The sequence below is a fragment of the Bacillus sp. Root920 genome (assembly GCF_001429445.1).
Classification (GTDB): Bacteria; Bacillota; Bacilli; order Bacillales; family Bacillaceae; genus Bacillus; species Bacillus safensis.
This window is the reverse complement of sequence record NZ_LMJV01000012.1, coordinates 1-55,299: the sequence shown is the minus strand read 5'-3', so window position 1 is coordinate 55,299 and position 55,299 is coordinate 1. Positions and strand designations below refer to the sequence as shown.

Below are 55,299 nucleotides of genomic sequence, written 5' to 3'. Positions count from 1 at the left end.
ATACCGAACACGGAAGTTAAGCTCTTCAGCGCCGATGGTAGTTGGGGGTTTCCCCCTGTGAGAGTAGGACGCCGCCAAGCTTCTATAAGGATCAGTTCCAGTCGGAACTGGTCTTTTTTGTTTTTTAAGAAAAGGAACAAACACTCGATCTGACATGGATACATATACTAAACTACCATCTAAAACATTCTTAATTTTGTATACAATTGAAAGCGCTAGGGCATACTGAAGCTATAAGTGGAGGTGTCACAATGAGCAAAAAAGAGCGAGAAGCGATTTGTTTGATTTGTGAAGAGAAAAAAACAAAGGGAATTTATTTATATCATCAGTTTTTGTGCCGAGAATGTGAGAGAAAGTTAATTTCTACATCGACCTCGGATCCTAGCTATGCCGATTATGTTAGAAAGCTAAAAAATCTTCATACGCCGCCTTTGTATTCATAGACCATTAGATGGTCTTTTTTTATGAGCTATGGAGGATTGGGCCTGTTTTTTGGAACTTAGTTTGGACATCATCCGTAATTAATAATAAGATAAACAGAGAGCCTGATTATTCATAGGAGTCGATGAACATGAAATCAATCTTTTATACATTTATATGGGCCATCCTCTCTACTTTTTTTTCGCTTGTGATTTTAACCGTCAGTATTGGGGTTTTCCATCATCATGTTGGATTATCGATACTGTATGCGATGATGGGGTGGGGAGTGATGTTTGCAGGGAGCAGATGGATTGCTTTCCAGTTGTTTTTAAAGAAACACGGACTGTCTCGTAGTGATTATGTATATATCAAACAGCATTTAAAAGAAGCAGGACAAAAGCTCGTACGTTTAAAGAAGGCTTTATTTGCTGTGAAGAACGTACAGACGATCAAACATAATTATGAAATTCTCCGACTTGCACGGCGAATCTATACGATTACAAAAAAAGAGCCGACCCGGTTTTATGATGCACAGCGTTTTTATTTTGAAAGCTTGGATTCTGTCGTTGAACTAACTGAAAAATATGCACTATTGTATAATCAGCCTGATCGCAGTCATGAGCTGGAAATGACACTAAGCCAGACTCGAGTGACGCTGACAGAACTGCAAAAGCAATTGACGAATGATTTGCAGCAAGTATTAGGAAGAGACATAGAGGCCCTTCATATTGAGCTTGAAGTGGCAGATAAAATGATAAAGAAATAATGAAAGGAGTCAAACATAATGAAACCAGAAGATCACATCCCAACAGCATCTGCTTCCACTACAGATCTTCAGTTTCAGGTGTTTGATACCTTATCTGATGAGGAGAAACAAGAAGCCATACAGCGTGCTGAGCAGATCCCTGACAATCCGCAAAAGCTGCTTTTCTATGGTACACGTGTTCAGGAACGATTATTGGAACAATCACAACAAATGATGAAATATGTTGAGAAAAAAGATATCGATCAAATAGGAGACGTGCTTGAGGCCTTTTTGCACCAGCTGCATGTAGTAGAACCGGAGGACTTACTGCCAAAGAAGCAGGGCTTTTTTTCGAAGTTATTTCGGCGGGAGAAGCGTTCTACTCAGGAAATCATATCGCGTTTCCAACATGCAAAATCACAGATCGAGAGATTATCAGCAAGGCTTCGTTACGCAAAAGGCGGATTAATTTCGGATCATATGTTATTAGAGCGTTTATTTGAAGAAAATCAAACTTTTTTTCAAGAGATGACGCTGCAGGTTGCAGCAGTTGAAGCGAAAATGACCACTTTAGAGAAGCAGATCATATTAGAAGCGGAGCAGATTGGTAATCGGACTATAGAGGAGCAATTGATGAGTCAGGAAGTCAATGCAGAAGAATATATGGAGAGGTTGAAAGAACGGAAATATGATTTGCTGCTAAGCCGGCAAATTGCGCTGCAATGTAATGCCCAAATTCGAATGATCCAGCATACGAATCATACATTGGCCAATCACATTCAATCAACAGTTTCTGCATCTATTCCTCTATGGATTAACCAAATGTCGATTGCATTAACGCATATTCAACAGCGTGCCAATTCAGCTCTTGAGAATCGAATCCAAAAAACATATGAAAAGGTATCAAAGCAGCAGGGGGAGCTTCTTGAAGAGGCAGCTTTTGCACCTATAGATACGTTGAAAAAGGTTCAACGCCAATTAGCTGAAACCTTACAGGAAACGTTACAGGTGAAAGAGCATGGAAGCCAAGAGCGAGCCCAATTGAAAAACAGTATGTATGAGGCAGAACAGCAGCTGGCAAATCACCAGCCAATAAAGGAATGAGAATCCATCTTTCGGTTCCCTTGTATGAACGTTATAATAGACATAAGATATCGTTAAAGTGAAAAGGGTCGATTTGTTTGAAAACACCTTTATATACAGCATTAGCACAACATGTGGAAAAGAAACCTTATTCTTTCCACGTTCCAGGACATCACAATGGAGATGTCTTTTTTGATGAGGCACGGACTTATTATGACTCAATTCTTCAGCTGGATGTAACAGAACTTGAAGGGTTAGATGATCTCCATCATCCAACTGGTGTGATTCAAGAGGCTGAACATTTATTGGCAAAGCTATATGGTTCAGATCATAGCTTTTTTCTTGTGAATGGGACAACTGTCGGAAATTTAGCGATGGTGATGGCAGCCTGTCGTGCGGGAGATGAGATTTTCGTCCAGCGAAATTGTCATAAGTCTGTTTACCATGCGATTGAGCTTGCAGGAGCAACGCCTATTATGGTAGAAGCTGAGGTAGATCCACACCTGCATGTTCCAACACATGTGACGGATGAAACAGTCAAAAAAGCCATTGCCAAACATCCTAATTGCAGGGCGATCGTTTTGACTTATCCAAACTACTACGGACATGCAGCTGATTTATCAAAACTGATACACATGTGCCACGAAGCAGGCATGATCGTTTTAGTTGATGAGGCACATGGTGCACATTTTGTATTAGGCGGCGCTTTTCCTCCATCTGCTCTTTCCTATGGAGCTGACGTGGTGGTACAATCAGCACATAAAACCCTTCCGGCCATGACGATGGGATCCTACCTTCATCTACAGGGAGGGCGAATGGATGCTAAACGTTTGAAAACATTCCTCACGATGCTTCAAAGCAGTTCTCCATCCTATCCAATTATGGCCTCATTAGATGTGGCAAGAGCTTATGTCGAGGAGATCAAGAAAAAAGAGATCTTGGATGGAATGATGAAAGAGCTGGCAGAGCTGAAAAATGAGTTCAATCGTATACCTCAGCTTGAAGTGGTCGAGTCTGAATTGCTTTCTAACGATCCATTAAAATGTGTGATTCGATCAACAAAAGGGCTGACTGGTTATGAACTAAAACGAGTACTTGAATCAGTGGAGGTTCACCCAGAGCTTGCGGACGAACATCAGGTTTTACTTGTCTTTGGTTTAGAACAGAAGAAGGATATCCCTTTTAAACGGATAGAGCAGGCCCTTAATCAAAGCAATTCATTGCTCAAAGGAAAAGATCATTTGCAAAGAGAGGCGCTGGCTGATGACAACGAGGAGCATAGACAGGATATAGAAGCCGTCCCATTTGAACATGCAGCAGGACGGGTTAGTGCAGAATCGGTTATTCCATATCCACCGGGTATTCCTTTGATCGTTAAGGGAGAGCGTATTGAAATCGATCAGATTGCGGCTTTAAGCCGTTTGCTTGGACATCAGGTTCATGTTCAAGCCAGTCAGGTGATTCATCAGAGAAAATTATATGTTTATATAGAAGAGGAGACACTATGAGCGGTATGTTTATTACGTTTGAAGGGCCAGAGGGTGCTGGAAAAACGACAGTGATTCGAAAAGTGTATGAAGAAATGGAACGCCAAGGATATGCAGTGATGGCGACACGTGAGCCTGGCGGCATTGACATTGCAGAGCAGATTCGTGAAGTCATTTTAAATGAAAAAAACACAAAAATGGATGCGAAAACAGAAGCTTTGCTGTATGCAGCCGCAAGAAGGCAGCATTTGGCTGAGAAGGTAGAACCGGCATTACAGCGCGGGCAGACGGTTTTATGTGATCGTTTTGTCGATAGCTCCCTTGCTTATCAAGGTTATGCGAGAGGGCTTGGGATTGAAGAAGTAAAGTCAATTAACGACTTTGCTATCAATGGCACGATGCCGCAAATGACCATTTATTTTTCAATTACACCTGAGGAAGGGCTAAAGCGAATTAATGCCAACCAGGGAAGAGAAAAGAATCGATTAGACATGGAGACGCTGAATTTCCACCAGCTTGTCAGAGAAGGCTATGAACTGCTTATTGCACAATCGCCAGAACGATTCCGTGTAGTGGATGCGTCTCAGCCGATGCAGGCTGTCTATGAAGAAGTCCTTCAATTGATTCAGGACACATTAAAGCAAAATCAAATATGACCTAATTCCCAATCGTTGTTATAATATAGAGGAAGACATCGGCATGTCATCTGTGCCTAAAATAAAGGAGGCCAATCAAATGAAATTAATTGTTGCCGTTGTACAGGACCAAGATAGCAGCAAGTTGTTGAAAATATTGACTGAACATCATTTCGGCGTGACAAAATTAGCTTCAACTGGTGGGTTTTTAAAGTCTGGGAATACGACTTTTATTATTGGTTGTGATGATGTCCGGGTGGATAAAGCATTACAGCTTATAAAAGAAAATTGCCGTAAACGTGATCAAATGATCGCGCCTGTCTCCCCAATGGGCGGAAATGCAGATTCATACGTACCATACCCTGTTGAGGTTGAAGTTGGCGGAGCTACTGTTTTTATTCTGCCAGTTGAACAATTTCATCAATTTTAAGGATGGGTTGCTGTGAAAATTAATCAAGATATGCGGCTGCGTTTAGAAAAGCGTGAACTTCAAGCGATGAAAGGAAGCCAAACATCTGCTTCCTTTAAAGCTTCGATGGAAACGCAAAGCGGCAAACTGCGCTTAGAACAGCTGACGGTCATGCTGAGTGATATCGAAGTGTTCGGAAAAAAGCTCGCAAAGTCACGAAACCTAAAGGATTTGGCTAGGTTTAAAGGACTGGTGAAGCGCTTTGTGAAAGAGACAGTCGATAATGGACTAAATATAGAAACATCAAGGAGCTTTGACATTTATGGCAACACACGTACACTTGCTTTGGTCAAAGCCTTAGATGAAAAGCTGATTGAATTAACCGAGGAAATGATGGATCAAGAGAAACCATCTATTGATTTGCTTGAACGTATTGGAGAAATAAAAGGTTTATTGATTAACCTTTACACATAGAGAGTGATAACATGGCAATTAGCTGGGATGACATGAATGATTTGCAGCCGCGCGTCATGCGGCTGATTTTTAATAGTATTGAAAAAGACCGACTTGCGCACGCCTACTTATTTGAAGGAAAAAAAGGAACCGGAAAACTGGATGCAGCGATGCTTTTGGCTAAGAGCTTTTTTTGTTTGGAATCAGGAGTGAAACCATGTGAATCCTGTCAAAACTGCAAAAGGATTGCATCAGGAAACCATCCCGATTTACATCTTGTGCAGCCCGATGGCCAATCAATTAAAAAGGCGCAAGTGCAGGCATTGCAAGAGGAATTTACAAAAGCAGGTGTAGAATCTCACCGGAAAATGTATATTATTCTTCATGCGGACAAAATGACGGTCAATGCCGCGAACAGTTTATTGAAGTTCCTAGAGGAGCCTAATCGGGAAACGATGGCGGTTTTAATCACTGAGCAATCGCATAAAATGCTGGATACGATTATTTCAAGATGTCAGATGCTCAGCTTTCAGCCGCTGCAGCCACAATCCTTAGAGCAGCAGCTTTTACAAGAAGGCGTATCTCAGCATCTCGCAAGGCTTTTGTCGAATTTAACCAATAATTTAGCAGAAGCACTCGAATTAAGTCGAAATGATCAGTTTGCAGAGTCTAGAGCGAAAGTGATAAAATTGTATGAAGTCTTACACCAGCGAAAAGAACATGCATTTTTTTATATACAGGATCAATGGATGCCTTTTTTCAAAGAGAAAGACCTTCAAGAAACAGGTCTGGATATGCTTTTATTTATATATCGTGATGTATTGTCGATTCAAATAGGAAATGAAGATAAAGTCATTTATCAAGACTTATTCCAGACAATGAAGCAGCATGCGCTGCATTCCACACAGCAGATGGTGACCAGCCAGATCCTTGCTGTATTAGAAGCGAAAAAGAGACTTCAATCCAACGTGAATGCCCAAGGGCTGATGGAGCAATTGGTGTTGATGTTGCAGGAGGGATAAGCTTGTACAACGTAATTGGTGTTCGCTTTAAAAAAGCGGGCAAAATCTATTATTTCGATCCTAATGGATTTCATATAGAAAATGATAGTTGTGTCATTGTAGAAACGGTTAGAGGGGTTGAGTACGGACAAGTGGTCATCGCCAACAAAAAAGTAGATGAACACGATGTGGTTCTCCCTCTGCGTAAAGTCATTCGTGTAGCAGACGAACGTGACCGGCTCATCGTTGAGGAAAACAAAGAAGCAGCGATGACAGCCTTTGATACATGTCTTCAGAAAGTAAGTGAACATGGGCTGGAAATGAAATTGGTTGATGTTGAATTTACATTTGACCGAAACAAGGTCATCTTCTACTTCACAGCAGATGGGAGAGTTGATTTCCGTGAGCTAGTGAAGGATCTTGCATCAATCTTCAAAACGAGAATTGAACTTCGCCAGATTGGCGTAAGAGACGAGGCAAAAATGCTTGGCGGCATTGGTCCTTGCGGGCGAATGCTTTGCTGTTCGACATTTTTAGGAGACTTTGAACCAGTGTCTATTAAGATGGCAAAGGATCAAAACTTGTCGTTAAATCCGACAAAAATTTCAGGCCTATGCGGACGTTTGATGTGCTGCTTGAAATATGAGAATGATGAGTATGAAACAGCGAAAGAACAATTACCGGATATCGGCGAAACGATTCAGACGTCTAATGGCTCTGCAAAGGTAGTAGGGCTCAATATTTTAGAACGAATTTTGCAAGTTGAATTAACCGGGCAAGAAAAAGTGATAGAATATACATGGGAAGAATTATTACAAGAAGGCGTTGTATCTGCACAAACAACTGAGTAACGAGGTGTGCCACCTTGGATAAAAAGGAACTATTTGATACGGTGATTAATTTAGAAGAACAAATCGGTTCTCTTTATCGCCAGTTAGGTGATTTGAAAAATCATATCGGTGAAGTGATTGAAGAAAATCATCAGCTGCAAATGGAGAATCAGCACTTGCGTGAACGTCTGGATCAGTCCGATCGAGACAAATCATCTGAGGCAGAGAATGATTCTGCCCAGAAGCCAAGTCATTCTGATATAGGAGAAGGTCATGATAACCTGGCCCGGTTATATCAGGAGGGCTTCCATATTTGTAATGTACATTATGGGAGCATTCGTAAAGAGGGAGACTGTTTGTTCTGTCTGTCATTTTTAAATAAAAAATGAGAAAAGGCTTCCGCTGAATCGGGAGCCTTTTTCACAGGAAAAGAAAGGATACATCATGGTTTCGTTAAGAGAAGATGAACGTTTAGATTACCTGCTCGCCGAAGATATGAAGATTATTCAAAGTAAAACTGTGTTTGCCTTTTCATTGGACGCGGTGTTATTAGCTAAATTTGCGTATGTGCCAATCCAAAAAGGAGAGATCATTGATCTTTGTACCGGAAATGGCATCGTGCCATTGCTGCTTTCAACTCGTTCTAAGGCCTCGATTACGGGTGTTGAAATTCAAGAACGGCTGTTTGATATGGCAAAAAGAAGTGTGGAGTATAATCAACTTGCGCACCAGATCGAATTGATTCATGGTGATTTGAATGATATGCCGGAACGCTACGGCAACCATAAAGTTGATGTGATTACATGTAACCCGCCATATTTTAAAACACCCTCTAAGGATGAAATCAATGAAAATGAATATTTGGCGATTGCACGGCATGAAATTCATTGTACATTAGAGGATGTTATTCGTGTTTCTTCCACGCTGCTAAAGCAAGGGGGGAAACTGGCGATGGTTCATCGACCAGGAAGGCTGCTTGAGATTGTTGAATTAATGAAAAAATACCGAATTGAGCCGAAACGAATTCAATTTGTTTATCCCAAACAAGGGAAAGAAGCCAATACCATCTTGGTAGAGGGCATAAAAGATGGAAAACCAGATCTGAAAATTCTTCCGCCTCTTTTTGTTTATGGGGAAGATCAGGAGTATACAGATGAAATCAGGACGATACTGTATGGAGAAGCATAATCATTATTTCTATGTATTAAAATGTGCAGATGGCAGCCTGTATGCGGGTTATACAAATGATTTACAAAAAAGACTGATAACCCATAATAGTGGAAAGGGAGCAAAGTATACAAGAGCGAGACGGCCGGTTGAGCTTTTTTATCATGAATGTTTTGCAACCAAAAGAGAAGCCATGCAGCAAGAATATCGTTTCAAAACGTGGACGCGGAAAAAGAAAGATATTTATATAGAAGAAATGCGAATGGAAAAGGAGGCGGCACATGAAAAAGACACAGAAAAGCTTTGATGGTCAATCTGGCATGGGTATTCTTTATCTTGTCCCAACCCCGATCGGAAATCTAGAAGATATGACATTCCGAGCGATACAAACATTAAAAGATGTAGACTATATTGCCGCAGAAGATACAAGGCAAACGAAAAAGCTTTGTCATGTATACGAAATTGATACACCCTTAACCAGTTATCATGAACATAATAAAGACAGCAGCGGCCACAAGTTAATCGAATGGCTAAAAGAAGGGAAAAGTATCGCACTTGTGAGTGATGCTGGTTTACCAACGATTTCAGATCCAGGGGCTGAAGTGGTTCGAGATTTTACTAGCATCGGAGGCTATGTCATTCCGTTACCTGGCGCAAATGCTGCACTAACAGCACTCATTGCATCAGGAATCGCGCCTCAGCCATTTTTCTTTTATGGTTTTCTCGACCGTCAGAAAAAAGAAAAGAAAAAGCAGCTTGAAGCCTTGAAGAAACGTCAAGAAACGATCATTTTCTATGAAGCGCCCCATCGGTTAAAAGAAACGCTGACTTTAATGAAGGAAGTGTGGGGGAATCGGAACATCGCAATTACGAGAGAACTGACGAAAAAATTCGAAGAGTTTATTCGTGGGGATTTAGAATCTGTGTTGACATGGGCTGCGGAGAATCAAATTCGAGGTGAGTTCTGTCTTGTGGTACAAGGAAATGATCAAGCTGAAGAAGAGCTGAATGAAGAAGCTTGGTGGACGTCCTTATCTGAAAAAGAACATGTGATCCATTACATAGAGGAAGGATTAACGTCGAAGGAAGCCATTAAACGTACAGCTGTCGAACGTGGTGTACCAAAGCGCACGATATACGATGCCTATCATATTGAACAATAAAGAAAGGTTCTTGCAAACGGTGCAAGAACCTTTTTATATGAACCTTATTTTTGTGATTGAAGTTGGTTTTGGATTTCGTTAATGATTTGCTCTGCACCTTCACGGCTAAGAACTAATTTACCATTAGCAAGCTTAAGGTTATCGTCTGATACTTCACCTGTTACTTGGCAAGTCATGTTTGGTTTATATTTTTTTAAGATAATTTTTTCATCATCAACATAAATTTCCAAAGCGTCTTTTTCAGCGATTCCTAGCGTACGGCGAAGTTCGATTGGAATCACCACGCGTCCTAATTCGTCAACTTTACGTACAATACCTGTAGATTTCATCTTCATTCTCCTCCCAAAAAGTTCTTATTCTTAAAATAATATTATCTTCGTCATTATTCGACAAATTCCTTACATTCCTAGCATAACAAGGTTTCCATAAATCGTCAATCATTTTGTTTACTATTGTTTGTAAAATATGACTCTTAAAGTCAAAAGACCTTGAAACTACTGGTGTATAAGGATTTTGTAGGCTTTTCCTATGAAAATATAAGAAATGCCGAGATCAGATTAACAAGACTTTTGCCCTAATTTAGCCAATTGTAAATCTGGAAATAGATTTCATACGACAATATTCGACAAAATGTCGACGGGTTTGTCGTTTTTTTCGAAAAACTCATCTTTTTCGATCATTTCATCTTGTTCTATGTATATATGCTTGATCTTAAAGGCTAAGATGGTATCATAGAGAAAGCACAAGTGCAAAATTGAATGAATTGATCTGACACATTTTCATGTAATGATGATAACCGCTCTCGTCCATTGGGCGGGAGTTTTTGACATTTACACACACGCAGGAGGTTCCGACATGCCGGAAAAGAAAAAAACGTTTTATCTGACAACACCTATTTACTATCCGAGCGGAAAATTACATATTGGACATGCTTATACGACAGTAGCAGGAGATGCTATGGCTCGTTATAAACGTCTACAAGGCTATGATGTGATGTATTTAACAGGTACAGATGAGCACGGACAAAAAATACAGCAAAAAGCTGAAGAACAAAATATCACACCGATCGAGTATTTAGATCCAGTCGTTGAAGACATTAAATCATTATGGAAGAAACTCGACATTTCGAATGATGACTTCATCCGTACAACAGAAAAAAGACATACGAAAATCATTGAGCAGGTCTTCCAAAAGTTGCTTGATCAAGGCGATATTTATTTAGATCAATATGAGGGCTGGTACAGTATTCCTGATGAGACATTCTATACGGAAACACAGCTAGTTGATGTTGAGCGTAATGAGAAAGGGGAAGTCATTGGCGGGAAAAGCCCTGACAGCGGCCACCCTGTTGAATTAATTAAAGAGGAATCATATTTCTTCCGTATGAGTAAGTATGCGGACCGTTTGCTCGATTATTACGAAAAAAATCCATCGTTTATTCAGCCTGAATCAAGAAAGAATGAAATGATTAATAACTTCATTAAACCAGGTTTAGAGGATTTAGCAGTATCAAGAACAACCTTTGATTGGGGAATTAAAGTTCCTAACAATCCAAAGCACGTCATTTATGTATGGATTGATGCGTTATTCAACTATTTAACTGCGATTGGCTATGGAACAGATCAAGATGAAAAATATAAAAAATATTGGCCTGCCAACGTACATCTCGTAGGAAAAGAAATTGTACGCTTCCATACGATTTATTGGCCGATTATGTTAATGGCATTAGATCTGCCTCTGCCGAAACAAATTTTCGCACACGGCTGGCTGCTCATGAAAGATGGCAAAATGTCTAAATCAAAAGGGAATGTGGTAGATCCGGTCACATTAATTGATCGCTATGGCCTCGATGCCCTTCGTTATTACCTGCTTCGCGAAGTACCATTTGGTGCAGATGGTGTGTTTACACCAGAAGGATTCGTGGAACGTGTAAACTATGACCTTGCCAATGATTTAGGTAACTTGCTTAATCGTACAGTTGCGATGGTTCAAAAATATTTTGACGGCACATTAAGCAGCTATAAGGGTCCTGTTAATGAGTTTGATGAAGAGCTGAAAGCAGTCGCTGAGCAGACAGTCAAAGCCTATGAAGAAGCGATGGAAAACCTTGAATTCTCTGTGGCTCTTTCAAATATTTGGACATTAATCAGCAGAACCAATAAATATATTGATCAAACAGCTCCATGGGTGCTGGCAAAGGATGAAACAAAACGAAAAGAACTGCATTCTGTTATGTATCATTTAGCAGAATCACTTCGAATCACAGCAGTACTCTTAACGCCATTCCTAACGAAAACACCTGAGAAAATCTTCTTCCAGCTTGGAATTGAAGAAGAGAAGCTCAAAAGTTGGGATAGTATCCTATCATTTGGTGCGATTCAACAAGCGACGGTACAAAAAGGAGAGCCTTTGTTCCCGCGTTTAGAGGTTGAAGAAGAAGTAGCCTACATTAAAGAAAAAATGCAGGGAAGTGCACCTAAGGTAGAAGAAGAGAAAGTGGAAATCGAAGAAACGGAATTACCTGAGCTGGGAGCAGAAATTGCATTTGATGATTTCTCAAAAGTTGATCTTCGAGTTGCACAGGTATTGGAAGCAGCCCCAGTGAAAAAAGCGGATCGTCTTTTAAAGCTTCAGCTTGATTTTGGATTTGAAAAAAGACAAATCGTCTCTGGGATTGCCAAGCACTATCAACCAGAAGAATTAGTAGGGAAAAAGCTCGTTTGCGTAGCGAATCTTACCCCAGTTAAACTCAGAGGGGAAATTTCCCAGGGAATGATTTTAACTGGAGAAACAGGCGGGAAATTGCAGGTTCTTGAAGTAGATCAATCTCTAGCAAATGGAACAAAAATTTTATAACTCAACAAAGGTGTTCCACGTGTAACATTTCGTCGAACACCTTTTGTTTTTTAGGAGAATTGTCGAAAGGAGCAATCAACCATGTTATTTGATACACATGCCCACTTGAATGCAGAACAATACAATGAAGACTTAGAGCAGGTGATCGAAAGAGCGAAAAGCGAAAAAGTTGAGAAAATCGTGGTGGTAGGGTTTGACCGCCCGACAATTACGAGAGCGATGGAATTAATTGAAGAGTATGATTTCATATATGCAGCTATCGGCTGGCATCCAGTCGATGCTATTGATATGACAGATGAGGATTTGGCTTGGATCAAAGATTTATCTCAACACGAAAAAGTGGTTGCGATTGGAGAAATGGGTCTGGATTACTATTGGGACAAGTCGCCAAAAGATGTGCAAAAGGAAGTCTTTAGACGCCAAATTGCTCTTGCGAAGGAAGTGAAGCTTCCAATCGTTATTCATAATCGTGACGCAACGGAAGATGTCGTGACGATTTTAAAGGAAGAGGGAGCAGCTGAAGTTGGAGGTATTATGCACTGCTTTACTGGCAGTCTAGAAACTGCAAAAGCGTGTATGGAGATGAACTTTTATATTTCATTCGGTGGACCCGTGACATTTAAAAATGCCAAAAAGCCAAAGGAAGTTGTAAAGGAGATACCAAGTGACAAGCTTTTGATTGAAACCGACTGCCCATACTTAACGCCAGTGCCATTTAGAGGGAAACGTAATGAGCCAAGTTATGTCAAATATATCGCAGAACAGATTGCGGAGTTGAGAGAAATCAGCTTTGAAGAGCTTGCTGAATTGACAACAAAAAATGCAAAAAAAGTTTTCCGTATAAACTGACAGTATATGATGTCAATCCTTGTTTAAGCTTGTCCAATTGTGAAACATAACGAAAAAGTTCTACACGTTTGCGCCTCCTCATAGGATAAGTTGTCGATAAGTCTTTCTTCCCTTCCTTCCATAAATCTCCCATAATAGGTTTACAATCGAGCATTTTTGTACAGTGGGTGGAAGGGTTGACAGGTTTTGAGATACTCTATATAATCTCTCCGAGGAGAAGGAGGCGTTTTTCATCGTACAAAAAATGAAAAATCTGTTTTCTGTGAAGCTAGGAAAAGGCAAGGTTTTATTACTAGTTGTTTGCTTGCTTTTAGCTGGAACTGGAACGGCTTACGGTGCGCATGAGCTCACTAAGCAGTCTATTACCATTTCAATCAATGGTAAAGAGAAGACAATTCGTACACATGAACAGACAGTAGCTCAGCTGCTTTCAGACCTTGGCATAAGGACCAAGGCGGAGGATCATATCTCTCCAAGTCTAAATACAAAGATTCAAGACAACATGAACATTGTGTATGATGCAGCTATACCGGTTCATCTGACCCTAGATGGGAAAGAGAAAACGATATGGACAACAGATCAGACGGTTGGAGCATTATTGAAGAATGAGAAGATAGATATTGGGAAGCACGATCAAGTAACTCCAGGAAAGAATGACAAGTTAAAAAAGGATATGAATCTTGTGGTTCAGCAGGCCTTCCAGGTCAGCTTAAATGATGGAGGAAAAGATAAAAAAGTGTGGACCACTTCGACTACGGTCGCTGACTTTTTAAAGCAACAAGAGCTAAAGCTCAAGAAGCACGATAAGATCAAGCCTGCGTTACATAGTAACCTTTCTAAAAAGAGCGCAGATATAAAGATCACTCGGGTGGAAAAAGTCACCGATGTAGTGGAAGAGAAAATTGCTTTTGATACCAAACATAAAAAGGATCATTCTCTTGAAAAAGGGAAAGAGAAGGTACTTAAAAAAGGTGAAGAAGGTAAATTGAAGAAGCACTATGCCATTGTGAAAGAAAACGGCAAAGTGGTGTCTAAAGAATTGATTAAAGAAGTGACCGAAAAAGATAGTAAGGACCGATTAGTGGCTATTGGTACACAAGTGGCCAAAAAGGAGCCTACAGCGTCCCCTGCGGTTTCACGAAGCAATGAATCGTCAGGAAAAGAATTTTATGTGGCGTCAACAGCCTATACAGCGAGCTGTGCTGGATGTACGGGCAGAACGTCTACAGGCTTTAATTTAAAAGCAAATCCGGGTGCAAAGGTCATAGCAGTTGATCCGAGTGTCATTCCGCTGGGCTCAAAAGTGTATGTGGAAGGCTATGGATATGCCGTTGCATCAGACACTGGATCTGCTATAAAAGGGAATAAAATTGATGTGTTCGTCCCAAGTAAGTCGGCAGCTTATCAATGGGGAAATAAACGAGTGAAGATTAGAGTACTCAAATAAACACATCAAATCATTTATATGAACAGAGGGCTTTGCGCACCCTCTGTTTTTTTGGTTATAATAGAAGCACTGTTTTCTAATTAATTAGACGCAAAAGCAACATGAAAGGTTTCGTTTTTTTAACCAAAAAATGTAGATTGTTTTTGCAAGCGGAGGAATACATGAAAATCAAAGAAATCATTGTGGTGGAGGGTCGTGATGACACTGCCAGAGTGAAGATGGCGGTTGATGCAGATACGATCGAAACAAACGGATCCGCCATTGGCGATACAGTCATTCAACAAGTGCGTCTTGCGCAGGAGACGAGAGGGGTCATTATTTTAACAGATCCTGATTTTCCTGGTGAGAAGATCCGTAAAACCATCGCAGAGGCAGTTCCTGGCTGTAAGCACGCTTTTTTGCCAAAACATCTTGCGAAGGCGAAGCGGGATAAAGGAATTGGTGTCGAGCATGCTTCCTTGGACAGTATTCGGGAATGTCTTGCCCATGTCCATGAAGAAATGGAAGAATCGGAAAGTGACATTACATTAGACGACTTATTTGACGCAGGCCTTATCGGTGGCGAAGCATCGAAACGCCGCCGCGAACGACTAGGAGTGCTTTTAAATATAGGATATACCAATGCGAAGCAGCTGCAAAAGCGCCTTCACATGTTCCAAATAACCAAACATGATTTTATTGCGGCCTTAAAGACCGTCATGCAGGAGGAAGCCGATGAATAAAGATATTGCGACACCCGTCAGAACGAAGGAAATACTGAAGAAGTACGGTTTCTCTTTTAAAAAGAGCTTAGGGCAGAACTTCTTAATTGATACAAATATTTTAGATCGCATTGTCGATCACGCGGAGGTTACAGATGAGACCGGCGTTATTGAAATTGGACCTGGTATCGGCGCATTGACAGAGCAGCTCGCTAAACGTGCAAAGAAAGTCACCGCTTTTGAAATCGATCAGCGTTTATTGCCTATTTTAAACGATACGCTTTCTCCATATGATAATGTCACGATCATTCATCAAGACGTATTAAAGGCAGATGTGAGAAAGGTCATCGAGGAAAATTTTGCTGACTGTAAGGAAGTGATGGTCGTAGCCAACCTTCCATATTATGTGACAACACCGATTATTATGAAATTGCTTGAAGAAAACCTTCCATTGAAAGGGATTGTGGTCATGCTGCAAAAAGAAGTAGCAGATCGTATGGCAGCTGCCCCATCATCAAAGGAATATAATTCACTGTCTATCGCAGTTCAATTTTATACGGAAGCAAAAACGGTGATGGTTGTGCCTAAAACGGTTTTTGTTCCTCAGCCAAATGTCGATTCGGCTGTGATTAAGCTGACTGTTCGTGAAACGCCTGCTGTCTCAGTAGAAAATGATGCGTTTTTCTTTCAATTGATCCGAGCGAGCTTTGGCCAGCGCCGGAAAACATTGATGAATAATTTGATGAATAATCTACCTGATGGAAAAAAACATAAAGCGATCATCGAAGAAGCACTTCAAACAGTAGATATTGATGGAAAGCGCCGCGGAGAATCATTATCCATTGAGGAATTTGCCCGTTTGTCGAATGTTTTACAAAAAGCCCTTTCGTAAGGGCTTTTTTCTTTTGTTTTTCACCACTTCAACTGTTCGGGCATAGGCTAGAAAGAACAGCATATATGAAAGACGATCATGTGTAGTGCAAGACGATACCAACAGGATATGAGCCTGATTGTGGAGTGAACAGCATGCAATTTCAAATAGGAGATATGGTGACGAGGGCATCCTATCAAATGGATATTATGTTTCGAATCATTCGAATTGATGAGACAGATCAGCACGAAGCCACTGCCATATTGCATGGGAATGAAGTAAGGCTGATTGCTGATGCTAAGATGTCGGATCTCGTCTTAATTCAAAAAGAGGAGCAGCTGACAAGGGAGAAGGACGACGAACGGAAAATTAACGAATCGCTCGACTTACTAAGACAGGATTATCAGCTGCTGCGTGAAAAGCAAGAGTATTATACTTCTGGACAATATCAGCATCAGGAGCAGTATTTTCACATGCCTGGAAAGGTTCTTCATTTAGATGGAGATGCTTCATACTTAAAGAAATGCTTAGATGTATATGAACGAATTGGTGTGCCTGTATATGGAGTACATTGCCATGAGAAGAAAATGCCAAGCGTGATCGATTCGTTACTTGATCAATATCGGCCTGATATTTTGGTCATTACAGGGCATGATGCGTATTCCAAGCAAAAGGGCGGCGTAAATGATATCGGTGCCTATCGCCATTCTCGTCATTTCGTTGAGACGGTTCAAAAAGCAAGAAAGAAAATTCCTCATTTAGATCAACTTGTGATCTTTGCAGGCGCCTGTCAATCTCATTTCGAATCATTGATCCAAGCAGGTGCCAATTTTGCAAGCTCACCTTCACGTGTGAACATCCATGCGCTCGATCCCGTCTATATCGTTGCGAAGATCAGCTTCACTCCATTTGTAGATCGAATCAACGTATGGGATGTGCTTCGTAATACATTAACAAGAGAAAAAGGGCTCGGAGGCATCGAGACGAAGGGTGTTTTAAGGGTAGGTATGCCATATAAAAAAGACCATGAATCGACATAACCCGACTGATTTCAGTCTGGTTTTTTTTATGTGTAAAAAGAAATTTCAAACGGATACATAATTCACCGGAATTTGAGAAAAATAGGGAGGAGAAAAGGTAGAAGTTTGTCAAAATTATTTTGTTGACAATGGCTCGTGTTGGTTGATATAATTTAATTTTTATTTGACAAAAATGGGCCGTTGTTGTATAATTATCTCAGTGAGGTGGATGCAATGGCGAAGACTTTGTCCGACATCAAAAGATCGCTTGATGGTAACTTAGGTAAACGTTTGACGTTAAAGGCTAACGGAGGCCGCCGTAAAACAATTGAGCGTTCGGGCATTTTAGCTGAAACGTACCCTTCTGTATTTGTGATTCAATTAGATCAAGATGAGAATTCGTTTGAAAGAGTTTCTTACAGTTATGCAGATATACTGACTGAGACGGTCGAATTAACGTTCGATGATGCCGCTAGCTCAGTCGCCTATTAATGGGCAGTGAACTTCTTGTTTACTGCTTTTTGTTTTGCCTTTTTTTCTGAATGGGAGTCTGTCCATTTTTTGAAAGGGGTAAAAGAAAGGATTCGATACAAAATAAGAAAGCCACAAAAGCAGTGGCACTGATTCGAATTCTCTACTAAAGGGGCTGTTTCGTTTGGGTAGACGCCGAGGCATTATGTCAGATGAGTTCAAATACGAGCTGGCGAAGGATCTTGGATTTTATGATACCGTCAAAAATGGAGGCTGGGGAGAAATTCGTGCGCGTGACGCAGGGAATATGGTCAAACGTGCCATCGAATTAGCTCAGCAGCACATGGCTCAGGAAGAGAATCAACGATAGAAAAATGGTCAGGGATACCTCAGGTGTCTCTGGCTTTTTTTGTTGAAAAAGTCAGTGTGCTGGGCGTAAAAGCCAATATTCATCAGATCCATCAAATGTGATACAATATTGATACTTATGTTTAGATGGAGAAGTAGGTGAAATGTTTGCGTATTTTAGAAAAAGCACCGGCAAAAATTAATCTCTCACTTGATGTCCATGGAAAAAGACCGGATGGATATCACGAAGTAGAGATGGTGATGACAACAATAGACCTTGCAGATCGACTTGAGCTGACTGAGCTGGACAAAGACGAAATCCGTGTATCATCTCATAATCGATTTGTGCCAGATGATCAGCGTAACTTGGCTTATCAGGCGGCTAAATTACTCAAAACAAGGTTCGGTATTCAAAAAGGGGTATCGATTGTCATCACAAAAGCAATACCTGTTGCAGCAGGTTTAGCTGGAGGCAGCAGTGATGCTGCAGCAGCGCTTCGCGGTTTAAACCGTTTGTGGAAGTTAAATCTCACGTTAGATGAACTGGCTGAGCTTGGAGCGGAGATCGGCTCAGATGTGTCTTTTTGTGTACACGGAGGCACAGCACTAGCGACAGGACGTGGAGAAAAACTGAAGCATATCGCGACACCACCGCATTGCTGGGTGATTTTAGCGAAGCCGGTGATTGGGGTATCTACAGCTGAAGTTTATAGACAATATGACGCAAGCAAAGTAGAACACCCAAATGTACAGCGTATGATTGAAGCCATTGAAGCGAAAGATTATAAAGAGATGTGCGGCTCACTCGGTAACGTTCTGGAGTCTGTGACATTAAAGATGTATCCGGAAGTAGATATGATCAAAAGACAGATGAAGCGTTTCGGTGCTGATGCTGTATTAATGAGTGGAAGCGGCCCAACGGTATTTGGCTTGATTCAATATGAATCGAAGGTACAAAGAATATATAACGGACTGAGAGGATTTTGTGATCAAGTATACGCTGTCCGCATGATCGGCGAACAAAATGCCCTTGATTAAATCCGTATATTAAGTTATATTATTCATAAATTATTCGGGTTCTGGGGGTAAGTTCATGAAGTTTCGTCGAAGCGGCAGATTGGTGGACTTAACAAATTATTTGTTAGCCCACCCGCACGTACTAGTACCTTTAACTTTTTTTGCAGAACGTTATCAATCTGCAAAGTCCTCCATTAGTGAAGACTTAACGATTATCAAACAGACCTTCGAACAGCAAGGAATAGGCACATTGCTTACTGTACCTGGCGCTGCTGGCGGAGTGAAATATATTCCAAAAATACACCTAAAAGAAGCAGATGACGTAGTAAACGATATCGGAGAGGCATTATCAACTCCTGAACGTGTACTTCCTGGCGGTTATTTATATTTAACCGATGTTTTAGGCAATCCATCGATTCTTGCGAAAATCGGTAAGCTGTTTGCGACCATCTTTGCGGACCGTGCGATTGATGTCGTCATGACCGTTGCGACAAAAGGTATTCCGATTGCCTATTCTGTTGCGGGTTATTTAAATGTGCCTGTTGTGATCGTTAGAAAAGATAATAAGGTAACCGAAGGATCAACTGTCAGTATTAATTATGCGTCAGGTTCTTCTAACCGAATTCAAACCATGTCCCTTGCAAAGCGCAGCTTAGATAAAGGCTCCAATGTGTTGATCATTGATGACTTTATGAAAGCGGGCGGAACCATTAACGGCATGATGAATTTGCTTGAGGAATTTAATGCAAATGTTGCAGGGATCGGTGTTCTTTTAGAAGATGAAGGCGTAGATGAACGTCTTGTCGATGAATATGTCTCGTTGTTAAAGCTTTCTACCATTGATATGAAGCAAAAAATCATCGAGATCAATGAAGGCAATTTCCACGAGTTTTTTCATTCGAAAGCGTAAGCTTTGATTAAACATGTATTTGAATGGGAGAGATTAATATGACAAAAGTTGTTCAAACCAAACATGCACCAGCAGCCATTGGACCTTACTCTCAAGGAATTATTGTCAATAACATGTTTTACAGCTCAGGGCAAATTCCATTAACCCCAGCTGGAGATTTTGTAAATGGAGATATTAAAGAACAAACACATCAAGTATTCCGTAATCTTGAGGCTGTACTTGAAGCAGCAGGTGCTTCCTTTGAAACAGTCGTGAAAGCAACTGTTTTCATTAAAGATATGGAACAATTCGCTGAAGTGAATGAAGTGTACGGTGAGTATTTCCATACACATAAGCCAGCTCGTTCATGCGTGGAAGTGGCAAGACTTCCAAAGGATGCGCTTGTAGAAATAGAAGTAGTTGCATTAGTAAAATAAACAGGCACTCTCAATAAAAGCCGTTTGGTTTCATCATATGCAGGGAAAGACATCATCATGATGTCTTTTTTTATGCTGAGAATGTAAGCGCCGTCACGAATATGACAAATAATGTATAAATATCCCGATATTTCAAAAAAAGTTTAAAAAAAGAGCAGGAGAATCACCACGATCGTTGAATACCTAAGTAATGCTTTTATATTGGGAAAAGGTGGTGAACTACTGTGGAAGTTACTGACGTAAGATTACGCCGCGTGAATACCGATGGTCGCATGAGGGCGATTGCATCCATCACGCTGGACCACGAATTTGTTGTTCATGATATTCGTGTGATTGATGGAAACAATGGGTTGTTTGTAGCAATGCCTAGCAAACGCACGCCTGATGGAGAGTTTCGCGATATTGCACATCCAATTAATTCAAGCACTCGGGGTAAAATCCAAGATGCTGTATTAAATGAATATCATCGCTTAGGCGAAGAGGAAGAAACAATTGAATATGAAGAAGCTGGAGCTTCTTAATCATATGTGAACCTAAAAAGGCGGCTTTAAGAGAAAATGAATGTTTTCTTTTAAATGCTGTCTTTTTTGCATTCTTTCTCTTGTTTCTTAAGTCTTTCATCTGTTAGAAAATTATTGTACTTCCTTATGTATCCTTGAAATCAGTCTTTATTTAGGATATATTTTTCTATGGATAATAGGGATATTGGAGGCCAATCAATGGATAAGCGGTTCGCAGTGATTTTAGCAGCGGGAAAAGGAACGAGAATGAAGTCAAAGCTATATAAAGTACTTCATCCAGTTTGCGGAAAGCCAATGGTCGAGCATGTGGCAGATGAAGCGTTAAAGCTTTCTTTAGCCAAGCTAGTGACGATTGTCGGTCATGGTGCAGAGGACGTGAAAGAGCAGCTTGGAGACAGAAGTGAGTATGCACTTCAAGAAGAACAGCTGGGAACAGCCCATGCCGTCAAACAAGCAAAGTCGTTCCTCGCGCAGGAAAAGGGAACAACCATTGTCATTTGTGGTGATACGCCATTATTGACAGCGGAAACAATGGAAGCCATGTTAAGCGAGCATCAAAAACATCAAGCGAAAGTCACTATTTTAACAGCACGTGCGGATGATCCGACAGGCTATGGCCGTATTATTCGTGACGAAACAGGTGCTGTCGTGAAAATTGTGGAGCATAAAGATGCGAACGATGCAGAGCGTCAAGTGAATGAAATTAATACAGGGACTTATTGTTTTTCAAATGAAGATCTCTTCCGTGTGATTGAGCAAGTGTCGAATGAAAATGCACAGGGCGAATACTACTTGCCAGACGTTATTGAAATTCTAAAAAATGAAGGGCAAACAGTTGCAGCTTATCAAACACCGCATTTTGAAGAAACACTTGGAGTTAACGATCGTATCGCTCTATCACAAGCAGAGCAATTCATGAAGCGACGTATTAATCATCAGCATATGAAGAATGGTGTGACCTTGATTGATCCTGAGAACACGTATATTTCGCCAGATGCTGTCATCGGTGAAGATACAGTTATTTATCCTGGGACGGTCATCAAAGGGAATGTAAAAATCGGTGCAGACGCCACGATTGGGCCAAACACTGAAATTGTTGACAGCATCATCGGAGATCGAACAGTCATTAAGCAATCTGTCGTCTGCGATAGTGAGGTTGGAGTTGATGTGACAATTGGACCGTTTGCTCATATTCGCCCGTTGTCGAAAATTGGCGATGAAGTAAAAATCGGGAATTTTGTCGAAATCAAGAAAACAGTTTTCGGAGACCGCAGCAAAGCATCTCATCTAAGCTACATTGGAGACGCAGAGGTCGGAACTGATGTAAACCTTGGCTGTGGTTCCATTACAGTCAACTATGATGGGAAAAACAAATTCTTAACGAAGATTGAAGACGGCGCATTTATTGGCTGTAATTCAAATCTCGTTGCACCAGTCACTGTCGGAAAAGGGGCATATGTTGCAGCCGGTTCAACGGTTACAGAAGATGTACCGCAGGATGCATTGTCTATTGCTAGAGCAAGACAAGTCAATAAAGAAGATTATGTGAAAAATATTCATAAAAAATAATCCAAATACCCGGAGGTTTACCATACCATGTCTAATCGTTATGCTGATGCGAATTTAAAGATATTCTCTTTGAATTCAAACCCTGAACTTGCCAAAGAAATTGCCGATCGTATCGGAGTTGATGTAGGAAAGAGCTCTGTTAAACGTTTTAGTGACGGTGAAGTCCAAATCAATATTGAAGAAAGTATCCGCGGCTGTGATTGTTATGTCATTCAATCAACAAGTGCGCCAGTCAATGAGCATATTATGGAACTGCTCATTATGGTGGATGCGCTAAAACGCGCTTCTGCGAAAACTGTCAATATTGTGATCCCTTATTACGGATATGCACGTCAAGATCGTAAGGCAAAACCTCGTGAGCCAATCACTGCGAAGCTTTTTGCAAACTTGCTTGAAACAGCAGGTGCTACACGTGTGATTGCACTTGATCTTCATGCGCCGCAAATCCAAGGTTTCTTCGATATTCCAATCGATAACTTAATGGCTGTGCCAATCTTAACAAACTATTTCGAACAGAAGAACTTGAATGATATCGTTGTTGTGTCTCCTGACCACGGTGGTGTGACACGTGCGCGTAAAATGGCAGACCGCCTGAAAGCGCCAATCGCAATTATCGACAAACGCCGTCCAAAGCCAAACGTTGCTGAAGTCATGAACATTATTGGTAACATTGAAGGCAAAACGGCGATTCTGATCGATGATATCATTGATACAGCTGGTACTATTACACTTGCAGCAAATGCGCTAGTCGAAAATGGAGCAGCTGAAGTATATGCTTGCTGTACGCACCCAGTATTGTCTGGACCAGCTGTAGAACGTATCACAAACTCTAAAATTAAAGAATTGGTTGTGACAAACAGTATTCAATTAACTGATGACAAGAAAGTTGGAAAATTCATTCCGCTTTCGGTTGGGCCTTTGCTTGCAGAAGCCATCATCCGTGTACATGAAGAAGAATCTGTGAGCTACCTTTTCAGCTAATTTTCTGATTAAAAAAGGCCCTAGGCATCAAGCTTGGGGTCTTTTTGCTATCATCATTCACGGCAAATAGGTTTAAAATGATTCGGTTATGGGTAATTATGAGAGTAGTGACAAAAAAGAAATAGGATGGTGCTGAATATGGCAACTTTAAAAGCAAATAAAAGAACTGATTTCAAACGTTCCACACTGCAAAAAATCCGTCATTCAGGACACGTTCCTGGTGTCATATACGGAAAAAATACAGACAGCCTGGCTGTTTCATTAGACAGCATCGATTTATTAAAGACCTTACGTGATGAAGGGAAGAATACAATTATCACCTTAGATGTGGGTGGTGAAACAAAATCTGTGATGGTGACAGAATTACAAACAGATCCGCTGAAAAACGAGCTTGTCCATGCTGATTTCCAAGTCGTTGACTTACAGCGTGAAATTGAGGCAGATGTACCAATACAGCTGATTGGCGAATCTAAAGGGGTAAAAGATGGCGGTGTGCTTCAGCAGCCACTATTTGAACTATCTGTTACAGCGAAACCAAAAGATATCCCGCAGAATATTGAAGCTGATATTACAAACTTAGAAGTCAATGATGTCTTAACAGTTGCTGATCTGCCTGTTCAGTCATCTTATCAAATCAATAACGATCCAGAAGAAGTCGTTGCCTCCATTCTGCCGCCTCAGCAATCAGAGGTTCCTGAGCCAGATAGCGAAGAAGAGCCACAAGAGCCTGAGGCCATTAAAGAAAAGGATGACGATGGAGAATAACTGGTCATTTAAAGACGTAACCCTCCCGCGGTTGCGTCTTTTGTGCTAGAATGAAAAGAATTCATACGTTTTTACATGAGGCAATCTGATTGGCTCATTTTTTAGGCGTGTGCTGTGTGACAAAGGAGGTTATTGGTTTCATGATTGCATTCGTTGGATTAGGCAATCCAGGAAAAGAATATGAAAAAACAAGACATAATGTCGGGTTTATGACAATAGATGAATTATCGAAAAAATGGGACATTCCTTTAAATCAATCAAAATTCCATGGACAATTTGGAACTGGGTTTGTTTCGGGGCAAAAGGTTCTACTTGTAAAGCCGCTTACATATATGAACTTATCAGGAGAATGTGTGCGTCCGCTGATGGACTATTACGATATTCCCCTCGAACATTTGAAAGTGATCTATGATGATCTTGATTTGCCAACTGGCCGGATTCGCCTACGTACAAAAGGAAGTGCAGGCGGGCATAATGGAATCAAATCATTGATTCAGCATTTAGGTTCACCTGAATTTGACCGATTCCGTATCGGCATTGGACGTCCTCAAAACGGCATGAAGGTCGTTGATTACGTGCTAGGACGTTTCTCAGAAGAAGAACAGCCTGACATCGCATCAGCCATTCAATCGTCTGTCGAGGCTTGTGAAGCGGCTTTAAAAAAGCCATTTTTAGAAGTGATGAATGATTTTAACAAGAAGGTATAAGAATGATAAGCGAAGCACATACTGATCATAAAATCTCAGCATGGGAGGATCACGTATGGCTTTGCATTATTACTGCCGCCACTGTGGTGTAAAGGTTGGCAGTCTAGATGAATCCGCTGTCCAAAGTGAAGCACTTGGATTTCATCACTTAACAAATGAGGAAAGAAACGATATGATTTCTTATAGGGAAAATGGTGATTTACATGTACAAACCATTTGTGAGGATTGCCAAGAGGCGCTCGAAAGAAATCCTGATTACCATCAGTATCATACTTTTATTCAATAAAAAAGCTTTGGTGTAGATATTAGACCAAAGCGTTTTTCTGTTTTAAACAAACAGGGAGGAGGAGCCAAATGAAAAACATACAATCATTTATCAAACAAAGTGATGATTTTCAGTCCATTTTTAATGGACTAAAGGAAGGGTTAAAAGAACAGCTGCTTGCCGGACTATCAGGCTCCGTCAGATCTTTATTTACAGCCGCGATATCAGACGAACTGAAGCGGCCAATGTTTATTGTGACTCACAATTTATATCAGGCGCAGAAGGTTACAGATGATCTAGCAAGTGTGATGCCCGATCGCTCGGTCCTTCTTTATCCTGTCAATGAACTCATCGCTTCAGAAATTGCAGTGGCCAGTCCTGAGCTGAGAGCACAGCGTTTGGATGTCTTGAATCGACTTGCGAATGGAGAAAACCCCATTATCGTCACTCCCGCTGCTGCGGTTCGCAGGATGCTTCCGCCAGTTGAGCTCTGGAAGGAGAGTCAGATCCATTTAAAGATCGGTGAAGAAATGGATTTGGAGGCGTTTTCAAAACAGCTCGTACAAATTGGTTATGACCGGACCTCGATGGTTGCAGCGCCCGGAGATTTTAGTGTGCGCGGAGGAATTATCGACATCTATGCGTTAACGGAAGATCATCCAATCCGTATTGAACTGTTTGATACAGAAGTAGACTCGATTCGAACGTTTCATTCGGATACACAGCGTTCATTAGAAACCCTTCAAGAAATCAAAATAGGTCCTGCAAAAGAGTTAATTGTGAGAGGTCCTGAACGAGTGAGAGCCATTGAACAGCTTGATCAAGGGCTGGCGAAGAGCTTAAAGAAATTCAACTCAGATCAGCAAAAAGAACTGCTTCATCAAAATATTTCTGCTGATCGCGAGAAGCTGCTAGAAGGCATCGTGACACAGGAAATGACGAAGTACCTGTCCTATTTCTATGAAAAGCCTGCTAGTTTGCTAGATTATACATCGCAGGATACGATTATTATTTTAGATGAAATCAGCAGAATTCAGGAGATGGAAGAACAGCTTGAACAGGAAGAAGCCGATTGGACAATTAGTCTGCTTGAAGAAGGCAATATTCTTCATGATTTATCTCTATCTTTCCCGTTCCAAGAACTGATCAATCAGCAATCGAGATCCATTCTGTACTACTCTTTGTTCCTGAGACATGTCCAGCAGACAAATCCGCAAAATATCGTCAATGTATCTAGTAAGCAAATGCAGAATTTCCACGGACAGATGAATGTGCTGGCGAGTGAAATTGAACGCTATAAGAAACAGCAATACACGGTTGTCTTCTTAGGTGCTGATGAAGAGCGGACAGAAAAGCTGTCGTCTGTTCTGCATGATTATGACATTGAAGCCGCTCTTGCTAAACCGGACGCTGAGCTTGTGAGCGGACAGGTGTATATTTTACAAGGTGAGCTGCAAACAGGCTTTGAACTGCCGTTATCAAAAATTGCTGTAATCACAGAAGGTGAACTCTTCAAGAAACGTGTGAAAAAACAGGCGCGTAAGCAAAAGCTGACCAATGCAGAGCGGATCAAGAGCTATTCAGAGCTTCAAGTCGGCGATTATGTGGTGCACATTAACCACGGGATCGGTAAATATTTAGGAATTGAAACGCTTGAAATCGGCGGCATTCATAAAGATTATTTAAATATTCATTATCAAGGAAGCGACAAGCTTTATGTACCGGTTGAACAAATTGATCAGGTGCAGAAATATGTAGGATCAGAAGGTAAAGAACCAAAGCTGTACAAACTAGGCGGCAGCGATTGGAAACGCGTGAAGAAAAAAGTTGAAACATCTGTACAGGACATCGCAGATGATCTGATTAAACTGTACGCAGAACGCGAGGCAAGCAAAGGATATGCCTTCTCGCCTGATCATGAGATGCAGCGCCAGTTTGAATCTGCGTTCCCTTATCAGGAAACAGATGATCAAATCCGTTCGATTCACGAAATTAAACAGGATATGGAGCGGGAACGTCCAATGGACCGTCTGCTTTGTGGAGATGTGGGTTACGGAAAAACGGAGGTGGCTATTCGTGCGGCCTTTAAAGCGATTGCTGACGGGAAGCAGGTAGCCTTGCTTGTTCCGACAACCATCTTAGCACAGCAGCATTTTGACACAATCATGGACCGATTCCAAGACTACCCTGTCAAAATTGCGCAGCTGAGCCGTTTCCGTACAAGAAAAGAAACAACTGAAACGTTAAAAGGGCTGAAAAACGGAATGATCGATATGGTTATCGGCACACACCGTCTTCTTTCAAAAGACATCGTCTACAAGGATTTAGGACTGTTGATCATTGATGAGGAACAGCGTTTTGGTGTGACGCATAAAGAGAAAATTAAGCAGATGAAAGCCAATATCGACGTACTGACATTAACGGCTACGCCAATACCGCGTACGCTTCATATGTCCATGCTTGGCGTACGGGATTTATCAGTGATTGAAACACCGCCTGAAAACCGTTTCCCTGTTCAAACCTATGTGGTCGAGTATAATGGCGCTCTAGTCAGAGAAGCGATAGAGCGAGAATTAGCACGCGGCGGTCAAGTGTACTTCCTTTACAACCGTGTTGAGGATATTGAACGAAAAGCAGACGAAATCTCCATGCTAGTTCCAGACGCAAAAGTCAGTTATGCGCACGGGAAAATGAGTGAGAACGAGCTGGAATCAGTGATGATTAATTTTCTTGAAGGTGAATCAGATGTATTGGTCAGTACCACCATCATTGAAACGGGAGTCGATATTCCAAATGTGAACACGCTCATCGTCCACGATGCCGATAAAATGGGGCTCTCTCAGCTGTACCAGCTAAGAGGACGAGTCGGGCGTTCGAACCGTGTCGCTTATGCTTATTTCACGTATCGAAAAGATAAAGTTCTTTCTGAAGTTGCGGAGAAAAGACTTCAAGCCATTAAAGAATTCACAGAGCTCGGATCTGGGTTTAAAATTGCGATGCGTGATTTAACGATTCGAGGAGCAGGGAACTTACTTGGTGCTCAGCAGCATGGTTTCATTGATTCGGTTGGATTCGACCTCTATTCTCAAATGCTGAAAGAAGCCATTGAGGAAAGAAGAGGCGATACAACGGCTCAAGATAAATTCGAGCCAGAAATTGATCTTCAAATTGATGCTTACATCCCAGACACTTATATTTCGGATGGCAAGCAAAAGATTGAAATGTATAAACAGTTCAGAGCAATTGGCTCGATTGAAGAGCGGAAAGAGCTTCAGGATGAAATGATCGACCGATTTGGTGAATATCCGCAAGAAGTGGCTGACTTGTTTACGATTGCGACAATGAAGGTGTACGCTGTCCAGGAACGTGTCGAGCTGATCAAGATGGAAAAAGGCATTGTCAGACTCACCCTTGATGAGAAAGCAAGCAGTGAAATCGACGGTCAAAAATTATTTGAGCTCGGCAGTAAATATGGACGTGAAATCGGTTTAGGAATGGAAGGCAGCAAACTGATTATTTCTGTCCAAACGAAAGGCAAGAAGACCGAGGAATGGCTTGAGGTTGTTCTTAACATGCTTCGAGGCCTTCAAGATGTGAAAAAAGAAACCATTCCATCTTCATAAAATTTTGTTTGTCTCTCGTGTATATTACGTTTGATGTGACGGATACTAAACTCAGGGTCAAGTGGTGAATGTTGCATAAAGTGGACGCTTTTGTTCCATTCACCCAACACATCATCAAACGAAAGAGAGGCAGCAGTGAATGAAAGCAACTGGAATTGTACGCCGCATCGATGATTTAGGTAGAGTGGTTATTCCGAAGGAGATTCGCAGAACATTGCGCATCCGGGAAGGAGATCCGCTTGAGATTTTCGTCGACCGCGATGGAGAAGTAATTTTGAAGAAGTATTCGCCGATTAGTGAGCTAGGAGACTTTGCGAAGGAATATGCTGATGCATTATTCGACAGTCTGGGTCATTCCATCCTGATCTGTGATCGAGATACGTATATTGCTGTATCCGGCAGTTCGAAAAAAGAGTACTTGAACAAATCCATCAGTGATTTACTTGAACGAACAATGGATCAGCGTAATTCTGTGTTAGAAGAAAATAAAAAAGAAATTCAACTTGTCGATGGTATTGATGATGACGTATCTGCTTATACCATTGCACCTATTGTTGCGAACGGAGATCCGATTGGCGCCGTCGTCTTATTTTCTAAAGAGCGTTCAATGGGAGAAGTGGAGCATAAAGCGGCAGAAACGGCAGCTGGCTTCTTAGCCCGTCAAATGGAACATTAGGTCTAATAACTCTATATCATCTTGATAAAATGAAAGAATGCCGATGAAATCATTTGATTTTGTCGGTTTTTTATATGGGATGAAACAAAACGAGACATGTGCCGTCTACTCCTTAGAAAGAAACGCCTTTTCTTTCACGTATGATATAATGAGTGCGTTTAACTGTAGATCTATTTTAAAGGAGTCATCCATGAAAAATGCTGTGAATCAGCCGCACTGGCTTTTCCAGGGTGCGGTGATTTTGACCATCGCAGGCTTGTTATCAAAGGTACTAAGTGCCGTTTACCGTGTCCCATTTCAAAACATCGTAGGGGACACAGGGTTTTATATTTATCAGCAGGTATATCCATTCCTTGGCATTGCCATCATGCTTGGCACAACAGGTTTTCCTGTCATGGTGTCCAAGCTTTTGAGTGAGCATGGGGAAGAGAATCGACGGATCATTACAAGGGTATCCTTGGTCTATATCACTTTACTGAGCCTGGTCTTATTTCTTTGTCTTTACATAGGAGCAGGCACAATTGCGAGCCTTATGGCAGACAGTCAATTAATTCTGCTCATCCAGATGAGTGCTTTTGTGTTTCTATTTCTGCCGCTCACCGTGATGCTGAGGGGCGTTTTTCAGAGTGACGGTCTGATGCTTCCAACAGCTGTTTCTCAGTTGGTTGAGCAGCTCATCAGGGTAGGTGTTCTGCTTGTTTTATCCTTCTATTTCGTGAGGCACGGCTATTCGCTTTATGAAACAGGGGCGGGTGCGGTGTTCTCTTCTATCGCAGGAAGTGCGGCCTCGCTCATTTTGCTTCTTTTCCTTTGGCTGACCTATCGAAAGCAGTCTGCTGCAAGTATGTCAGGCAAACAGGCGACACTTCGAAAAAAAGATGTTATGAAGAGTTTGGTGCTGTATACATTGACGATTTGTGTCAGCGGTTTGCTCATTTTATGGATGCAAATGATTGATGCTTTTCATCTGTATGCGTTGCTGCGCAGCGAGGGTCTCAGTGAAGCGGCGGCAAAGGCGGCGAAAGGTGTATATGACCGAGGCCAGCCTTTCTTACAGCTCGGAACGGTGTTTGCCATCAGCATCGGTACCTCTCTTGTACCATTTTTATCGGCTGCCATGAGGAATGGAGAGCATGAAACGATACGGCAAAAAGTTCGGTCATCGGTTAAGACCACGTCGGTATTAGGGATTGGGTCAGCGGTTGGACTGATTTGTATTTTAGCACCAGTCAATACAATGCTTTTTCGTAATGACTTAGGCACCGATGCCTTGCAAATATTCTGTATATCGATCGCCTTTACGTCGATTGCTATTACGCAGGCGGCTTTACTGCAAGGGCTCGGGCATACTGTGTACCCTGCTGTTGTGGTGGTCCTCAGCGTGCTGGTGAAATGGATTCTAACAATTGAGTTTGTACCGTTATTTGGCATCCACGGTGCCGCGTGGTCAACTGTATGTGGTTTTCTCACAGCAGCCGTGCTCAATGCCGTTTATTTAAAGCATAAAGGATGGATTTCATTGAGAGAGCTGTTCCCGGTGAAAATTCTTTTATCAGCCGCCTTCATGGCTGTTGTCTTAATGGGATATCAGGCTCTGTTTTCATGGGTGCTCCCCTTTGAAAAACGTCCGTTTTCCGTTTTAGAGAGCCTGACATCAGTTTTTATTGGTGGTTTCGCCTTTTTATATAGTATTCTTAAGCTAGAAGTATTTACGGACGAGGAATGGAGACTCATTCCATTAGGAAAAAAGATTTTATATTTTAAACAGATGAGAGGGAATCAAAATGGCAGGTAAGATTACCGTCGTCGGTCTCGGGGCAGGCGACATGGATCAGCTGACGCTCGGTGTATTTAAGCAGCTGAAGCAGGCGAAAGAAGTATTTATGAGAACGCAGGATCATCCGCTTACCGCAGAGTTAATGCAGGAGGTCCCAGCTCTCACCTTTTTTGATGAAATTTATGAAAAGCACGATCAGTTTGATCATGTGTATCAGGAAATTACCGAAATATTATTTGCAGAGGCAGCGGAAAAAGACATTGTGTACGCAGTACCTGGTCATCCATTTGTAGCAGAAAAGACCGTACAGCTGCTCGTCGCCGGGCAGAAAGAGCGCGGGATTGAGGTGTCTTTCGCTGGTGGACAAAGCTTTCTAGATGCGACATTCAACTCCTTGCAGATTGACCCCATCGAGGGATTACAATTCGTTGATGCAGGGGATATGAGAGCGGATGATCTAAAATTAACCCAGCACGTCCTGATTTGTCAGGTATATGATCAGATGACAGCTTCGAATGTGAAACTCACGCTGATGGAAAAGCTCCCTGACGATTATGAAGTTTATATTGTGACAGCAGCTGGAAGCAGTCAGGAACAGATTACTGCCGTTCCTTTATTTGAACTTGATCGAGATGTGTCGATAAATAACTTAACGAGTGTTTATGTTCCTCCGATTCAAGATGAACAGCTGCTTTATCAACAATTTGACACCTTCCGTGACGTCATACGTACATTAAGAGGTCCGGGCGGCTGTCCATGGGATCAAAAACAAACCAATGAATCACTCAAACCATATTTAATTGAAGAATGCTATGAACTGCTTGAAGCGATAGATGAAGATGACCCAGATCATATGGTGGAAGAGCTCGGCGATGTGCTGCTGCAGGTGCTGCTTCACGCTCAAATTGGCGAAGATGACGGTTATTTCTCAATCGATGACGTCATTCAGCATGTCACAGAAAAAATGATTCGGCGCCACCCCCATGTGTTTGGTGACACGAATGTTTCTGAGGCAGCAGATGTGGTGGCCAACTGGGAAAAAATCAAACAGCAGGAGAAGCCAGAGCGGACCGGTTCTATTTTGCAATCGATTCCGGCGACACTTCCAGCACTAACAAAGGCATATAAGCTCCAAAAGAAAGCTGCCAAAGTAGGCTTTGATTGGACAGATGTTCAAGACATTTGGAACAAATACGAAGAAGAAAAGCAGGAATTTCTCGTTGAAGTGGCAGAGAAGACGGACGAAGGTGCAACGAAGCAGATGAAAGATGAATTTGGAGATCTTTTGTTTGTTCTCGTCAATATTGGCAGGTTCTATCACCTAGAGCCTGAAACGGCACTCGCTTCTGCCAACACAAAATTCATACGGCGCTTTCAGCATATCGAACAAAAAGCAAAGGACATGGGCCGTTCATTAGATGACTTAACGCTAGAGGAAATGGACGATCTATGGAACGATGCGAAACGCATAGAAAGAGGTGAACACACATGAGACTAGATAAATTTTTAAAAGTGTCCCGTTTAATTAAAAGAAGAACATTGGCAAAAGAAGTAGCTGATCAAGGCAGGATATCTATTAACGGAACACAGGCGAAAGCAAGCTCTGACGTGAAAGAAGGAGATGAGCTGCAAATCCGCTTTGGTCAAAAACTAGTGACTGTTCAAGTCAACGAGTTAAAGGACACGACGAAAAAAGAAGAAGCGGCTGGCATGTATACTGTGCTAAAAGAAGAAAAAACAGCAGAATAGGGCTTGTTCTAAATGACCCTCTTATCACATACAATGCAGTAACATGCAAGTATGAGATATGGGGGATGTATAGATGAATCAATATTATAATCAACCTCAAGGCACGAAGCTGTCATCAGACGCGGAGCACAATGTCACAATGCGAAACAGAAAGCATTTAGATATTACTGGTGTCAAACAAGTGGAAAGCTTTGATAGTGAGGAATTTCTGCTGGAGACGGTCATGGGGATTCTCGCCATCCGTGGAGAAAATCTGCAAATGAAAAACCTAGACGTCGAAAAGGGCGTTGTGTCGATTAAAGGACGTGTTTTTGATTTAATCTATGTTGATGAGCAGCACGGGGAGAAAGCTAAAGGGTTTTTTAGCAAGCTGTTTAAATGACGCTGACAGTCCAGTTTTATACGATGCTTTCCATGGCGGCGATGGGCATCTGGCTGGGCGCATCGCTTGATACGTACAAGCTGTTTGTGAACCGGGAAAAAACAGCAAAATGGCTTTTGGTTATCCACGATCTCCTTTTTTGGATGGTACAGGGTCTCTTATTCTTTTACGTCCTGCTGCTGACAAATGAGGGAGAATTCAGGCTTTATATTTTTCTAGCTGTTGCTCTAGGTTTCTCGATGTATCAGGCATTGATGAAACATTTGTATCTCAAGATTCTCAAGTTTATCATGATGTGTGTATATCAGACTGTTCTCTTCCTAAAAAGGCTGGTCATGTCGGTTGTCTTCCAGCCGATCCGCTGGATGATCACATTGATTATAAGTGCTATTCTGTTCTTGCTCCACTCGCTCTTACGTCTTGTTCGTTTTACGTTTCGGCTCGTGTGGAAGGTGCTGTCGATTGTTTGTTATCCGCTCATCTGGTTACTCAATGTGACCATTATTCATCGGATTCCCGAAAAATGGCGAACATCAATGAGATTGTTTTTCTCAAAAGGAGCAGGAATTTTACAAGGGGCCAAGAAATTATCTGGTACCATCAAAACGAAATGGAAACAATTCTGGACAAAGTAAGAGAGGAGGCCTTCAATTTTGAACAAGAGAAAAAGAAATATCGCACAAATTCAAAATGATTACCAAAAACAAATGGAACAGCAAGCGCAGCGCTTAAAACGCAAACGTCGCGGACTCCTTAGAAGGCTTACCGTGTTTGGTGTAATCGTGCTCATGTTTGCTGTCTTGGTGACAAGTGCCCTCTGGTCGCAATCGTCTTCACTAAAGGAAAAAGAAGAGAAGAAGGTTGCGCTCGAAAAAGAGTTGAAGCAATTACAAACAAAGCAGGAAGATATTTCTGATGAAATTAAGAAGCTGAAAAGCAAGGAATACGTACTCGAACTGGCACGACGGGACTATTATATGTCCAAAAAAGGCGAAAAAATCTTTGATGTGGGCAATAAGAGCGATTAGCCTTGTTGACACTTAAAATTCAGTTTATGTATAATTGAACAAATGAGATTTTTTTATAAGTCTAAGGAGGAGCACTTTTTTTATGTCGATTGAAGTTGGCAGCAAGTTACAAGGGAAAGTTACGGGCATTACAAATTTTGGAGCTTTTGTGGAGTTGCCAGGCGGTTCAACTGGTCTCGTTCATATCAGTGAGGTAGCCGATAACTATGTAAAAGATATTAATGAGCATTTAAAAGTCGGTGAACAAGTTGAAGTGAAAGTGATTAACGTTGAAAAAGACGGTAAAATCGGCTTGTCCATTAAAAAAGCAAAAGATCGTCCTCAACAACAATCAAGACCAAGCAGAAATGATTTCCGTCCGAAGGAATCGTTTGAACAAAAAATGAACAAATTCTTAAAAGATAGCGAAGATCGCTTAACATCTTTAAAACGTAACACGGAATCAAAACGTGGGGGGCGCGGAGCAAGAAGAGGTTAACTTGTTGCTGCTTTCTATATATTTTCACAACAAAGCATCTGCTGTTCAGCAGGTGCTTTTTTTCATGATCCATCCGACATTTTTTGAGATTTCGTCATTTAATTTAAAACTTTCTATTGACGGACAAGCGAATCCTTTGTATTATAGTTCTTGTGCTTCTTAGCGCATTTTCATTATGGCGGTGTAGCTCAGCTGGCTAGAGCGTACGGTTCATACCCGTGAGGTCGGGGGTTCGATCCCCTCCGCCGCTATCCTTTTAACTAGAACATAAAGCAAGGCCCGTTGGTCAAGCGGTTAAGACACCGCCCTTTCACGGCGGTAACACGGGTTCGAATCCCGTACGGGTCATCTTCGAAACAGCTTTCTATAGGAAAGCTGTTTTTTTGTGCCTTCGTAAAATTGTGATGAAAGACATCGACTTTCATGAAAGTATGCCTCTTTGACGAATAAAGCGTCGAACGTTTTATGGAAACGACAACTTCTTTTGACAAAATTTCTTTTTCACCTTCGCTATAATGACAAGCAACGAATATCAGGTGGGGGATGAGAAGATGGAAAAACTAGAAAGAAGAACTGATTTAACAGGAGCGGGGTTTGAAAGAATCAGTGCGGGATTAAAAAAGATGAAAAACCTGTTTCTTCATCACACGCATTCTCTTTTTTTCTATAAAGGGTTTATTTATGTTGTTCTAGGCTTTTTATTAGGACGAGCCTTTATATTATCTGAAATTATGCCGTTTGCTCTGCCTTTCTTTGGCTCCATGCTGCTTATTAAAAGAGATAAGGCGATGCTTGCTTGTTTAGCATTACTCGCTGGGGCGATGACGATATCACCTCAAAATGCATTGTTTGTGTTTGCGTCGCTGCTCATGTTTCTCCTTATGTCAAAGGTGGTTTCTTTCATCATCAAAGACCCAGTGAAAACATTACCGGTTGTCATTGTTCTCTCAATGCTGATCACCCGGGGAGCGTTTGTTTACTTAGAGCAAGGTGCTGTGCAAAGTTATGATTACGTCATGGCGGGTGTCGAAGCAGGACTTGCCTTCATTTTGACTCTGATTTTCCTTCAAAGCCTGCCGATTTTTACAGTCAGGAAAATTAAACACTCTTTAAAGGTCGAAGAAATTATTTGTTTTATGATTTTAATTGCCTCAGTTTTAACTGGTCTTGCTGGGATCACTTTTCAAGGAATGCAGGCAGAGCATATTTTGTCACGTTATGTAGTGCTGACATTTGCCTTTATTGGCGGAGCCAGTATTGGTTGTACGGTCGGTGTTGTGACAGGATTAATTCTCGGTCTCGCTAACATCGGAAACCTTTATCAGATGAGTCTTCTTGCCTTTTCAGGCTTATTAGGCGGATTGCTGAAAGAAGGGAAGAAAGCAGGGGCAGCCATCGGCTTAATTGTGGGTTCCTTACTCATTTCACTGTACGGGGAAGGGTCAGCAGGTCTCATGACCACACTGTATGAATCACTTATAGCGGTTGCGCTCTTTTTACTCACGCCGCAATCAGTTACTTCCAAGGTAGCGAAATACATTCCTGGTACGGTAGAGCATGTACAAGAGCAGCAGCAATATGCTCGGAAGGTACGAGACGTGACAGCAAAAAAGGTAGATCAATTCTCTCATGTATTTCATGCGCTGTCTGAGAGTTTTGCGACATTTTACGAATCCATTCCTGAAGAGAAGAAGCAGGAAGAGGATGTAGATCTTTTTTTAAGTACGATCACAGAACGATCCTGTCAAACGTGCTATAAGAAAAATAAATGCTGGGTGCAGAACTTTGATACAACCTATGAACTAATGAAACAAGTTATGCATGAATCTGATGAAAAAACGTATGAGCATAACCGAAAATTGAAAAAGAAATTTAGTCAGCACTGCTCAAAATCAAAACATGTTGAGGAATTGATCGAAGAGGAGATCGCTTACTATAAAGCCAACCAGACACTGAAGAAAAAAGTCCAAGACAGCAGGCGTCTTGTCGCTGAACAGCTGATGGGGGTCTCACAAGTGATGGAGGATTTTTCCCGGGAAATAAAACGAGAAAGAGAGCAGCATTTTATTCAGGAAGAGCAGATGATAGAAGCACTTCAGCACTTTGGCATTGAAATTCAGCAAGTAGAAATCTATAGCTTGGAGCAGGGAAATGTGGATATTGAAATGAGAATCCCATATTGCCAAGGGCATGGGGAATGTGAAAAAATCATTGCTCCAATGCTTTCGGATATTTTAGAAGAACAGATTTTAGTCAAAGCAGAACAGTGTGCAGAGCATCCAACAGGCTATTGCCACGTTGTATTTGGCTCTGCTAAATCATACCGAGTGGCTACAGGCGTGGCACATGCAGCAAAAGGCGGAGGACTGGTATCTGGAGACAGCTACAGCATGATGGAGCTTGGAGCAGGCAAGTATGCCGCAGCTATTAGTGATGGAATGGGCAACGGAGCACGTGCTCATTTTGAAAGCAATGAAACGATTAAGCTGTTAGAAAAAATATTGGCGTCAGGTATCAATGAAAAAGTGGCGATTAAAACCATTAATAGTATTTTATCTTTACGAACGACGGACGAGATCTATTCCACATTGGATTTATCGATCATTGATTTACAGGATGCGAGCTGTAAGTTCCTCAAGATTGGTTCAACACCCAGCTTTATTAAACGGGGTGATCAGGTGATGAAGGTACAAGCAAGCAACTTGCCAATCGGTATTATTGATGAATTCGAAGTCGAGGTTGTGAGTGAACAGATGAAGGCAGGAGACCTATTGATTATGATGAGTGACGGTATTTTTGAGGGGCCAAAGCATATTGAAAATCATGATCTGTGGGTGAAACGGAAAATGAAAAGCTTTAAAACAGAAGATCCCCAAGAAATTGCTGATTTATTAATGGAAGAGGTTATTCGAACAAGAGCAGGCCAAATTGACGACGATATGACAGTTGTTGTCATCAGGCTCGACCACAACACACCAAAATGGGCTTCCATTCCGACCGGTACATTCTATCTTGAGAAACAAGAGATTTCTTAATATATCGTATAATATGAATTTCTTCTGGCGATGATGGGGATATAAGCATTCAGTTACAATCCCAGGAGGAATGAAGATGCGAAAAGGTCACGTCAACCAAATCTTATTGATTACAGATGGCTGCTCAAATCACGGGGAAGATCCGCTTGCGATTGCCTCATTGGCAAAGGAACAAGGGATTACAGTCAATGTCATTGGCATTATGGAAGAAAACAGACACGATCATGAAGCGATGAAGGAAGTGGAGGGGATTGCTCTCGCAGGCGGAGGCATCCATCAAGTTGTCTATGTCCAGCAGTTATCTCAAACAGTACAAATGGTCACAAAAAAAGCGATGACACAAACGCTACAAGGTGTTGTGAATAAAGAATTGCAGCAAATTCTCGGCAAAGATGCTGAAATTGAAGAACTTCCACCTGATAAGCGCGGGGAAGTAATGGAGGTTGTCGATGAGTTAGGAGAGACGGTTCACCTTCAAGTACTCGTGCTTGTTGATACAAGTGCAAGTATGAAACCGAAGCTGCCAACCGTCAAAGAAGCACTTATCGACCTTTCTATCAGTTTAAATTCAAGAATTGGAGAAAATCAGTTTGGGATGTGTGTATTTCCCGGGAAAAACTCAGATGCTGAAATTGTGTTGAATTGGACGCCTCGATTCGATTCATTATCATCTATTTTCCCAAAACTGACCACTGGAGGCATCACCCCAACGGGACCAGCGCTTCGGGAAGCACTTCAGCATTTCAAATCAGTTCGTTCACGCAAAGGGCTGCTTGAAGCAAAGGAAGAGCATGATGATGAATTCGGATTCTAACATCCCGTTAGGCACGGTGATTCAAGGGAAATGGCACCACCATCATTACCGTATTGTAAAAGAGCTTGGAAAAGGGGCGAACGGTGTTGTCTATCTGGCCGAATCGCCACATGGGCAAGCGGCCCTTAAAGTGAGTGATGACAGTATGCTCATTGCATCTGAAGTCAATGTATTAAAATCCTTTTCAAAGGCTCCTGTGAAAACCATGGGGCCTTCTTTTTATGATATGGATGATGCGATTTATCCAGGTATGCCTCAAAAACGCTCCTTTTATGTGATGGAATATGTCAGAGGTCCATTATTGCTTGAATTTGTGAAACATAAGGGTGATGAGTGGATCGTTGTTTTGATGATTCAGCTTTTATCCAGTCTGGCTCATTTACATCAGGAAGGATGGATTTTTGGTGACTTAAAGCCGGATAATCTCATTGTTTCTGGTCCCCCGGCAACGATTCGGTGCATTGATGTGGGAGGAACGACGAAAGCAGGCAGGGCAATTAAGGAGTATACCGAGTTTTTTGATCGAGGCTATTGGGGGTTTGGCACAAGAAAAGCTGAACCATCGTATGATTTATTTGCCCTGACCATGGTGATGGTCAACTGTGCGTATAAGAAAGAATTCAAAAAAGGAGCAGAACCAGAAAAGCAGCTTTATCGAGCCATTGAAGGACATCCTTTATTAAAGCGATATGAAAGGGTGTTAAAGGCTGCTCTACAAGGTAAATATCAATCAGCAGCAGACATGAAAAGCGCGATGCTGAAAGAAGGACAGCTGATTGCAACAAGAAAAACGCGCCAAAAGAAGCAGCAGCAAAAAAACGCGCCAAAACCCGCTATTAATCAAAATCAACAAGTGGCTACACGATCGCGGGCTGCAGCAGCAAAAAGAACGTCAGCACGCAAAAAATCAGGCGGTCTTTTTGAAACCATTCTTATCGTGTGCAGTGTACTCGCTCTTTACTGTGCATATGTGGTTTTGTTCCTGTTGTAGAGCTGTAAAAAAGCAGGCTTCTTCTTTGCTTGGAGCTACTGAAAGTGATAGGATATGTATATCTTTAAATTACCTGCTCTTTGTGAGGAGGAAGTTGTGAATAGAATTGAATCTTTTTTGAAAAAGCATGATGTTTACCTTGAAAATACGACAGTCATTGTCGGGGTTTCCGGCGGACCGGATTCCATGCTCTTACTGCATGAACTTAACAAGCGCCGCAAAGGTTCCTATCAGCTGATTGCAGCCCATGTAGATCACATGTTCAGAGGAGAAGAGTCCTTTGCTGATTTGGCATTTGTTGAGGCTTACTGTAAGGAGCACGAGATCCCTTTTGAATCGTCCCGCATACAGGTCACCCAATATGCAAAAGAAAACCGCTTAAACAAACAGGCAGCTGCAAGGGAGTGCAGATATGCTTTCTTTCGTCAATTGATGGAGCAATACAACGCTCAATTTATAGCGCTTGCACATCATGGAGACGACCAAGTAGAAACAATGTTGATGAGACTTGCGAGAGGGACTGTTGGTATAGGACTCGCGGGTATCCAAGCAAAACGTCCTTTTCAAAATGGGTGGCTGATTCGACCGCTCATTGGATACTCTAAGGACGACGTACTAAAAGCTTGTGAAAAAGAACATGTCCCCTATGTCATTGATCAAAGCAATCATACGGATGACTACTTGAGAAACCGGGTAAGAAGACACATTCTTCCCGTGTTAAAAGAAGAGGCACCTCATGTACATGAAAGCTTTCAGTTTGTAAGTGACATGCTGACTGAGGATGAGCAATACTTGCAGGCTTTAACAAAGGAACAAATGAACCAAGTGATAACGAGTCAATCGCCTAAGCAAATTGAGATCAAAACGAAGCCTTTGCTTGACCTGCCTTTGCCTTTACAAAGAAGAGGCATTCAACTAATATTAAACTATCTTTATGAAAACACTCAATCAGCGTTTTCAAACCAGCATATTCTAGGGACTTTAGACTGGTTATCTCATACCGATCAACCGTCTGGATCATTAGATTTGCCAAAAGGTTTACAAGCTGTCAAGTCTTATGATCACTGTATGTTTACCTTTGAACGATCGCATGTATTAGACCAGTCTTATGCTCTTCACTTAAAGGTTGAGCTCGGAGAAGAGCTTTTTCTCCCAAATGGACAGTCTATCGCCGTATCAAATCATGTTCCGAAGGATGCACGGAACGGAAACCATTTTTTCTTGCTTCAAAAAGATCATGTTCGTCTCCCTTTGATCATTCGCTCACGAAAAAATGGTGATCGAATCAAACTTAAAGGGATGAATGGATCAAAAAAGGTGAAGGATATATTTATTGATAAAAAAGTGCCTCTTGCAGAAAGAGACAGCTGGCCGATCGTCACTGACTCGGATCATCAAATCATCTGGATCCCAGGTCTGAAAAAATCCGTTTTTGAAGAAATTGATATGACAAACAGCGATCTCATTGTATTACAATATAGACAGCACGAAAATTTGTAGGGGGCAAGCAAAAGCATGAAACAAGATATTGAAAAGATTTTGATCTCAGAAGAAGAGATCCAGCAAAAAGTGAAGGAACTGGGTGCAACATTAACCAGTGATTATGATGGTAAATTTCCCCTGGCTATTGGTGTTTTGAAAGGGGCTCTTCCATTCATGGCAGACCTGATCAAACACATTGATACATATTTAGAACTTGATTTTATGGATGTATCTAGCTACGGAAAGTCTACCGTATCTTCTGGAGAAGTAAAGATCATTAAGGATCTAGATACTTCTGTTGAAGGAAGAGATATTTTGATTATGGAAGATATCATCGACAGTGGGTTAACTTTGAGCTATCTGGTAGAGCTTTTCCGATACCGTAAAGCAAATTCCATTAAAATTGTGACATTGCTTGATAAACCAAGCGGCCGCAAAGCAGACATCAAAGCAGATTATGTTGGATTTGAAGTGCCAGATGCATTTGTTGTCGGCTATGGATTGGATTTTGCTGAACGTTACCGAAACCTCCCGTATATTGGAGTGTTAAAACCATCTGTTTACGAAGGCTAATCAGCATACGTATACATGAGGTTATTGGTTGTGTTGGAATGATTTTCTATGATACTATTGAACATAGTTGTGCTTACTGTGGGAGGAGGTAAGGAATGAATCGGGTTTTTCGTAATACGATTTTTTATATACTTATTTTATTACTTGTGATAGGGGTCGTCAGTTGGTTAGGATCCCCAAATCAAAAGCCTGAGAACATGTCTTACAGCAAATTTTCGCAAAATCTAAGTGCGGGAAAAGTGGAGAGTATCTCCATTCAGCCTGTAAGAGGGGTTTATGAAATTCGTGGTCAATTAGATGGCGCGAAGAAAGATCAATACTTCATTACCCATGTTCCAGATGGTCAAGGTGTTGACCAAATTTACAGTGCACTGAAGAATACAGATGTAAAAGTAGAACCAGCACCTGAAACAAATGGATGGCTGCAAGTTCTGACAACCATCATTCCGTTTATCATCATCTTTATCCTGTTCTTCTTCTTATTGAACCAAGCTCAGGGCGGCGGAAGCCGAGTCATGAACTTTGGTAAGAGTAAGGCGAAGCTTTACACAGAAGAGAAGAAACGTGTGAAATTTAAAGATGTTGCCGGTGCAGATGAAGAAAAGCAAGAGCTTGTAGAAGTGGTTGAATTCCTGAAGGACCCACGTAAATTTGCGGAGCTTGGCGCAAGAATCCCTAAAGGGGTTTTACTAGTAGGACCTCCAGGTACAGGTAAAACATTGCTTGCGAGAGCATCTGCAGGAGAAGCAGGCGTTCCTTTCTTCAGCATCAGTGGTTCTGACTTCGTCGAGATGTTCGTCGGTGTCGGTGCATCACGTGTACGTGATTTATTCGAAAATGCGAAAAAGAATGCACCTTGCTTAATCTTTATTGATGAGATTGATGCAGTGGGTCGTCAGCGTGGAGCCGGTCTTGGCGGTGGTCATGACGAGCGTGAACAAACGCTTAACCAGCTTCTTGTTGAAATGGATGGTTTTAGTGCCAACGAAGGTATTATTATCATTGCTGCGACAAACCGTGCAGATATTCTAGACCCTGCATTGCTGCGTCCGGGACGTTTTGACCGTCAAATTACGGTTGACCGCCCAGATGTTATTGGCCGTGAAGAAGTACTGAAAGTTCATGCGAAAAACAAACCGCTTGACGAGTCAGTTAACTTAAAAGCCATTGCAAGCAGAACACCAGGGTTCTCTGGAGCAGATCTTGAGAACTTACTAAACGAAGCAGCACTTGTTGCTGCCCGTCATAACAAAAAGAAAATCGATATGCGTGATATTGACGAAGCGACTGACCGTGTCATCGCTGGGCCGGCGAAGAAAAGCCGTGTCATTTCGAAGAAAGAACGTAATATTGTGGCTTACCATGAAGCAGGTCATACCGTCATTGGTCTTATCCTAGACGAAGCGGACATGGTGCATAAAGTAACGATCGTTCCTCGTGGTCAGGCAGGCGGATATGCGGTCATGCTTCCAAGAGAAGACCGTTATTTCCAAACGAAGCCAGAGCTTCTTGATAAGATTGTCGGCTTGCTCGGCGGTCGTGTTGCAGAGGAAATTACGTTTGGTGAAGTAAGTACAGGCGCTCACAACGACTTCCAGCGTGCAACAGGCATTGCAAGAAGAATGGTCACAGAGTTCGGTATGTCTGATAAACTTGGTCCGCTTCAATTCGGTCAATCACAAGGAGGTCAAGTCTTCCTTGGCCGTGATTTTAACAATGAGCCGAATTACAGTGAAGCGATCGCTTACGAAATTGACCAAGAAGTTCAGCGTTTCATTAAGGAGAGCTACGAACGTGCGAAACAAATTCTCACTGAGAATAAAGATAAGTTAGAAATCATCGCACAAGCCCTTCTAGAAGTTGAAACATTAGATGCTGAACAAATTAAATCTCTTTACGAAACTGGAAAGCTTCCAGAGCGTGTATATGCAGATGACGAAGAGAAAAACGATGATGTGAAAGTAAACATCAAGAAAAAAGAAGATGAGGAGATCTAATCTCCTTCTGTGAAAGCTGCCGGGATCACCGGCAGCTTTTTTTATTTCGATTCATGAATGGATCGGTTTCGAATTGTTTACAAATGGAACTCAATTCGTGTATGGTATGATAGAAAGTCGAAAAATGCTCTTTTTGAGAAACTATTCAAAGTGGTGATGAAGTTGTTACTCGTGATAGATGTAGGAAACACAAATACCGTTTTAGGTGTTTATCATAATGGCGATCTAAACTACCATTGGCGAATTGAAACAAGCCGTCATAAAACAGAAGATGAATTTGGTATGTCCATCAGGGCTTTATTCGATTATGTCGGGCTGATGTTTGACCAAATAGAAGGGATTATCATCTCGTCTGTTGTCCCGCCAATGATGTTCGCACTTGAAAGAATGTGCGAAAAGTATTTTCACATAACACCCCAAATTGTAGGGCCTGGAATGAAGACTGGATTAAACATTATGTGTGACAATCCAAAGGAAGTCGGGGCAGATCGAATTGTCAATGCAGTAGCAGCAATTCACCTATATGGGGCACCTCTTATTGTGGTAGACTTTGGAACAGCAACAACCTACTGTTATATCAATGAACAAAAACAATACATGGGTGGAGCGATTGCACCGGGTATTACCATCTCAACTGAGGCTTTATATACAAGAGCGGCGAAGCTGCCGAGAATTGAAATTGTCCGTCCAGATCACATTGTTGGAAAAAACACCATCAGTGCGATGCAATCCGGCATCCTTTATGGATATGTTGGCCAAGTCGAGGGAATAGTGAAACGGATGAAGCAGCAAGCCAAACAAACACCGAAAGTCATTGCAACAGGCGGTTTGTCTACATTGATTGGAAATGAATCAGACTGTATTGATATTGTCGATCCGTTCCTCACATTAAAAGGACTGCAGCTCATTTATGAACGTAATCGTGTCGGTGTATTATAGGAGGTTTAAATCAAATGGATTACTTAGTTAAAGCGTTAGCATATGATGGAAAAGTCCGCGCATATGCTGCAAACACAACAGATACAATCAACGAAGCACAAAGAAGACATCATACGTGGCCGACTGCATCAGCAGCCATCGGCAGAACGATGACAGCAACAGTCATGATGGGTGCTATGCTGAAAGGTGAGAATAAGCTAACTGTCAAAATAGAAGGCGGTGGACCAATCGGCGCCATTATCGCTGATGGAAATGCAAAAGGCCAGGTGCGAGGATATGTCTCAAACCCACAAGTTCACTTTGACTTAAATGAACATGGCAAGCTGGATGTTAGACGTGCAGTCGGAACATCTGGAACGTTAAGTGTTGTCAAAGATATCGGGCTGAAGGACCACTTTACAGGACAAACAGAAATTGTCTCAGGTGAAATTGGAGATGACTTCACTTATTATCTTGTTTCTTCTGAGCAAGTGCCTTCTTCTGTAGGCGTAGGCGTCCTTGTCAATCCAGATAATTCGATTCTCGCAGCAGGCGGTTTCATCATTCAATTGCTGCCTGGTACAGAAGATGCTGTCATTGAAAGACTAGAAAAGCGCCTGTCAACCATTGAACCCATCTCTAAACTCATTGAAAAAGGGATGACACCAGAACAAATATTAGAAGAAGTACTCGGTGAAAAGCCTCAAATTTTAGAAACTGTACCTGTCGAATTTTCTTGTAACTGCTCAAAAGAACGGTTTGCAAATGGCATTATCAGCCTAGGGAAAGCCGAAATTGATGATATGATTGAACAAGACGGACAAGCAGAAGCTCAATGCCATTTTTGTAACGAAACGTATGTATTTACAAAAGAAGAGCTAGAAGAGCTACGTGAAGAATTAACCCGCTAAGCTCTAAGCAGCGGGTTTTCTTTTTAGAATGGAAAGGAGACGAAAGATGAGACTAAAAGCAAGAGTGGTATGGACATTTATCCTCGTGTTGCTCATGATTAATGCCGTTGTCATTGCATATGTATTAACAAAGTCACAAATGTCACAGGCTTCTTCTAACGGGAAGAGCGGTGAAGAAATTGCGTCAATTGGAAAAGAGAAGGTGACGCGTCAAGAATGGCTAAAGAAAATGGAAGACCGCTACGGAAAGGCGACTCTTGAGCAAATGATCAATCAAAAGGTGGTCAATCAGCTTGCCAAGCAAAACAAGCTGGAAGTGTCTTCAAAAGAGATCAATCGTGAATTGCTTATGCTCAAAGCGGTGTCTAATAATTTCTATGAAGATGGACATACAAGTGAGAAGGAATGGAAAGAACAGATTCGTTATCAAATTTTATTAGAGCAGCTTTTAACAAGAGATGCCGTCGTTTCTGAAAAAGAAGCGAAATCGTTTTATGAAAAAAACAAGGACTTATATCAATATGATGATTCATACCGCATTCGCCATATCGTCGTGAAGACAAAGAGCGAGGCTGAAAATGTATTGAAAGATTTAAAAGGTGGATCTAGTTTCGAAGCCGTGGCAGCTGAACGTTCAATCGACCGTTACACCTCACCATACGGCGGAGATCTTGGATTTGTGACAGAAGAGCAGGAAAGTATCCCAGCCCTATACATACAAGAAGCTCAAAAGCTTCAGCCAGATGAATGGACGAAAGAGCCGATTCAGACCAAAAACGGGTATGCCATTATTCAGTTAAAAGAAAAATTAAATGGCCGCTCTTTCTCCTATGACGAAGTCAAAGACCAGATTAAAAGGCAGATCGCCATGGAAGATCTAGGTGAAAAGGCGAATGTCAAAACCCTGTGGAAAGAAGCAAAAGTCACATGGTTTTACGATGGCGAGCAGGACTAAAAGCATTGACAAAATTTTTTGAAATTGATAATTTAATATTAATACAATAAAATTACTCGGAGATAGAGGTGTTAGTGATGGCTCGTATTGCAAATTCAGTTTTTGAACTAATAGGAAATACACCAGTCGTTAAATTAAACCGTTTAGTAGATGAAGACAGTGCGGATGTCTACTTGAAACTTGAATATATGAACCCGGGCAGCAGTGTCAAAGATCGTATTGCTTTAGCGATGATCGAAGATGCTGAAGCAAAAGGTACATTAAAAGCCGGCGATACGCTTATTGAACCAACAAGCGGAAATACAGGAATCGGCCTTGCAATGGTAGCGGCTGCTAAAGGAATCAATGCGATTTTGGTTATGCCGGACACAATGAGTCAGGAGCGCCGCAACCTTTTACGCGCTTATGGTGCGGAACTTGTCTTAACACCAGGTGCAGAAGGAATGAAAGGTGCCATCAAAAAAGCGGAAGAATTAGCAGAAGAGCATGGTTATTTCATGCCTCAGCAATTTAGCAACGAAGCCAATGCAGAGATTCACCGTCGTACAACTGGGAAAGAAATCCTTGAACAGTTTGACGGCGAGCTTGATGCATTTATTGCAGGTGTTGGTACGGGCGGTACGATTACAGGTGCTGGTGAAGTCCTAAAAGAAGCCATCCCATCCATCCAGCTTTATGCAGTAGAGCCGACAGATTCTCCTGTATTGTCAGGCGGTAAGCCGGGTCCGCATAAAATTCAAGGAATTGGAGCAGGTTTTGTTCCTTCAATCTTGAACACAGAAATATATGACGGCATCATCCAAGTGAAAAACGAAGATGCATTTGAGCTTGCAAGAAAAGCAGCGAAAGAAGAAGGAATCCTTGGCGGTATTTCTTCCGGAGCAGCTATTTACGCAGCACTTCAAACAGCGAAAAAGCTTGGTAAAGGGAAAAAGGTTCTGGCCATCATCCCAAGTAATGGTGAGCGTTACCTCAGTACACCACTTTATCAATTCGATTAAACCAATCACCCCAGCATTTGCTGGGGTTTTTTCATGAATTCTGAAGATGGAAAGCAAATACTATTTTCTAAATAAATTGGATTGCATTACAATAAGATTAATGAAAATGAAAAAGGATGATAACATGACACAACGCAGGCCGATGGGCATCAAAATTCCTTTTACGAAAGATGCATTCTTGAAAAGATACGAACAATTAACTGCTCGCGAAACACATCATGTGCTTCTTGAAAGTGCGCGCGGCGGTTCTTATAGCATCGCTGGTATTCACCCGATCGCTAAAGCGAAGGGGAAAGATGGAATGACGACCATCCATTATCAAGATGAGGTGCTGTTCAAAGAAGGTGATCCATTCAGAGCGTTTACGGATTGGTTTCAAACCCTTCAAACCGAAACGAACGACGAATACCCAGACTTCCAAGGCGGAGCAATTGGGTTTTTAAGCTACGATTATGCTAGATACATCGAGCATTTTAAGATGCTGTCAATTGATGATCTTCAAACACCAGACCTTTATTTCCTCGTATTTAACGATGTTGCAGTTTTTGATCATAAAGAGCACGCGCTGTGGCTGATTACGCACATAGAGGAAACGGAATCAGTGAGTAAAGCGAACCAAAGGCTTGAAGAATGGAGGCAAAAATGGACAAGCTCTTCAGAAGAATCAGCACAATCACCTGTCAGTGAACCTTCCACAGAATTTGTACCAGCAGCACCATTCACTGAAGAAACCTTTGGGGAAGCAGTAGAGAAAATTAAGCAATATATCGCAAACGGTGATGTGTTCCAAGTGAACTTATCCATCAGACAAGATGAACAGCTACACACTCATCCGTATGATTTATACAAAACGTTACGTCAAGTCAATCCATCTCCTTACATGTCTTACCTGCATACGCCTGACTTCCAGATTGTTTGTGGATCTCCAGAGCTGCTTATTAAGAAAAAAGGAACTCAGCTAGAAACAAGACCAATTGCCGGAACAAGATCACGAGGCAAAGACGACGCTGAGGATCAAGCGCTGGCAAAAGAGCTCATTGAAAATGAAAAAGAACGCGCAGAGCATGTGATGCTCGTTGATCTTGAGCGGAATGACCTTGGACGCGTATCCACTTATGGATCCGTAAAAGTGAACGAATTTATGGCGATTGAGAAATATTCACACGTAATGCATATTGTATCCAATGTACAAGGAGAGCTGCGTGATGAATGTGACGCGGTAGATGTCATGAGAGCTGTATTCCCAGGTGGAACGATTACAGGTGCTCCAAAAGTGAGGACGATGGAAATCATAGAAGAACTTGAGCCAACAAGACGTGGGCTTTATACTGGATCTATAGGCTGGTTTGGATTCAATCAAGATATGCACTTTAATATCGTCATTCGTACTGCGTATTGTACAGAAGGAAAAGCCTTTATGCAGTCAGGTGCGGGGATCGTCATAGATTCTGTCCCAAAACACGAATATAAAGAATCGATTAAAAAAGCCTATGCAGTGAAAAAAGCATTACAGCTGAGCAAAGAAGAGACTATTTTGAGTTAGAGGTGAGCAGAGTATGATTTTAATGATTGATAATTATGATTCATTTACGTACAACCTGGTCCAGTATTTAGGTGAGCTTGGAGAAGAATTGATCGTGAAACGGAATGATCAAGTAACCATTCAAGAAATTGAAGAGCTCAAGCCGGATTTCCTCATGATTTCTCCAGGGCCATGCAGTCCTGATGAAGCGGGGATTAGTATGGAGGCGATCAAGCACTTTGCAGGAAGTATTCCGATCTTCGGTGTGTGTCTAGGTCACCAATCCATCGCACAAGTCTTTGGCGGGGATGTCGTTCGAGCAGAGCGCTTAATGCACGGGAAAACGTCAGAGATTAAACATGACGGAAAAGGTGTCTTCACAGGACTTCAAAATCCGCTCGTTGCAACGAGATATCATTCGTTAATTGTCAAAAACGAGACATTGCCAGAGTGCTTTGACGCAACAGCCAGCACAAAGGAAGGCGAGCTCATGGCGATTCGCCATAAAGAACTGCCGATTGAAAGTGTGCAATTCCATCCTGAATCGATTATGACGTCCTTCGGAAAAGAAATGCTGAAAAATTTCATTGAAACCTATCGTAAAAAGGGGCATGAAGTAAACGCATGATCATTTATCTGAACGGTCAGTATATAGAGGAGAAAGAAGCGACTCTTTCTCCTTTTGATCATGGTTTTCTATATGGCATCGGTGTGTTCGAAACATTTACCAGCCTGGCAGGACAAGTCTTCCTGTTAGATTGGCATCTTGAAAGGCTCAATCAATCATTACGTGACCTTTGCATCGAATCCACAATAGAGAAACCATTTGTACTCGACATCATTTATACTTTACTGAATAAAAACCAAATAGCCGGCGGACATGCGAGAATTCGCTTGAATGTCTCTGCGGGCAGAGGCAATGGGTTTTCTGCAGATCCTTATGAAGAGCCTGTCGTTTTTGTCATGATCTCTCCATTCCGTCCAGAATCTATTTTAGATGAGAAAAAGGGAGTCATTCTTCAAACAAGAAGAAATACACCAGAAGGGCCAAGGCGTCTCAAGTCTCATCACTATATGAACAACCTGCTCGCGAAAAGAGAAGTGGGGAACGACCCGGCGTTAGAAGGCATCTTTTTAACGAAAGAAGATGATGTGGCAGAAGGTATTACCTCGAATGTTTTTTGGCGGAAAGATGATGTGGTCTATACACCGTCACTTGATACAGGCATTTTAAATGGGGTCACTCGTCGATACTGTATGGAAACGCTCCACGCGATGGGGGTCTCGCTAAAGGAAGGACGATACCCAGTCTCACATTTGCTCTCAGCTGATGAGGTATGGATGACTAATTCTGTTCAGGGAGTTGTACCTTTCGGGAGTATAGGAGACATCCACTTGCCCAAAAACAGCCGGACCATCTCAACAAAGTTAAGAATGCAATACACAAAAGAACGTCAAGACCATAAAGAGTAGGTGGACACAATGACACAACAATTGATAAAACAGCCTAAAATCATACAGGCCAAGCATCACACCCTTAGCTATGAAGAAAAGACATTGGTCATGGGCATTTTAAATGTCACTCCTGACTCTTTTTCAGATGGAGGAAAGTTTAATCAAGTAGATAAAGCGCTGGCTCATGCAGCGCAGCTGATAGAAGACGGGGCGCATATTATTGATATTGGCGGAGAATCGACTCGCCCGGGAGCGGCACTTGTCTCGGAAGAAGAGGAGCTTTCAAGGGTCATTCCTGTCATTGAGAAGATCACAAAAGAATTAGATGTACCTATCTCTATTGATACGTATAAAGCCCGTGTCGCAGATGAAGCGGTGAAAGCTGGAGCCTCCATCATTAATGATGTATGGGGAGCGAAGGCAGATCCCCAAATGGCACATGTGGCAGCGAAGCACAATGTCCCAATCATTTTAATGCACAATCGGCCAGAACGAAACTACACACATCTGATTTCAGATATGATCGCCGATTTGAAAGAAAGTGTCCAAATTGCCCAGCAAGCGGGTGTCCGTGATGACATGATCATATTAGATCCAGGGGTAGGATTTGCGAAAAATAAAGAGGATAACCTGAAGGTCATGAATGAACTCGAACATTTTTGTCACCTTGGGTATCCACTGCTGCTAGCTACATCACGAAAACGATTCATTGGTGCTGTCTTAGACCTGCCGCCTGAAGAACGTACTGAAGGAACAGGTGCGACTGTTTGCCTTGGGATTCAAAAGGGCAGTGCGATGGTCCGTGTACATGATGTAAAAGAAATAGCAAGAATGGCAAAAATGATGGATGCTATGCTGAATAAGGGAGGCGCTTATCATCGATAAAGTATATGTAAATGGAATGGAATTTTACGGGTACCATGGTGTATTTGCAGAAGAAAATAAATTAGGGCAGCGATTCCGCGTGGACTTAACAGCTTCACTTGATTTAAGTAAAGCCGGACAAACTGATGATCTCAATGAGACCATCAACTATGCAGAGCTTTACCAAATCTGCAAAAGCATTGTAGAAGGTAAGCCGGTCAATCTCGTTGAAACACTGACAGAAAGAATTGCAAACCAAGTGTTAAAGGATTTTCCGACAGTTCAGGAATGTACAGTGAAGGTGATCAAACCAGATCCGCCAATTCCAGGACACTATCAGTCCGTTGCAATTGAAATGACGAGATCGCGCACATGAACAATACAGCATACATCGCATTAGGCTCAAACATAGGTAAAAAAGAAACCTATTTAAAAGAAGCCGTCAAAAAACTGCATGAACATCCAGAGGTTCAAGTGGAATTAATCTCATCGATATATGAAACAGCACCTGTAGGCTATGAAAACCAAGATGACTTTTTAAACATGGCCGTGAAAATTACCACTTCACTTCGTCCGGAGGAACTGCTGTCTCTTACTCAGAAAATCGAGCAGGAGTTAGGCAGAACAAGAGAAGTGAGATGGGGACCGCGAACGGCTGACCTTGACATTTTACTTTATAATCGTGAAAATATTGAAACAGAACAACTTGTAGTGCCGCATCCTAGAATGTACGAACGTTTATTCGTTCTTGTCCCGATGAGTGAGATTTGCCCAGAAATCGGCGAAGTACAAATAAATGCCGTAACAGACCAAGAAGGTGTAAGCATATGGAAAAAGACATGTGGGGTAGAAGAATTCGTGCATACCGAAAGCTAAAAGGGTATACTCAGGAAGGGTTCGCGAAAAGACTGGGCATCTCTGTCTCTGTCTTAGGAGAAATTGAGCGAGGCAATCGATTACCAACAAACCAATTGGTTGGTCAAATAGCAGATGCTTTAAATATAACGGTGGAAGAACTTTCGCCAATTCTTGAAGAAGAAAGGAGGGGGAAAAATGTTTAAAATCGGAGATATCGAGATTAAAAACAAAGTAGTGCTCGCACCAATGGCTGGTGTGTGCAACTCTGCCTTCAGACTGACAGTGAAAGAGTTTGGAGCGGGCTTAGTCTGCGCTGAAATGGTCAGTGACAAAGCGATCCTGATCAACAATGCGAGAACAATGGGTATGCTATACATTGATGAACGGGAAAAGCCTTTGAGCCTTCAGATATTTGGAGGGGAAAAAGACACACTCGTCGAAGCGGCAAAGTTTGTAGACCAGAATACCACAGCTGATATTATTGATATCAACATGGGCTGTCCTGTACCAAAGATTACGAAATGTGATGCAGGAGCGAAATGGCTCCTTGATCCAAACAAGATTTATGAAATGGTCTCTGCTGTCGTAGAAGCTGTAGACAAACCAGTTACAGTGAAAATGAGAATGGGCTGGGACGAAGACCATATCTTTGCTATCGACAATGCCCGTGCTGTAGAACGAGCAGGTGGACAAGCGGTTGCGCTTCACGGACGGACACGCGTGCAAATGTACGAAGGAACAGCGAATTGGGATATTATGAAAGAGGTTAAACAATCTGTTTCAATTCCTGTCATCGGCAATGGCGATGTCAAAACCCCTCAAGATGCAAAACGTATGCTTGATGAAACAGGTGTGGACGCTGTCATGATCGGAAGAGCTGCACTAGGAAACCCGTGGATGATTTATCGAACGGTTCATTATTTAGAAACGGGTGAATTGAAAGAAGAGCCAAACGTGCGTGAGAAAATGTCAGTGTGCAAGCTTCACTTAGACCGACTCATTGACCTGAAAGGCGAGCATGTGGCTGTTAGAGAAATGAGAAAGCATGCAGCATGGTACTTAAAAGGTGTCCGAGGCAATGCGGACGTGAGAAATCAAATCAATCAAAGTGAAACGAGAGCGGAGCTTGTACAAGTTCTTGATGACTTTACGATCGAGGCCGAGGCAAAAGAGCTTCAAAGTATAAAAGTAGGATAAGATTATCTTTCTTTTTGTAGCTCACTGCTAGTGCATGTACTGGCAGTTTTTCTGCTTTTCTCTGCAAAATACATTATTGGAGTGATATAAATGAGTAATGAAGGGCTTAATAACGAAGAATTAAATGACCAATTCCAGGTCAGACGTGACAAAATGAATAAAATGAGAGAAGAGGGTATCGATCCATTCGGTGAACGATATGACCGTTCTCATCAATCTGCGCAAATTATCGCTGAATATGACGAGTTTTCTAAAGAAGACTTAGAAGGAAAAGCGGCTCAAGTAACAATCGCTGGACGTATGATGACAAAGCGCGGAAAAGGAAAAGCTGGCTTTGCGCATATTCAAGACTTAGAAGGACAAATTCAAATCTATGTTCGTAAAGATAGTGTAGGGGAAGAAGCCTACGAATTATTTAAAAGCTCAGACCTAGGCGATATCATCGGTGTAACAGGAACGGTATTTAAAACAAATGTAGGAGAACTTTCTATTAAAGCGACTAGCTTTGAGGTTCTGACAAAAGCACTTCGCCCGCTTCCTGATAAATATCATGGATTAAAAGATGTTGAACAACGCTATCGTCAGCGCTACCTTGACCTCATTGTAAATCCAGAAAGTAAGCAGACATTCATTATGCGAAGCAAAATCATTCAATCCATGAGAAGATACTTGGATTCTAAAGGATACTTAGAAGTTGAAACACCAACAATGCACAGCATTCCTGGTGGTGCATCAGCGCGTCCTTTCATTACTCATCACAATGCACTTGATATGCCGCTTTATATGCGTATTGCGATCGAGCTGCACTTAAAACGCCTAATTGTCGGTGGTCTAGAGAAAGTATACGAGATTGGCCGCGTATTCCGTAATGAAGGTGTATCGACTCGTCATAACCCAGAATTCACTATGATTGAGCTGTATGAAGCATACGCAGACTACAAAGACATCATGAATCTGACTGAAAACTTGATTGCCCATATTGCCCAAGAGGTGCTGGGAACAACAACCATTCAATATGGAGAAGATGAAATTGATCTCAAACCTGAATGGAAGAGACTGCATATGGTTGAAGCGGTCAAAGAAGCAACAGGTGTAGACTTCTGGCAGGAGATGTCTATAGAAGAAGCAAAACAGCATGCTGCTGATCATGGTGTTGAAATCACGAAAAATATGACAGTAGGTCATATTATCAATGAGTTCTTCGAGCAAAAAGTAGAAGAAACATTGGTTCAGCCTACATTCATTTACGGACATCCAGTGGAGATTTCTCCATTAGCTAAGAAAAATCCTGAAGATCCTCGCTTCACAGATCGCTTTGAGCTGTTTATCGTGCGCCGTGAGCATGCAAATGCATTCACAGAGCTAAACGATCCAATTGATCAAAGAGAACGCTTTGAAGCTCAATTAAAAGAACGTGAAGAAGGAAATGACGAAGCACATCTAATGGATGACGATTTTGTTGAAGCATTAGAATACGGCATGCCTCCAACAGGTGGTTTAGGAATCGGGATCGACCGATTAATCATGCTTTTAACAAATTCTCCATCAATCAGAGATGTACTGCTTTTCCCGCAAATGAGAAACCGCTAATATATCAATCAAAGCGCCATTTTATCTATGGCGCTTTTTATTTTTCATAAAATGAAACTTTTTTTAAAAAAACTATTGCAAGGAAAGATTCCAGGTGGTATATTATTATTCGTTGCCGCAAAACAGCAACGAGGTTAAAAAAAGAAATTGAAAAAAGTTCTTGACTTTAACCGATGCAAAATGGTAAGATATTAAAGTCGCTTACGAGCGATAACGAACATGATCTTTGAAAACTAAACAAGACAAAACGTACCTGTTAATTCGAGTTTTTATAAAAAATCCTATGATACTTCATAGGTAGTCAGTCAAACTGGCGA

Annotated in this window: 58 protein-coding genes, 2 tRNA genes and 1 pseudogene; 60 read left to right on the top strand and 1 reads right to left on the bottom strand. The window is 41.7% G+C overall.

Translation table 11 applies throughout. The features are described 5' to 3' along the window. Window positions 1–251 precede the first annotated feature (251 nt). The 13 genes from ASE42_RS17765 (at window position 252) to rsmI (ending at window position 9,393) form a co-directional block, all read left to right on the top strand. Window positions 252–443: a sigma factor G inhibitor Gin gene (locus ASE42_RS17765; RefSeq protein WP_024425620.1), complete on the top strand. Its 192-nt coding sequence runs from the start codon at window positions 252–254 to the stop codon at window positions 441–443. 128 nt (window positions 444–571) lie between these two features. Beyond that, complete coding sequence (locus ASE42_RS17760) at window positions 572–1,186, top strand: 5-bromo-4-chloroindolyl phosphate hydrolysis family protein (protein WP_034624452.1); 615 nt, start codon at window positions 572–574, stop codon at window positions 1,184–1,186. An 18-nt stretch (window positions 1,187–1,204) separates the two neighbouring features. Further along, window positions 1,205–2,269 carry a toxic anion resistance protein gene (locus tag ASE42_RS17755; RefSeq protein ID WP_056768450.1) on the top strand — a complete coding sequence of 355 codons (1,065 nt, stop codon included), beginning with the start codon at window positions 1,205–1,207 and terminating at the stop codon, window positions 2,267–2,269. A gap of 77 nt (window positions 2,270–2,346) precedes the next feature. Continuing rightward, a complete protein-coding gene (locus ASE42_RS17750) occupies window positions 2,347–3,756 on the top strand; it encodes an aminotransferase class I/II-fold pyridoxal phosphate-dependent enzyme (RefSeq protein WP_056768447.1) in 1,410 nt (469 codons plus the stop codon). Beyond that, a complete protein-coding gene (gene tmk / locus ASE42_RS17745) occupies window positions 3,753–4,391 on the top strand; it encodes a dTMP kinase (protein WP_025093510.1) in 639 nt (212 codons plus the stop codon). Before ASE42_RS17750 ends, tmk begins: the two co-directional genes overlap by 4 nt. Before the next feature lie 79 nt (window positions 4,392–4,470). Further along, window positions 4,471–4,800, top strand: coding sequence for a cyclic-di-AMP receptor (locus tag ASE42_RS17740; protein WP_024425625.1), 330 nt, complete (start codon window positions 4,471–4,473; stop codon window positions 4,798–4,800). Between the two features lie 12 nt (window positions 4,801–4,812). Next, entirely contained in the window at window positions 4,813–5,253 is a 441-nt protein-coding gene (locus ASE42_RS17735) for a YaaR family protein (protein WP_024425626.1), read from the top strand. An 11-nt stretch (window positions 5,254–5,264) separates the two neighbouring features. Beyond that, the gene (gene holB / locus ASE42_RS17730) at window positions 5,265–6,254 is read left to right on the top strand and encodes a DNA polymerase III subunit delta' (protein ID WP_024427206.1); all 990 of its coding nucleotides are present in this window, start codon (window positions 5,265–5,267) and stop codon (window positions 6,252–6,254) included. A gap of 2 nt (window positions 6,255–6,256) precedes the next feature. Beyond that, window positions 6,257–7,084 carry a stage 0 sporulation family protein gene (locus tag ASE42_RS17725; RefSeq protein ID WP_024425628.1) on the top strand — a complete coding sequence of 276 codons (828 nt, stop codon included), beginning with the start codon at window positions 6,257–6,259 and terminating at the stop codon, window positions 7,082–7,084. Between the two features lie 14 nt (window positions 7,085–7,098). Beyond that, window positions 7,099–7,452, top strand: a complete 354-nt coding sequence (yabA, locus tag ASE42_RS17720; protein ID WP_024425629.1) for a DNA replication initiation control protein YabA — start codon at window positions 7,099–7,101, stop codon at window positions 7,450–7,452. A 55-nt stretch (window positions 7,453–7,507) separates the two neighbouring features. Then, window positions 7,508–8,251, top strand: a complete 744-nt coding sequence (locus tag ASE42_RS17715; protein ID WP_024427205.1) for a tRNA1(Val) (adenine(37)-N6)-methyltransferase — start codon at window positions 7,508–7,510, stop codon at window positions 8,249–8,251. Continuing rightward, window positions 8,238–8,537 carry a GIY-YIG nuclease family protein gene (locus tag ASE42_RS17710; protein ID WP_024425631.1) on the top strand — a complete coding sequence of 100 codons (300 nt, stop codon included), beginning with the start codon at window positions 8,238–8,240 and terminating at the stop codon, window positions 8,535–8,537. The genes ASE42_RS17715 and ASE42_RS17710 overlap by 14 nt, the downstream gene beginning before the upstream one ends. Next, window positions 8,512–9,393 (top strand): 16S rRNA (cytidine(1402)-2'-O)-methyltransferase, encoded by an 882-nt coding sequence (gene rsmI / locus ASE42_RS17705; protein ID WP_024425632.1) that lies wholly within the window; start codon window positions 8,512–8,514, stop codon window positions 9,391–9,393. Before ASE42_RS17710 ends, rsmI begins: the two co-directional genes overlap by 26 nt. Window positions 9,394–9,437: 44 nt before the next feature. On the opposite strand, the gene ASE42_RS17700 is transcribed toward rsmI, so the two are convergent. Next, on the bottom strand, window positions 9,438–9,728 hold the full coding sequence (locus ASE42_RS17700; protein ID WP_087975202.1) for an AbrB/MazE/SpoVT family DNA-binding domain-containing protein: 291 nt from the start codon (window positions 9,726–9,728) through the stop codon (window positions 9,438–9,440). Between the two features lie 520 nt (window positions 9,729–10,248). Between ASE42_RS17700 and metG the strand changes: the two genes are divergently transcribed. The 47 genes and pseudogenes from metG (at window position 10,249) to lysS (ending at window position 54,982) form a co-directional block, all read left to right on the top strand. Beyond that, the gene (metG, locus tag ASE42_RS17695) at window positions 10,249–12,249 is read left to right on the top strand and encodes a methionine--tRNA ligase (RefSeq protein WP_056768444.1); all 2,001 of its coding nucleotides are present in this window, start codon (window positions 10,249–10,251) and stop codon (window positions 12,247–12,249) included. Window positions 12,250–12,330: 81 nt separating this feature from the next. After that, a complete protein-coding gene (locus ASE42_RS17690; RefSeq protein ID WP_024425634.1) occupies window positions 12,331–13,098 on the top strand; it encodes a TatD family hydrolase in 768 nt (255 codons plus the stop codon). Window positions 13,099–13,342: 244 nt separating this feature from the next. After that, window positions 13,343–14,545: a G5 and 3D domain-containing protein gene (locus ASE42_RS17685; RefSeq protein ID WP_056768441.1), complete on the top strand. Its 1,203-nt coding sequence runs from the start codon at window positions 13,343–13,345 to the stop codon at window positions 14,543–14,545. A gap of 161 nt (window positions 14,546–14,706) precedes the next feature. Continuing rightward, window positions 14,707–15,267: a ribonuclease M5 gene (gene rnmV / locus ASE42_RS17680; RefSeq protein ID WP_017359323.1), complete on the top strand. Its 561-nt coding sequence runs from the start codon at window positions 14,707–14,709 to the stop codon at window positions 15,265–15,267. Further along, window positions 15,260–16,138, top strand: a complete 879-nt coding sequence (rsmA, locus tag ASE42_RS17675) for a 16S rRNA (adenine(1518)-N(6)/adenine(1519)-N(6))-dimethyltransferase RsmA (protein WP_056768438.1) — start codon at window positions 15,260–15,262, stop codon at window positions 16,136–16,138. The genes rnmV and rsmA overlap by 8 nt, the downstream gene beginning before the upstream one ends. Before the next feature lie 134 nt (window positions 16,139–16,272). Beyond that, complete coding sequence (yabG, locus tag ASE42_RS17670; protein ID WP_024427198.1) at window positions 16,273–17,157, top strand: sporulation peptidase YabG; 885 nt, start codon at window positions 16,273–16,275, stop codon at window positions 17,155–17,157. Window positions 17,158–17,370: 213 nt separating this feature from the next. Next, complete coding sequence (veg, locus tag ASE42_RS17665) at window positions 17,371–17,628, top strand: biofilm formation stimulator Veg (RefSeq protein ID WP_024425637.1); 258 nt, start codon at window positions 17,371–17,373, stop codon at window positions 17,626–17,628. A 163-nt stretch (window positions 17,629–17,791) separates the two neighbouring features. After that, window positions 17,792–17,977 carry a small, acid-soluble spore protein, alpha/beta type gene (locus tag ASE42_RS17660; protein ID WP_017366434.1) on the top strand — a complete coding sequence of 62 codons (186 nt, stop codon included), beginning with the start codon at window positions 17,792–17,794 and terminating at the stop codon, window positions 17,975–17,977. Window positions 17,978–18,123: 146 nt separating this feature from the next. After that, window positions 18,124–18,993 (top strand): 4-(cytidine 5'-diphospho)-2-C-methyl-D-erythritol kinase, encoded by an 870-nt coding sequence (ispE, locus tag ASE42_RS17655; protein WP_019743558.1) that lies wholly within the window; start codon window positions 18,124–18,126, stop codon window positions 18,991–18,993. Window positions 18,994–19,048: 55 nt separating this feature from the next. Further along, entirely contained in the window at window positions 19,049–19,882 is an 834-nt protein-coding gene (gene purR / locus ASE42_RS17650) for a pur operon repressor (protein WP_024425638.1), read from the top strand. A gap of 38 nt (window positions 19,883–19,920) precedes the next feature. Beyond that, window positions 19,921–20,298 carry a 2-iminobutanoate/2-iminopropanoate deaminase gene (gene ridA / locus ASE42_RS17645; RefSeq protein ID WP_024425639.1) on the top strand — a complete coding sequence of 126 codons (378 nt, stop codon included), beginning with the start codon at window positions 19,921–19,923 and terminating at the stop codon, window positions 20,296–20,298. Window positions 20,299–20,522: 224 nt separating this feature from the next. Beyond that, complete coding sequence (gene spoVG / locus ASE42_RS17640) at window positions 20,523–20,819, top strand: septation regulator SpoVG (protein ID WP_008357439.1); 297 nt, start codon at window positions 20,523–20,525, stop codon at window positions 20,817–20,819. A gap of 198 nt (window positions 20,820–21,017) precedes the next feature. Next, window positions 21,018–22,388: a bifunctional UDP-N-acetylglucosamine diphosphorylase/glucosamine-1-phosphate N-acetyltransferase GlmU gene (gene glmU / locus ASE42_RS17635; protein WP_056768436.1), complete on the top strand. Its 1,371-nt coding sequence runs from the start codon at window positions 21,018–21,020 to the stop codon at window positions 22,386–22,388. A gap of 27 nt (window positions 22,389–22,415) precedes the next feature. Then, entirely contained in the window at window positions 22,416–23,369 is a 954-nt protein-coding gene (locus ASE42_RS17630; protein WP_024425641.1) for a ribose-phosphate diphosphokinase, read from the top strand. A 138-nt stretch (window positions 23,370–23,507) separates the two neighbouring features. Next, window positions 23,508–24,134 carry a 50S ribosomal protein L25/general stress protein Ctc gene (locus ASE42_RS17625; RefSeq protein ID WP_024425642.1) on the top strand — a complete coding sequence of 209 codons (627 nt, stop codon included), beginning with the start codon at window positions 23,508–23,510 and terminating at the stop codon, window positions 24,132–24,134. Between the two features lie 140 nt (window positions 24,135–24,274). Then, window positions 24,275–24,841 carry an aminoacyl-tRNA hydrolase gene (gene pth, locus ASE42_RS17620; RefSeq protein WP_024425643.1) on the top strand — a complete coding sequence of 189 codons (567 nt, stop codon included), beginning with the start codon at window positions 24,275–24,277 and terminating at the stop codon, window positions 24,839–24,841. Window positions 24,842–24,896: 55 nt separating this feature from the next. Next, window positions 24,897–25,127, top strand: a complete 231-nt coding sequence (locus ASE42_RS17615) for an anti-sigma-F factor Fin family protein (RefSeq protein WP_003217967.1) — start codon at window positions 24,897–24,899, stop codon at window positions 25,125–25,127. A gap of 68 nt (window positions 25,128–25,195) precedes the next feature. Further along, on the top strand, window positions 25,196–28,729 hold the full coding sequence (mfd, locus tag ASE42_RS17610; protein WP_056768433.1) for a transcription-repair coupling factor: 3,534 nt from the start codon (window positions 25,196–25,198) through the stop codon (window positions 28,727–28,729). Window positions 28,730–28,868: 139 nt separating this feature from the next. Then, window positions 28,869–29,405 (top strand): stage V sporulation protein T, encoded by a 537-nt coding sequence (gene spoVT / locus ASE42_RS17605; RefSeq protein WP_024427194.1) that lies wholly within the window; start codon window positions 28,869–28,871, stop codon window positions 29,403–29,405. A 190-nt stretch (window positions 29,406–29,595) separates the two neighbouring features. Continuing rightward, window positions 29,596–31,200, top strand: a complete 1,605-nt coding sequence (locus ASE42_RS17600) for a polysaccharide biosynthesis protein (RefSeq protein ID WP_056768429.1) — start codon at window positions 29,596–29,598, stop codon at window positions 31,198–31,200. Further along, complete coding sequence (gene mazG, locus ASE42_RS17595) at window positions 31,190–32,674, top strand: nucleoside triphosphate pyrophosphohydrolase (RefSeq protein ID WP_056768428.1); 1,485 nt, start codon at window positions 31,190–31,192, stop codon at window positions 32,672–32,674. The genes ASE42_RS17600 and mazG overlap by 11 nt, the downstream gene beginning before the upstream one ends. Beyond that, window positions 32,671–32,931, top strand: a complete 261-nt coding sequence (locus ASE42_RS17590) for an RNA-binding S4 domain-containing protein (RefSeq protein ID WP_008341839.1) — start codon at window positions 32,671–32,673, stop codon at window positions 32,929–32,931. Before mazG ends, ASE42_RS17590 begins: the two co-directional genes overlap by 4 nt. Before the next feature lie 73 nt (window positions 32,932–33,004). Further along, entirely contained in the window at window positions 33,005–33,313 is a 309-nt protein-coding gene (gene yabP / locus ASE42_RS17585) for a sporulation protein YabP (RefSeq protein ID WP_024425646.1), read from the top strand. Beyond that, window positions 33,310–33,948: a spore cortex biosynthesis protein YabQ gene (gene yabQ, locus ASE42_RS17580; RefSeq protein WP_041105727.1), complete on the top strand. Its 639-nt coding sequence runs from the start codon at window positions 33,310–33,312 to the stop codon at window positions 33,946–33,948. Before yabP ends, yabQ begins: the two co-directional genes overlap by 4 nt. Window positions 33,949–33,966: 18 nt before the next feature. Beyond that, the gene (locus ASE42_RS17575; protein WP_003217952.1) at window positions 33,967–34,341 is read left to right on the top strand and encodes an FtsB family cell division protein; all 375 of its coding nucleotides are present in this window, start codon (window positions 33,967–33,969) and stop codon (window positions 34,339–34,341) included. Window positions 34,342–34,423: 82 nt separating this feature from the next. Next, window positions 34,424–34,819, top strand: a complete 396-nt coding sequence (locus ASE42_RS17570) for a S1 domain-containing RNA-binding protein (protein ID WP_008357409.1) — start codon at window positions 34,424–34,426, stop codon at window positions 34,817–34,819. 177 nt (window positions 34,820–34,996) lie between these two features. Then, a tRNA-Met gene (locus ASE42_RS17565) sits at window positions 34,997–35,070 on the top strand. Window positions 35,071–35,095: 25 nt separating this feature from the next. Continuing rightward, a tRNA-Glu gene (locus ASE42_RS17560) sits at window positions 35,096–35,167 on the top strand. A gap of 203 nt (window positions 35,168–35,370) precedes the next feature. After that, window positions 35,371–37,854, top strand: a complete 2,484-nt coding sequence (spoIIE, locus tag ASE42_RS17555) for a stage II sporulation protein E (RefSeq protein ID WP_024425648.1) — start codon at window positions 35,371–35,373, stop codon at window positions 37,852–37,854. 76 nt (window positions 37,855–37,930) lie between these two features. Next, window positions 37,931–38,668, top strand: coding sequence for a vWA domain-containing protein (locus ASE42_RS17550; RefSeq protein WP_034284249.1), 738 nt, complete (start codon window positions 37,931–37,933; stop codon window positions 38,666–38,668). Further along, a complete protein-coding gene (locus ASE42_RS17545) occupies window positions 38,652–39,659 on the top strand; it encodes a protein kinase domain-containing protein (protein ID WP_041105745.1) in 1,008 nt (335 codons plus the stop codon). Before ASE42_RS17550 ends, ASE42_RS17545 begins: the two co-directional genes overlap by 17 nt. Before the next feature lie 96 nt (window positions 39,660–39,755). Beyond that, a pseudogene (gene tilS / locus ASE42_RS17540) lies at window positions 39,756–41,178 on the top strand (tRNA lysidine(34) synthetase TilS). Next, entirely contained in the window at window positions 41,175–41,714 is a 540-nt protein-coding gene (gene hpt, locus ASE42_RS17535; RefSeq protein WP_008357399.1) for a hypoxanthine phosphoribosyltransferase, read from the top strand. The pseudogene tilS and the gene hpt overlap by 4 nt, the downstream one beginning before the upstream one ends. Window positions 41,715–41,809: 95 nt before the next feature. Further along, window positions 41,810–43,711, top strand: coding sequence for an ATP-dependent zinc metalloprotease FtsH (gene ftsH, locus ASE42_RS17530; RefSeq protein ID WP_024427186.1), 1,902 nt, complete (start codon window positions 41,810–41,812; stop codon window positions 43,709–43,711). A 162-nt stretch (window positions 43,712–43,873) separates the two neighbouring features. Continuing rightward, entirely contained in the window at window positions 43,874–44,650 is a 777-nt protein-coding gene (locus ASE42_RS17525; RefSeq protein ID WP_024427185.1) for a type III pantothenate kinase, read from the top strand. 14 nt (window positions 44,651–44,664) lie between these two features. Continuing rightward, window positions 44,665–45,540 (top strand): Hsp33 family molecular chaperone HslO, encoded by an 876-nt coding sequence (gene hslO / locus ASE42_RS17520; RefSeq protein WP_041105733.1) that lies wholly within the window; start codon window positions 44,665–44,667, stop codon window positions 45,538–45,540. A gap of 46 nt (window positions 45,541–45,586) precedes the next feature. Continuing rightward, entirely contained in the window at window positions 45,587–46,495 is a 909-nt protein-coding gene (locus tag ASE42_RS17515) for a peptidyl-prolyl cis-trans isomerase (RefSeq protein WP_024425654.1), read from the top strand. Window positions 46,496–46,572: 77 nt separating this feature from the next. Further along, window positions 46,573–47,496 carry a cysteine synthase A gene (cysK, locus tag ASE42_RS17510; RefSeq protein WP_024425655.1) on the top strand — a complete coding sequence of 308 codons (924 nt, stop codon included), beginning with the start codon at window positions 46,573–46,575 and terminating at the stop codon, window positions 47,494–47,496. A gap of 124 nt (window positions 47,497–47,620) precedes the next feature. Then, on the top strand, window positions 47,621–49,039 hold the full coding sequence (locus tag ASE42_RS17505) for an anthranilate synthase component I family protein (protein ID WP_041105735.1): 1,419 nt from the start codon (window positions 47,621–47,623) through the stop codon (window positions 49,037–49,039). Window positions 49,040–49,052: 13 nt separating this feature from the next. Then, on the top strand, window positions 49,053–49,646 hold the full coding sequence (pabA, locus tag ASE42_RS17500; RefSeq protein WP_024425656.1) for an aminodeoxychorismate/anthranilate synthase component II: 594 nt from the start codon (window positions 49,053–49,055) through the stop codon (window positions 49,644–49,646). Continuing rightward, window positions 49,643–50,491: an aminodeoxychorismate lyase gene (gene pabC, locus ASE42_RS17495; RefSeq protein WP_056768427.1), complete on the top strand. Its 849-nt coding sequence runs from the start codon at window positions 49,643–49,645 to the stop codon at window positions 50,489–50,491. The genes pabA and pabC overlap by 4 nt, the downstream gene beginning before the upstream one ends. A 9-nt stretch (window positions 50,492–50,500) precedes the next feature. After that, on the top strand, window positions 50,501–51,358 hold the full coding sequence (gene folP / locus ASE42_RS17490) for a dihydropteroate synthase (RefSeq protein WP_024425658.1): 858 nt from the start codon (window positions 50,501–50,503) through the stop codon (window positions 51,356–51,358). Next, window positions 51,351–51,713: a dihydroneopterin aldolase gene (folB, locus tag ASE42_RS17485; protein ID WP_080780838.1), complete on the top strand. Its 363-nt coding sequence runs from the start codon at window positions 51,351–51,353 to the stop codon at window positions 51,711–51,713. Before folP ends, folB begins: the two co-directional genes overlap by 8 nt. Then, on the top strand, window positions 51,710–52,213 hold the full coding sequence (folK, locus tag ASE42_RS17480; RefSeq protein ID WP_024425660.1) for a 2-amino-4-hydroxy-6-hydroxymethyldihydropteridine diphosphokinase: 504 nt from the start codon (window positions 51,710–51,712) through the stop codon (window positions 52,211–52,213). Before folB ends, folK begins: the two co-directional genes overlap by 4 nt. Then, on the top strand, window positions 52,165–52,398 hold the full coding sequence (locus tag ASE42_RS17475) for a helix-turn-helix domain-containing protein (protein WP_024425661.1): 234 nt from the start codon (window positions 52,165–52,167) through the stop codon (window positions 52,396–52,398). Before folK ends, ASE42_RS17475 begins: the two co-directional genes overlap by 49 nt. Beyond that, window positions 52,391–53,392 (top strand): tRNA dihydrouridine synthase DusB, encoded by a 1,002-nt coding sequence (gene dusB / locus ASE42_RS17470; RefSeq protein ID WP_041105742.1) that lies wholly within the window; start codon window positions 52,391–52,393, stop codon window positions 53,390–53,392. The genes ASE42_RS17475 and dusB overlap by 8 nt, the downstream gene beginning before the upstream one ends. A 90-nt stretch (window positions 53,393–53,482) precedes the next feature. Next, window positions 53,483–54,982: a lysine--tRNA ligase gene (gene lysS, locus ASE42_RS17465; RefSeq protein ID WP_024427180.1), complete on the top strand. Its 1,500-nt coding sequence runs from the start codon at window positions 53,483–53,485 to the stop codon at window positions 54,980–54,982. Window positions 54,983–55,299 lie beyond the last annotated feature (317 nt).

Coding starts and splice junctions, on each gene's coding strand:
- mazG (WP_056768428.1), top strand. CDS start 31,190: ATGGCAGGTAAGATTACCGTCGTCGGTCTCGGGGCAGGCGACATGGAT.
- ASE42_RS17740 (WP_024425625.1), top strand. CDS start 4,471: ATGAAATTAATTGTTGCCGTTGTACAGGACCAAGATAGCAGCAAGTTG.
- rsmI (WP_024425632.1), top strand. CDS start 8,512: ATGAAAAAGACACAGAAAAGCTTTGATGGTCAATCTGGCATGGGTATT.
- pth (WP_024425643.1), top strand. CDS start 24,275: ATGATTGCATTCGTTGGATTAGGCAATCCAGGAAAAGAATATGAAAAA.
- ASE42_RS17515 (WP_024425654.1), top strand. CDS start 45,587: ATGAGACTAAAAGCAAGAGTGGTATGGACATTTATCCTCGTGTTGCTC.
- ridA (WP_024425639.1), top strand. CDS start 19,921: ATGACAAAAGTTGTTCAAACCAAACATGCACCAGCAGCCATTGGACCT.
- spoIIE (WP_024425648.1), top strand. CDS start 35,371: ATGGAAAAACTAGAAAGAAGAACTGATTTAACAGGAGCGGGGTTTGAA.
- purR (WP_024425638.1), top strand. CDS start 19,049: ATGAAGTTTCGTCGAAGCGGCAGATTGGTGGACTTAACAAATTATTTG.
- ftsH (WP_024427186.1), top strand. CDS start 41,810: ATGAATCGGGTTTTTCGTAATACGATTTTTTATATACTTATTTTATTA.
- ASE42_RS17685 (WP_056768441.1), top strand. CDS start 13,343: ATGAAAAATCTGTTTTCTGTGAAGCTAGGAAAAGGCAAGGTTTTATTA.
- ASE42_RS17765 (WP_024425620.1), top strand. CDS start 252: ATGAGCAAAAAAGAGCGAGAAGCGATTTGTTTGATTTGTGAAGAGAAA.
- hslO (WP_041105733.1), top strand. CDS start 44,665: ATGGATTACTTAGTTAAAGCGTTAGCATATGATGGAAAAGTCCGCGCA.
- folP (WP_024425658.1), top strand. CDS start 50,501: ATGACACAACAATTGATAAAACAGCCTAAAATCATACAGGCCAAGCAT.
- pabA (WP_024425656.1), top strand. CDS start 49,053: ATGATTTTAATGATTGATAATTATGATTCATTTACGTACAACCTGGTC.
- metG (WP_056768444.1), top strand. CDS start 10,249: ATGCCGGAAAAGAAAAAAACGTTTTATCTGACAACACCTATTTACTAT.
- ASE42_RS17630 (WP_024425641.1), top strand. CDS start 22,416: ATGTCTAATCGTTATGCTGATGCGAATTTAAAGATATTCTCTTTGAAT.
- rsmA (WP_056768438.1), top strand. CDS start 15,260: ATGAATAAAGATATTGCGACACCCGTCAGAACGAAGGAAATACTGAAG.
- ASE42_RS17690 (WP_024425634.1), top strand. CDS start 12,331: ATGTTATTTGATACACATGCCCACTTGAATGCAGAACAATACAATGAA.
- ASE42_RS17550 (WP_034284249.1), top strand. CDS start 37,931: ATGCGAAAAGGTCACGTCAACCAAATCTTATTGATTACAGATGGCTGC.
- ASE42_RS17545 (WP_041105745.1), top strand. CDS start 38,652: ATGAATTCGGATTCTAACATCCCGTTAGGCACGGTGATTCAAGGGAAA.
- spoVT (WP_024427194.1), top strand. CDS start 28,869: ATGAAAGCAACTGGAATTGTACGCCGCATCGATGATTTAGGTAGAGTG.
- tmk (WP_025093510.1), top strand. CDS start 3,753: ATGAGCGGTATGTTTATTACGTTTGAAGGGCCAGAGGGTGCTGGAAAA.
- ASE42_RS17710 (WP_024425631.1), top strand. CDS start 8,238: ATGGAGAAGCATAATCATTATTTCTATGTATTAAAATGTGCAGATGGC.
- ASE42_RS17615 (WP_003217967.1), top strand. CDS start 24,897: ATGGCTTTGCATTATTACTGCCGCCACTGTGGTGTAAAGGTTGGCAGT.
- holB (WP_024427206.1), top strand. CDS start 5,265: ATGGCAATTAGCTGGGATGACATGAATGATTTGCAGCCGCGCGTCATG.
- ASE42_RS17760 (WP_034624452.1), top strand. CDS start 572: ATGAAATCAATCTTTTATACATTTATATGGGCCATCCTCTCTACTTTT.
- rnmV (WP_017359323.1), top strand. CDS start 14,707: ATGAAAATCAAAGAAATCATTGTGGTGGAGGGTCGTGATGACACTGCC.
- ASE42_RS17475 (WP_024425661.1), top strand. CDS start 52,165: ATGGAAAAAGACATGTGGGGTAGAAGAATTCGTGCATACCGAAAGCTA.
- dusB (WP_041105742.1), top strand. CDS start 52,391: ATGTTTAAAATCGGAGATATCGAGATTAAAAACAAAGTAGTGCTCGCA.
- yabQ (WP_041105727.1), top strand. CDS start 33,310: ATGACGCTGACAGTCCAGTTTTATACGATGCTTTCCATGGCGGCGATG.
- hpt (WP_008357399.1), top strand. CDS start 41,175: ATGAAACAAGATATTGAAAAGATTTTGATCTCAGAAGAAGAGATCCAG.
- mfd (WP_056768433.1), top strand. CDS start 25,196: ATGAAAAACATACAATCATTTATCAAACAAAGTGATGATTTTCAGTCC.
- glmU (WP_056768436.1), top strand. CDS start 21,018: ATGGATAAGCGGTTCGCAGTGATTTTAGCAGCGGGAAAAGGAACGAGA.
- yabG (WP_024427198.1), top strand. CDS start 16,273: ATGCAATTTCAAATAGGAGATATGGTGACGAGGGCATCCTATCAAATG.
- ASE42_RS17590 (WP_008341839.1), top strand. CDS start 32,671: ATGAGACTAGATAAATTTTTAAAAGTGTCCCGTTTAATTAAAAGAAGA.
- ASE42_RS17570 (WP_008357409.1), top strand. CDS start 34,424: ATGTCGATTGAAGTTGGCAGCAAGTTACAAGGGAAAGTTACGGGCATT.
- ASE42_RS17715 (WP_024427205.1), top strand. CDS start 7,508: ATGGTTTCGTTAAGAGAAGATGAACGTTTAGATTACCTGCTCGCCGAA.
- ASE42_RS17625 (WP_024425642.1), top strand. CDS start 23,508: ATGGCAACTTTAAAAGCAAATAAAAGAACTGATTTCAAACGTTCCACA.
- folK (WP_024425660.1), top strand. CDS start 51,710: ATGAACAATACAGCATACATCGCATTAGGCTCAAACATAGGTAAAAAA.
- ASE42_RS17700 (WP_087975202.1), bottom strand. CDS start 9,728: ATGAAGATGAAATCTACAGGTATTGTACGTAAAGTTGACGAATTAGGA.
- ASE42_RS17755 (WP_056768450.1), top strand. CDS start 1,205: ATGAAACCAGAAGATCACATCCCAACAGCATCTGCTTCCACTACAGAT.
- ASE42_RS17505 (WP_041105735.1), top strand. CDS start 47,621: ATGACACAACGCAGGCCGATGGGCATCAAAATTCCTTTTACGAAAGAT.
- pabC (WP_056768427.1), top strand. CDS start 49,643: ATGATCATTTATCTGAACGGTCAGTATATAGAGGAGAAAGAAGCGACT.
- veg (WP_024425637.1), top strand. CDS start 17,371: ATGGCGAAGACTTTGTCCGACATCAAAAGATCGCTTGATGGTAACTTA.
- cysK (WP_024425655.1), top strand. CDS start 46,573: ATGGCTCGTATTGCAAATTCAGTTTTTGAACTAATAGGAAATACACCA.
- lysS (WP_024427180.1), top strand. CDS start 53,483: ATGAGTAATGAAGGGCTTAATAACGAAGAATTAAATGACCAATTCCAG.
- ASE42_RS17600 (WP_056768429.1), top strand. CDS start 29,596: ATGAAAAATGCTGTGAATCAGCCGCACTGGCTTTTCCAGGGTGCGGTG.
- yabP (WP_024425646.1), top strand. CDS start 33,005: ATGAATCAATATTATAATCAACCTCAAGGCACGAAGCTGTCATCAGAC.